The organism is Brevibacillus laterosporus (assembly GCF_030489605.1).
Lineage (GTDB): Bacteria > Bacillota > Bacilli > Brevibacillales > Brevibacillaceae > Brevibacillus_B > Brevibacillus_B laterosporus_E.
Map to the genome: position 1 here is coordinate 57,672 of NZ_JAUKFY010000009.1, position 57,671 is coordinate 115,342.

Here is a 57,671-nt window from a genome sequence, read left to right on the forward strand (position 1 = left end):
GGAAATGCTGCGTTACTATTTGTTTTGCGATTCTTCTATGAGATCATCCAAAATAGGAAAAGCATTCAAGAAGCCTTCCAAGCAAGCAAGGCGATGGATGATGAGAACATGTCGATGTATCAAATCTATGAAAAACCGTAGATAGCTCATAATCACAAAACAAATGAATCCAGCATATAAAAAGCCCTGATCTGCTTCAGGGCTTTTTTACGTCCTATAAATTGTCTTTTAGAGAATCGCAGTTATTATTTGTTGGAGTGTTCTTTTTTCTCACGTATTTACTGCATTATTCCCCTCATATACTATCTCCTTTCACTTTTTAGAATATTCAAATATTTATTCCGACAAGCAATGTACGATGCCTTACATATTGAATCGTTATGAAAATGATTTTGCGCACAACGAGACCAAAAGTAATGAGAATAACGAAAAGACCTAAAAATGTTACATAGAAACAGAATCTAGTTTGAATCCGACCACCCTTTGCATACATCAATCCACTGTATATATTGTGAATATTCTTCTAATTCTTCGATCGTTAATTCAATGGCACTATTTGCACTACCGCAAGCAGGAAAAACCGTTGTAAAGCGTTTCAGTGATTGATCTAGATAAACCTCAGCACCTTTATTGACCGCAAACGGGCATACACCGCCTACAGCATGACCAATTAGGGTTTCCACTTCACTTGCGTCAAGCATTTTCGCTTTTTCCCCAAACTGGCGTTTATATTTCTGATTGTCAATTTTGCCGTCACCTGCTGCAACTATCAGTATAACCCTGCCCTCTAATGTAAAAGAAAGTGTTTTTGCGATTCTCTGTGGCTCACAGTGTAAGGCTTGTGCTGCCAGTTCTACTGTTGCACTGGATTTTGGAACCTCTATAATTCTATCTTCCATATCATATTGTGCAAAATATAATTTGACTCTTTCTAGCGACATCTTTCCTTCCCATCCTTTTTGCAGATTTTAAAATTTATTACTTGGCTAGACAGCAATTTCAACTCCTCGATTCTTATTTGTCCTGATTATAACATCGAAATCGTATGGCTAAAATGTTAAAATTGTATGCAAGACAATTATCAGGAGGCTCATTGCGGGAGATGCATTAGGAATGCTGCCAGGTCAGTTAGATTTTGTTTGCAGAAGAAACAATATTCAAGGTATATATGTAAATCCCTCCTGTAACAACCCGACCACAGTTACCATGGCTATCAATCGGCGGAAGGATATTGCAGAAGTGATTAAGCAATATAAGCTTATATTGCTAGAAGATGACACTTATTCGTTCCTCGCTCCGAAAGATTGTGTACCAATCTCTCATTATGTACCAGATCAGTTCGTTTACATGCACAGCATTGCTAAATCCATAAGCTCAGGAATGAGAGTCGGGTTTCTGGCATATGCAAATCAGTTTTCCGATCAAATCGCTCGTGGAATTTTTAATATTAATATTAAGACATCTGCGTTAAATGCGGAGGTTATAACCGAGCTAATTAACACAGGTGCTGCTGATAAGATCATTTCACAAAAAAAAGAAATTGCGAAAGAGCGTAATCTTATCTATTCTACATTCTTTAAAATGAGTAATCCTCATGAAAGTCCCTCAGTTTTTTCCGTTGGCTTCCACTAGAGCATAAGTATCAACCAAAGCAGTTTGAGCAGGCAATTTTAGCTCAGGGGATTCGTGTCTATCATTCTTCTCGGTTTTTAGTCAGGGAAGAGGAATCTAGACAATTTGTTCGAATCTCCTTAACGTCTGTCACAAATTCTGAGGAGTTGAAGACAGGTCTTTCCATACTTAAAAATTTCCTGCTTACCGAAAATGAACACCGCCTCTAACACACGCCATACGTAAGCCCGTTCACCGCTACAAAGGCAGGAACAGCAAAAAGTCGATTATCCTTAGCATACAGGAAATCGACTTTTTACTGTTTTATGATTTACTCAATGTGTTTTTAAAATACTGGCTGTACCCCTATCCTATTTTAAGGAAAGGATTGGAAAAATACATAACGTCAGAATTTTACAGAATATTTAAACTCTTAAAACTGAATAATACCAACCGCATTCAAGAAAACAATAATAATCGCAACTGGAGCAACAAATCGAAGCAAGAATGCCCAGCAAGTAAACAGGGTCTTTCCGTAGTTTCCACCTACGAAGAATTCAGCTTCCAGTATCTTTTTCTCCATTTTAAACGATACGAAAATACTAATCAGCAAAGCTCCAAGCGGCATTAAAATATTAAGTGATAAAAAGTCTACTGCATCAAAAATATTTTTTCCAAAGATTGTAATATCACTCCATATACCAAATGAAAGTGCTGACGGAATACCTACTAAGAAAATGCAAAGCCCCATTACCCATGCTAATTTTTTTCTTCTTTCCTGCTGTCCATTCGCTAGCGCTGAAACAACTGTTTCAAGCAAAGAAAATGCAGATGTTAAAGTTGCAAAGGTGAATAGTGCAAGAAATACGGTTAAGAAGAAGCTTCCAAATGGAATTTGGCTAAACACGGATGGCAAAATGATAAATAGCAATCCCGGTCCCTCTGTTGGTTCCACTCCCAATGAAAATACTGCTGGAAAAATAGCAAGGCCGGCAAAAAGAGAAACAAATAAATTCAATCCAACAATCGTTATGGCTGATCGTGGCAAGCTTTCTTTTTTATTTAAATAAGAGCTATAGGTAACCATAATGGAAATCCCAATGCTAATCGCAAAGAATGATTGACCCATCGCGAATAAAATACTTTCCGAAGTAATTTTTGAGAAATCAGGCTGTAAGAAAAACGTAACACCCTTCATTGCGCCATCAAGTGTTAATGAACGAATAATAAGAGCCAAAAATAGAATGAACAATGCTGGCAGCATGTATTTACTTGCTTTTTCAATTCCATTTTGTACACCTTTTGATACAACAAATATCGTAATAAACATAAAAGCAAAATGCCCGATAACGGCCCAAACTGGGTTCCCAATTGTTTCTGTAAATAGCGCGGCATAATTTTGCTGTGGTGCAATAATCTGTCCTGTAATTCCTCTGAATAAATAGATTAATATCCAACCACCTACAACACTGTAGAATGATAGCAAGATAAAGCAAGTACCTACACCAAGCCGTCCAATCCAGTGCCACCCTGTATTTGGTGCAATATTTTCAAAAGCTTGAATTGCTTGTTTTTGTGTGCTGCGACCTATCATAAATTCAGCTATCAATAGCGGAAGACCTATTAATACAGTAAACAAGATAAAGATTAAAAAGAATGCCCCTCCCCCGCTCTTTCCAGCAATATACGGAAACTTCCATATTGCGCCAAGACCAATCGCAGAGCCTGCTGCAGCCATGATAAATCCTAATTTCGACGTCCATTGCTCCGTCTGTTTCATTCCATTTCCCCCTAATTAAATTACTTTATATGAATAAACATATTATTGATCAATCAAAAAAACCTCCATTCTTCCTGTATAAAATAAAAAAGGCCTGGCATCTCTTTATATAAAGAGACGCCAAGCCATTTACTTAACGCGGTACCACTCTTATTGATTCCATAATGAATCCACCTTAGTAGTAATCGTTTGATTACAAACCTGATATCGAAGGTTAGTCGTTAAGATTTACTAAGAAGTATACTTCCGTTCCACCTTACTGCTCCTAGGCGAGTTCAAGATGTCATTTGACTATGTCGCACCAACCCATAGCTCTCTGTACAAATACATGACTTTACTACTCCTATTCATCGCATTCAATATTCCGAATATATTTCCCTTTGAAATTACTACGAATTATACTAAGGTATATATACGACTGTCAAGCACGATATTCATTTTTTTGTCAAAAAAAATTTAACAAAAAAGAATTTATCATTCATTAGAGATTAGATGATAGTCTCCTTTTCAAAGGGGCATCCGATTAAAAAACTAGAATTCATTGATGTTCAAACTGTAGAGCGTGGCCATTCAACCTGACAAAAGGGATTTATCAGACTCAGGTAGAAGTTATTTATAAGCAAGCAAAAACATCACCCACGATTCGCTTGGAGACACACGATTGCAACACCATAGCAAATAGGGGGCAAGAACAGCCTGTCATGACGACCAGACCGGAAGCATTTATTAACAAGGATTCCAAAAAATCATGTCAGAACATTCAAACAAACAGATTGGCGTTGCAGTGGACTAGCTTGCCCTTTGATTCAAATACATATCTGGAGGAGAAATATGGCTATCACCTATTGGACAGGGAAAAAGATTACGTTAAGAGCATTGGAGCCTGAGGATGAGAGTATTTTTGATTTATTAGATGATGAAATCCTGCGAAATATGAATTCACTCTACTTTCCTCGTTCCCAAGCAAAAAGAAAGGAATGGATAGAGGAACAAGCTGAGGAAGAAGACGAGTTTCGATTTATTGCCATAGATCAGAACAATGAGGTTGTAGGCATGATCGAAACCTTTGATTGTGATAGGAGAAATGGTACGTTCGATTACTATTTAGCCGTCTTTGATCCTCATCGGGGCAAAGGCTATGCAACAGAGATGATCGTGATGGTTATGCGATTTTTCTTTTTAGAACTGTCCTATCAAAAAGTGAACACTACCGTTTATTCGTTTAATAAGCCTTCTATCTGCATGCATGAAAAACTAGGATTCGTTAAAGAAGGACAGCTACGAAATATCATTTTTACAAAAGGAGCCTATTATGACGGCATCTGCTTCGGAATGACAAGACAGGAGTTCGAAACTTTATACGGTAATGACTGATATTCTTTGATAGGGTACTCTCCCAAAATAAAAAACACCCCGCCAGAGCATTAGCTCTGTAAGTGGGGTGTTAATGCGTTCGCTACTTTTTATTTTCCTTGCTTCTTTCCAGTAGCATGTCAACGATTAGATCAATCTGTCCAGTAATAGCGATTGGATCATAGCGATAAAACGTATCAAAATCGTTATAGAATAACGTATTGTTTTTAGAAGCTTTTAGATTTTTCCAAACAGCTGAGGATTTTAATTGCTCAAATGCTTCTCCCTTTTTCTCAGGATCATAGGTTGTCAAGAACATGTAATCAGCAGCATATTGCGGCAGCATTTCCATGGATAGCTGCAGCGTCTGTTCCTCTGTTTTGTTCTTGGCATGCGGCATTGTAAGCTTCAGTGCGTTGTAGATTGCCTGTCCGCCTCGACCAGCGTTGTCTCCGAAAATCCACAGCTCTCCCTTATCGGTCAGCTCATAAAGTCCAAAGGTAGCATTCTCGTCAATAACACCCTTTAGCTTCTCGCGACCCTCCGCAGCCTTTTTATCAAATGCAGCGATAAATTCCTCTGCCTTTTCCTTTTCGCCGACAATGTCCCCAAACAATCTGACTGTTTCATAGATGTTAGCGGCCGTCCCATATGGGATGTGCAGGGTAGGAGCAATTTTGGATAATGCTTCATAGTTTTCATCCTTCATAACAACAATCAAATCAGGCTTTAGCTGCAATGTTTTCTCTGTACTAATAGGCTCTCCGATATCAGTAGCCCCTTTGAGGAGATCGGTTAAGAAGGGATTTTTGAAAGCAGTTGGCTCAACACCGACAACATTTGCCCCCACAGAAAGCAATTCCCCACCGTAAAAATCAGTAACGATTCGTTTTGGCTTTACTGGAATTTTGACAACTCCCTTTTTAGTCTCAAAACTGCGCATTCCCTCAGCAGCGGTTTCTGTTTCCTTTGCTGCAGAAGCACCATTGCTTGTTGTGCTACTTGTGTTGCCGCAAGCAGTCATCAAAACCAACAGCATGATAAGCATCGCTGTAATGAAGAAAAATGATTTTTTCCTTAACATGGAGCCTCCCCTATATGTACTAACAAGATTTTTGATAATGATTATCATTTTCGTAGTAAATGTATCAGACAACGATATCTAGTGTCAATATGCAGATTCCACTGAATAACAAAACCCAAAATCATATTCCCCGTATTAGCTTTTCAGCCCTTTTATCCTTTTTCATTTCTCGACTTGAATCTGTATAATCAGTCCATGAGTCCAGGATTACTCTTGGCTCTGCCTCAATTATATCTTTTGCCTTTTCTAAATTCCCTTGTTTGAAAGCAGCGATAATGGAGATTAAATCCGTACGATCTAACAATTTTACATGGTTAACCCCCGCCAAAGTCTCACATGAATCCGTATATGCAGATGTTGCAATCAAAATGGACTTTTTCGCTTTATAAAATCTCATTGAGGAATATACCTCTTGCACACCACTAATTCCTACTAAATTATCAATCTTATAACGTTTTGCTTGCACGACATTACGAATCCCAGAGCGATCTGTAAAAACTAGGTCAGCCCCAAAATCTCTGCTCCCCACTGTTTTATAAACCTCTTTATAGCCTAAAGCATGAAACAGTCTGTACAGATATATCTCAAATTCGGAGCCATCAAGCATTTTATCTATATCATGGATATCGATAGACAATGGATCAATATCTTTCGTTATTTGTCTCGTATTTGGAGATTTTTTGAGGAAGCCTCCAAATTTCAGAAATATTGCAACACCTATAATCAGAATTAAAAGCAAGAAAAAAATCAATTCCATCTCGTATTCTCCTATCAATGATTTTTCATAGCTAAATATAAAAAGTAGCTATGATTTGCTTTGAGGACTAGTCCGTATCTACCAATAACCCCCATTTTAATCCTTGATTATTATATAACAATTGTAAAAATAAGTAACTTAAAAAAGAAAAGCACCTCAATGAGATGCTTTTCATCGTATATATACCTACAGTCCTGACACAGCAACTATTACCATGCTGTCAGAAACAATCTAGTAGTGTTGTTGTGGCTCCTAATGAATGCAAGTCATTTCATTCTTTTTATTATTCATTCTCCGTAACTTTAGAAATATATGAATAATATATCAACTGAATCGCCTATATTTATATTTTTAAGCACATTAGCAGGCACATTTTCAGTAAAGATTGTAAGCCCCTGATTTGTTTTTCCTGTAACAATTCCTGTATATTTCTCTCTTTGCTGTTCGAAAAGAGTTTGTTGTGATTACCTACTGGATTAGAAAGACTCGAAGGGATAGCTGCATGCGCTGTTATAACCTCTAACCCTGGAAGATTCGCCCCCAATAAGGTTCCGACACTTAATACGCCTGTTAAAACTAGCTTTTTCATAGTTGCATCTACTCCATTCACCCATTTGCCATATCTAGTAAAATTTTCATCTAATCCCCTTAAAGTTGTAATAATTATAGTTACATATTATTTTGTAAGTAAACAAAAAAACCTTACACTTTTGTAAGGGGAAAATGAATATATAGACACAGATATATATAGTGCATTCTTATTGATACATCAATTTCTCTTCTTCGTTTCCTTCCTATTTCTTCAAAAAATCCCCTACAAGCATGCTCCGTTTTCCCTATAGAAAATCCCCTCCTAGTCAATACAGCAAGGTTTTTTGCTTCTTCCTGTCTACTAAGAGGGGAAAATATCAGAAACGATCTATCATTACTTTTCCACCCTCATAGGTGATAGCCGCAAATGACTGGCTTTTCTCCATTTTGTATTTCGCCGGATCGTTTCCCTAGATTTTAAACTTTGCCAATAATCCCTGAAGCTCTTCAGCCATGCCTGCCAAGGAAGCAGCGGCATGAGTGATTTCCTCCATTGTCGCGAGCTGTTCCTCTGTAGATGCAGAAACCTCCTGCGTGCTTGATGCCGCTGTTTCTGCTACCTCCGTAATCATTTCCATGGAACTGACCATTTCCCTCGATCCCTCTGACAATTGTTTAATTGCTGCTGTAACCTCCTGTATTTGGGCTGTCACCTGCTCCACAGTTACTTGAATCAGTTCGAAGGAATCTCCAGCCGTATTAATCAGGTTGATCCCCTCTTCGGCTTCCCGGGTAGCCAAATCCATCGAATGGACAGCTTGATTCGTCTCTTCCTGAATGCTCATAATCAGCTTATCCACTTGTTCAGCCGAATGGGTCGATTGCTCTGCCAGTAATCGGACTTCATTGGCAACAACAGCAAATCCCCGACCATGCTCGCCTGCTCGTGCTGCTTCAATAGCTGCATTTAATGCTAACAAATTGGTTTGAGTAGCGATATTTGCGATAACGTCAACAATTTTACCGATTTCCTCGGAACGCTCACCCAAGCCTTTAATGACGCTTGCCACCTTTTTCACTGTATGATTAATGGAACTCATCTGTTCTACTGCGGTCTGAATCGAATGACTGCCTTCTGTTGCTTTAACAGATGCTTCAATCGCTTTGGCTGTTACCTCTTCAGAATGGGAGGCCATTTGCTCTACGCCCAATGACATGCGCTGTACGGTTTCCGAGGTTTCTTCTACGCTATGAAATTGCTTTTCTACCCCGGAAGCTAATAACTGGATCGTCGCGCTGATTTGTTCTGTTGCTTTGCTTGTCTGATCTGCATTTGCAGTTAACTCTTCAGCCGAAGCAGCTACCTGATCTGCACTTAAACCTACTTGCCCAATCAGATTGCGAAGATTCGTCTGCATCTGCTGGAACGATTGAGACAGTAATCCAATCTCATCCTCCCCTTTCACGCTAATCTGTTCAGTTAAATCCCCTTCACTAATTTTACGGGAAGCCCTTATTAAATTTTTCAACGGTTTGGTAATGGAAAGAATGACGAAGATCATCAAAATTGTACCTGCAAGTAAAGCCACTGCAATAACGACTAGAGTTTGAGTAAAGATAGGCTGAGCTGCCTCTTGAATCTCGGAGGCGAACATATTTCCGGCTATCTTCCAACCCGTTACTTTATTTGTTTCAAATGCGATAAATTCATTTGTTTCATCTAGTTTTATCTGACCTGACTTCTGTGCAAATATCTCATCTTCCCATTTCTCCTTAAAATCAGTTCCGCTTTTTATCGTGGGATGAACCAAATATTTGCCTGTTTGATCGATAATAAATGCATAGCCCTGTTGCCCAATTTTAACCTGTTGGACGATCTCAGCCAGATTATCTAAATTCAAATTCATTGCTACTACCCCGGAATTGTCCTCAAGTGCTTTCGCAATGGTTACGACCACCTTGCCCGTGGATGCCGATACGTAGGGCTTCGTAATAATAGCTTGTCCTTTTTTCGCGACAGCTTCCTGGTACCAAGGTCTGTTCCTTGGATCATAGTCGGCCGTCATCTTCTGAATAGGCTCTTGTATCATTACGCCATCTTTGGTTCCTACGAAAACACTAACCAATTCGGAATGCAGAGCGTAATATTCCTTCAATCTTTCTCTTATGGGAGCTTGCAGTCCCCCTTGTAAAAGCGGTGCGGTGATTTGCTTGGAAAAGTACGTGATATCATGGATGTTGGGATCTATCGTATCGTTGATAATTTGATCCAGCATATTAACACTTCTGATACCGAAATTGTTAATTTCCTCCTCCATTTTGTCTGCTGCAACTTGATAAGACATCATACCAATTACGATACTTGGAATGATTAAAATAAGCGCAAAGGAGAAAATTAATTTTCTTCTAATCGTCAAAGTAAATTTAAATTTCCGTGCCATATTTTTTAAGTTTCCTCTCCATGCATTTTTTTCGTTGTTTTAATGTTTATCGGAAAAAAAATTCACGGAGAATATAGCTATCACACATTCTTGCTATGGTAATTAATGACAAGCGGAAAACAGGATGCCTACGGGCCTAAATGGGGTTCCTAGATGATCAAGATAAGGTAAAAAATGACATAAATTTTCCCTTCTAAAGCTCATGAAAAACGGCAGTATTACTAGACCAATTATCACTTGATAAACAATAGTTAAAAAATTATAATTTAACGTAAAATTCAATACAAAGGAAGGGTACATACATGGAGATATTAGAAAAATATATTGAAGCAACGAACACCCACAACTTCAGTGAAGTGAAAAAATTACTGCATCCAAATGCCATTTACTACTTTTCCAACCACACCTGTACTACTCATCAAGAAATACAATCATATTTTGAAAACGCTTGGTCCATCATTCAAAACGAGATTTATAAAGCCCGAGATATTCAATGGCTACATGTAGGTAATGACTCTGCAACCTGCACGTATACATATTGCTATGAAGGCTATATGAACGGCGAGTATACCAGTGGGCAAGGAAGAGCGACAAATGTATTCGTCAAAAAATCTGCCGAATGGTTGCTTATTCATGAACATTTAAGTCCTTTGCCTGCAGAAAAGATGTAGGAAGCTAAACCTTTTGGCGTAGCTTTCGCCTATTCACTAACAGCGGCATTTGTAGCAATATACTCTCTTTGGAGAATCCCCATGTGAAAAATGTCGCTCCAATTTCCATCTCTAAAAATGTATTCTCGTGAATTTCCTTCGTGCTTAAATCCCACCCTTTCATATAAGGCAATAGCTTTTTTGTTAAAGGAGAATACTCGTAATGATACGCGGTGCAGGTTTAATTCCAAAAAGGCATAATCCAGTAGCAGCTTCATTGCCTCTGTTCCATAGCCTTTTCCCCAATACGCCTTTTCCCCAATGTCGATGATGCATTCAGCATTCCGATTTTTACAATCAATGTGAATGAGTGAGACGATCCCAATAGGGGTTTCCGACTCCTTCTCGATAATCATATAGCTTTTCGATGTACTTGCTCCCAAAATAACCTGATTCACAAATTCTTCTGTGCTATCAAATGTAAACAGATCAAGAGACGGATTGGTAGTTCGCATCACTTCCATATCATTTCTCCATCTATGATAGACAGCTACATCGTCGGCAACCATTTTTCTAAAATAAATTCTTGCAGATTGAAACAACATCGCCTTATTCCCCCTTTTACATATTCCTCAGCTTATTTTTCTGCAATCGGACAAAGCATTTCCCTTAATGAAAACAGCAAAACCTCCAATTGCTCCTTCACCTTTGTTTTTTCTGGGCCCAAATGAGCGGTATCCAGCATTAAACCATCCATAAATGAAATCAGATAAAGCGAAATAGACTTAACTGGAATACGCGGAAAAATATCCCCCTGCTCGATTCCTTTGTGAAAAAAAGCGGTTATTACCTCAGCCAGACGTTGATAGCGTACGGTGACATAAGGATAGCTATCTCGATTCTTGCGGTAATTCGTTGATAAAAAAAACTCCGAATTGGCCAGCAAAAGAGATTGATCAAGTCTTTGCATCTCCTGCTCCTGCTGATTAATCCAATTGGTTATCTGTTGCCAGGACGTGCCTTTCTCATCTATACGAAAAAACATCGCATCCTTTTCATCTTCAGCATGAAGGAGTTCAATATACACATGCTCGACGTTATCGAAGTACGAATACAAAGCCCCTCTCGAGACATCTGCCTCGTCCATGATGTCCTGCATCGTAGCTCGTGTATACCCCTTTTTTACAAACACCCGTTTTGCCGCCTGTAACAAATCCATTTTCTTTTGCTTTTTGTATTCCTCGCTTACTCTTGGAGCCATAATAGTTCAAGCCTCCTGTAAAATATACATCGTTGTCGTTTTTGTTGGTATGTTTATTATAAAAGACATTAATGTCGTTTTCAATAAAAAGAAGTAAAAAGATTCCATTTGATTTTAAAACTCTATAAAAAGAAAAAAGAGCAGCTTTATCACCGCCGCTCCAATATCCTATATTTTATGCTATATGGATGCTTAAGGTTGTCCCATAAGTCAGTCGCGTATTTTTCGCTCATACTCAGCGGTAATAAGGTCGCCTGTCAGCTTATCAGAAAGTAAATAAAGAAGAATATGAAGCTTAGATTGCTGGTCAGGTGATACGTTCTGTTCGATTAGCCAATCATAGTAGGTATTTTTTTCGCGCAATAAGGTTCCCCCTCAGCTATTCTCTAAGCTACGAACCAGAGAAGCCATTCAATCGCCACAACAATCTCCTGAATTGTTCCATCAGGAAGATTGGAGTTCGCTTTCAAAAAGTTCCTTACTTGATCCTTTACATAAACAATAGCGTATTCTTCTTTTTGTTCCCACCCTTTGATGAGTCCTTCCAGATGATCTGCTATTTTATTAGACCATCTTTTAAATGATTGAGCCGCCGCAGGAGATAGCTTACTAATCGCTCTTTCTAACGTAGCGCCCCCTTTTCTAATGTGTTTAATGACTATTTGTACACCTTCTTTTGTAATATGAGACTTCCATCCATAGGCCCCTGCCTGTTGTGCCCCAACCTCACTGTTCGGTACTGCTACAGCCTGCTGTGCGGAGGACGCGGTTGATGCTGAAACGGGAACTGCTAGAGATACAGCCAATAGTGACGTAGACAAAAGACTTACAATCATCTTTTTAGATTGTTTACGCATAAATCTACCTCCATTCAAATTCAACTTACACCTTCATCATAATTAGGTAATAAATGTAAGTAAATGGGTCTAATCTATCAAATGTTAACCTTTTACTATACGAGATTAACATTTAGTATATGTAATTTATATATAGTATTCGTTAACTGTACAATGTGACTAGATTGATAGAAATCCACCATATTTTTTAGTCATGTAAAAACCCTGAACTTTTGCTTCAGGGCTTTGTTTTTCTATTTTTATTCCAATTTATGATTACTACTTCTATCAGCATAATCTAGCAGAGAAAGCTAAATACCCTTAAAGGAACCGGAGTCATTTTATACACATTCATATACCTATACTAAACAAATAGCATTTTTTCCGTCCTCGTTTTTTTGCTTAAACCAAATAGAACAACCATACTACACTAACTATAAATACGATTACATTTCTTCAAATTTAGTTTGTAAATAAATTATATAGATGACCAAATACATATGAATCTGAACCATTATACCCAGTGAAATATGAAAACTTGTCATATTTTGTTTAAAGCGAAAGAGGGTTTCTCCTTTTTTATTTTAAAGGAAAACCTCAAGACACCATGCAAAATACCATATAGGAGGCAATAAACAGTTTTATCGCATACATGTATGCTTTTTACCGTACAAAAGGATGCCATTAAAATAGCTGGATTCAAGATAACGTCTCAACGTAAAAAAACAATATATGGTTGTAAATGAGACGACATTTAGTCAAAAACAACAACTAGTTGTGGATGATGGAAAAATTAGTACAACAGTTGTTTTATACACCAATTTGTACTGAAAAAGAAGCTAAGGAGAAAAAGGCAAGGGATTTTTTGGTAAAAAAACACATCTTAAATTGGTTATTTTTGTAATATTTGTTATAATAAAACAAAAGGAGGGTGATTCTTTTGATGAAAAGATTTTCGTTAAGCTTATTGGCATTTCTTACTACATTAAGCATGACAACATCTGCTTTTGCATCAATTGAAAGCACAGCAGCTTCTCCTATTGAACAAAGCGCGGAATATACTTATACCTACCATGGAATTACCTTTGCTGGCCCAAATCCATTGAGTGAGACTCAATTGGAGAGTATGTATGAGAGCATGATGAAAGAAATTCGAACATCAATCATCGACGGACCTGGTGGAAGCGCTGAAATTGTCTATGGTCCAAAATACGATCATTACGACCATAGTGCCCACAGAGAAATGGCTGATATCATTGTTTCTTGGGTAGCAGAAAAGATTCCGATTCCAACAAAAAAATTAAAAAAGGCACTATTAGGTTGGACTATTGCGAAGCTCTCTGCATGGAGCAAGAAAGCATTAGCTGATACTTATGTTGGATATTGGGTTTGGAAGGTACAGGATTCCGACATACAATCTGATATTTACTACGAGACGGTTGTTCATTACAAAGATGAAAATTTTAAGAAACCGAAAAAAGTAGAGTATTACGAAATAGACCGAAAAAAGTGGTAATCCATATCTAAAAATGGGAGTATCTCTTTCGTTTTTAGGAATTGGGAGGAACACATATGAACCATGAAAAAAGATACTCCATGTTTATCTTTTTTGTTTTTATTAGTATATGTATAAAGCTGAATTATTGGGTCGATTTCCTATTTACCAACTTTTATCTTGCATCAATAATTGAGCTATCCATCATTTTTCTTATCCTTACATTCTTTGATTCGTTTCTGACAAACGCAGTTAAACGGTTTTGTGAAAGATTTAGCATCAGACTTGTTTATCTTTATCTAGTCTACATTGTCTTATATTTGGTTGTGTTTGGACTAATCATCCCTTTACCCGCCTGATTCATTTCTAGAATATAAATCATTCCACCCAGATTGCTTTCAACAACGGATCAGCATATCCCTCTGCTGATAATAAGATGAATAAAATGATAATATTTCAATCCTGTTCCTTCCTTAGATTATCCTCTTTGTTTATTCTCTTTCCATGTAGCATCAACAAGCCTCGTTCCTTCTGTTTTTTCATCATAAAATCCTTGCACTGCCTCCAATCTCTTTTTTCAATCAATAGTCCCTTACATCTAAGGCCATCAGTGATAAAATGAAAAAAATGCGTGCAGAAAGGAGCTTATCATGGAAAAAGCCACACTGGAAGCCTATTGTCTGAAGCACCCGGGAGCGGTTCATGATTACAAAGCGGAATGGGAAGCAGATCTTTATCAGGTAGGAGGAAAAATGTTTGCAATGCTTGGTGGAGATTCTAACGGAAAGCTTATCCTATCCTTAAAATGCGATCCAGTCCGAGCCGAACAGCTAAGAGAAGCATATAAGGGGATTATTCCTGGTTACTATTTGAATAAAAGTCATTGGAATTCTATTTATTTAGATGCTAATATTCCTACTGAATTATGGGAGAAGCTGATTACTCATTCTTATGAATTGGTTTTTCATAAGCTACCTAAAAAAATTCAAAAGGAATTAGTAAAATAGTGCTGCCAAAAGAACAAAAAAGCTACTGACAAAGTATGCTAGTCAGCAGCTTTTGCTTATTTACCGAACGTGGACTTGGAGACCGCTAACATTACCACCGTCCGTTCTATCAATCGCTCTATCAGTAAATATGGAGACAGCTGGTTTCCCCGGACTCTGAAATACATAGCCTCCCCAATGATCACCGCCATCAACCTTATACCCAGTAACATCTATTCCAGTTATGCTTTTGATGAGCGGTTTGCCCACTGACATTGCTTCGTCTTTTGATTTGATACTATAACGATCAGTATCATAATCTACGCGATACACTTGACCTGTTTTTGCTCCAATCTCAACAGAATATTTGTCGTGATACTCATCTTCCTTATTGGAGAGCGTCCACCTATCTTCTTTTTCATCGGAGGTCTTGTTTGCATGATTAAATGAGAAGTCATTTTTATTTGAAAGTTTCATTAACGCTTTTTGAGCTATGGTCACATACTTTTTATCCACATTATCCAGATTGTAATCTAAAGAGTAATGGTCCACTTTATTTGTATTCAGATCGACACTAACCCTCTGGTTAACTTCTGACATAAGAGTCATGCCTGTTCCTGATTTGTTTTTATAAAGACGGACCGTTTGAAAATTATCATGTAGATTCGTTTCCTTAATCCGATTTCGTGCGGTCTCTACATATTGTTGATAGATATTCGGCAGCTCATCTATATTATATTCAGCCGTGACGCTTATAACCTCTGTAGTTCCAGCTTTAAACCACACGATTGCCTTTCGATCCTCTGTCTTTTCTGTCTTTAAAGTATAGGAATCAGTGGCTTTATCCAACTTTTCAAAATGAAAATCCTTATTAATCCCAAACGCTTTTTTTATTTCTGTTTGAGCAGCCGTAATATACTTTTGCTCTATTACATCCTTATTTCCTGATGTGTCTATTGAAGAAGAGGTTTCTACTGAAGAAGAGAATGGCTTCATCCAGATAAAAGCAAATAACGCTGCACATGTGATAAGTCCTTTTGCCGCCCATCCCAAATATGCTTTCCGTCTTTTTTGTTTTTGCATCATTCTTCTCTCCTTTCGTATATTTTCTACTATCACTTGCTTGCGCTCCCAAGAAAGGACCTGATTGGGGAAATGGTTTAACTCTTCCAATATCATTTGTTCATCTTGTGACGGCATCTTGAATCACCTCCGAAACAGGAACATTCCGTTTTTTTTGAACAGCTTTTATCGCCCTATGTAAAGTGAGATTTACTTTTCCTTCGCTCCAGCCCAATACCTCCGCAGTCTCCCTGCTAGATAACCCCTTGATACCGCGCAATATCAGCACGTCCCTATAAGATCGTTTCAACTGATTGATGATGTTGTAGAGAAGACGTTTATTCTCGCTTAATTCTAAGGATTCTTCAGGTGTTTTATCTGGTGAAACGAGATGCTGCAGGAATATATCCGGCAACCAGCTTATTAGTTTTGTCTTACGCTTTTCATCAATGGCAACATTTCTAGCAATGGCAAACAGCCACGTTTTGGGATTTGCAATCTCGGTATAATGGATAGCCTTTAGGGCACGAATAAAGGTCTCTTGTACAAGATCGTCTATATCCGTCCGCCCCGTATAATAGACGAGAAAACGATATATATCAGTGCTGTATGCTAGAAACCATTGTTCAATACGCGCTCCAGCATTGTCATCCAATTGGGTTCCACCTCCTTATCACTGTATAGACGGAAGAGCTTCTGCTGATCTTTCACTTTTATTATAAAATTTTTTTTGGCTGCTCTTCTCTTGCGGGGGCATAGGTTGTAGCTTTTTTACAATACGTTTGGAAAATCTTTTTTCACCGAGTCATTCATGTGAAACTTTACAATGAAATTCCTCATTTTACTTGCTATTTTATAAAGCATTTACTTAAATATAAATGTGTGGGCAAACGTGTCATGTTAGGCCAGTTTACTTCACCCTTGTAATATTTTCATAATCTTCATTTAATATACACAAATGAAATACGCAGGTAAAAAAGGAATAGAACAGCATACGCTTCTTTCGTTCACAAACCATGATGAAAATCACAAGAAGACTTCCAAGAAATTTGTTGAAGACAATAATTAAAAAAGGGGAAAAGGTTAGATGAATTTTTTAAAAAAGATATTCGGCGGCAAGAACAACGGAGAAAAATCAAAGGACGGCACTACGATTTACAAATATGAAGAATCAGCTAGCTATTCTCCTCCAGCGCCAATGGAATATGTAGAGGAAATCGCGGAACATTTTGAAGCAGTATTTCCCGGAAGAGAGAGCAGTGTTTTTCATGAGATTATATCTGATACCATACATATTGATGTGAATATATTGAAGCCTACGGAAGAAGAGCCCTTTTGGGTCTTATATACAACCGGTATGAGTGATTTACCAATGACAATACCAGATGAGGTGCAAGAGCAGCTTGATGAGCAATTCGATCGGGCAGAAGTTATGATGTTCCTGCCAGCTTCTTGGGAACTAACACAGGAATCGATGCAGGATGAAAATAATTATTGGCCGATCAGACTGATGAAGCAAATGGCTCGTTTTCCTCATCAGTATAATACCTGGTTAGGATATGGACATACCATCCCCAATTATCAGGACTATGAACCATATGCAGATTCTACTGGGTTAAACGGAGTTCTCATCTTCCAGTTAAAAGAGGAAATCAGCGTCATTCCCACAAAGGACGGCAATAAAGTTTACGCCTATTTCCTGCTACCTTTATATAAAGAGGAAATGGAATATAAATTAGAGCATGGCATGGACGCGTTGATGGAAAAATTATCGGAGTTAGGAGATGAAGTGCTGATTTTACAGCCGAATAGAAGGAATACTTGTGGGTAGTTTAGTTAGGCATCAAGAGCAAGGTTTTTTTCGATTCTGATTTACATGCGGAAAACTACTCACGTTATGTTTGGTAGTCATATGTTATTTCTGGTTTTATAAAAATAGGCAACACGAAAAGCCCTTGGGATTCAGCGAACCATTAAACTCCTGATTAACTCACGTTCTGTATTTGTCTTTTCTGCCTTATGCAATTGCTCCGCCAAAAGCAGAATTGAAGATTTTTTTAAGCCCTGAACATTTGCATAGTGTTCTAGTTTCTTAAGTGATGGCTGCTTCTTTTTATTTTTTTCGGTTAGATAACTAACAGAAAGATCAAGTTCTCTACTCATTTCGGTAGCTGTATATCATGGTGACAGGAGACTATTCACCACAGAAATTCAGGGATACTTCCCTATTCTAACACCAGCTAATTTTTTTAATATCATTGCTGCCCGGAGCGACCGACCCCGAAAAATTGAATAGAAAGGTGTGAAGTGAATACCACATTAGAATCATTACGGTCGTTAACCAACGTTAGTAATAAAACCGGTTACACCCTTAACGTGGTGAAAACCGGTTTCTTATAACTTCCTATTTATTTCTATTGCTCTCTAGTAACCTTTGTAATTAACCATTCTTCGTTATATTTAGTTATAGTTAAGTTTTCGGTGTAATTTGTTGGTTGCTCGTTTTCTTTTGGAGATGAGCTAACGGTTACAACCAAACTATATTCATTATCGGAAATTTTTTCAATTTTCGTATCTACGATATGATCAAGATGTTGATCTTTAAAGATGTTGAGGTGATCTTCTTCAACAGCTTTCTTTGCTTCTTCCCCGGTTACTTTCATGAGTAACTCTTTATCACCTTTATACTCTGCTTCAATGTATTGAATAGCTAAATTCTTTAGAGTGGATTCGACATTTTGACTCATAGTAGATTGATTTCCACATGCTGCAAGTAACAAAAAAGAAAGCAATAAGGTAATAAACGGAATTAGCTTCATTTTAAATTCCTCCTTTAATCAAACCACCAGTCTTTTACTCCTCTGTAAATCTTATTAGCAATCTCATCCTGTCCTGAGTTTGACTTCAAATATTTCAAATCAGAACTATTGGATATAAAACCTGTTTCAGTCAAAATTGCGGGCATTTTAGTTCCACGTAAAACTGCCAAGTTACGGTTGTCTTCGTATGGAGATTTATAGTCGCGTAGGACATCGATAACTCTGTTGTGGACAAAATCGGCAGCCTCTCTACTTAATTTAATATGATGATTGTTAGGATATATTACAGTGGTTCCTTTAACACTGGAATTTGAACTGGAATTGATATGTACACTAATGAAAATATCTGCTTTTTTTTCATTAGCAAGTGCATATCGTTTATCAAGATCAATATACTTGTCTGTTGTGCGAGTCATATATACGGTGGCATTTAATCTATCTTCGAGATAATCTCTGAGTTTTTTTGCGATCTCAAGATTCAAATCAGCCTCTTCCGTTCCGTCGCTTCCTATTGATCCAGGGTCTTTTCCACCATGACCGGGATCAATAACTATGACTGGATCAGCATCTGGCTCATTTCTCATAGGAGACACTTTTTGTTTCTTACTTTTTTCTTTAACCTCAGTTGGACGTTCAAAAGGAACTGAGAAATCGTACATATCAAGATATCCGATTGGAGCACCATCAATTAAAAAATCTATTTCTTTGATATCGTCAAACTGATAAGCTGTTCCCAACAATGAGTCCAAAATAAACCCAACATTGTGGTTATTTGTCAAATTATCCTGAAACTCATGATTCAGATCAATCGTAAGCTTTTCCCCATCAAAGTATAGGTTATTTATATCGGTTCCCTTTGGAATCTCGCTAAATGCCTCACTGTTTTCATAATTGCCTGATAATAATTCGTGCAAAGCAAATGAGACTTTTTCTTTAGTACTGTTTGCGTCCTTAGGAATATCAATTTTTATAGTTCGATCTAGACCATTCAAATTTTTTAATACGATTATACCTTTTTGTTCTTCTTTTAGAGCAAATGCACTTTGACCTACAACTCCAAAGAGTAATAAGCATGTAAGAGTGGAGGCAAGGATTCTACGCAATACAAACAACTCCTTTAAACGAATTTTGATAAAAATTGTTACATTAATGTAGGGCTTGTACTAAGATCGAAAAGAATGACTTCCTCCTTTCAAAATTTTTACAGCTGATACATAATAATTATATTCAAACTGTTTATCTTACCTTTAGGTTTATTTAACTTCCTGTTTGTTCGTTCCGTCTGTTTTAACACGGTGAAGATTTGCTTTTTGTCTACCTTCCCAATAAAAAACCCATCCTTTTGCGATATTAAGCCGCTCTACAGTATCATCTAAAATCTTTGTTTTATTGGTACCATCTATCCTAATTTTATATAATTTATTGTGGTCCATGTCATTGCTGTAATAGATCCATTCATTATCCACAACAACCGAATTAATGGAATCATCAGTTAGTTTTGTGCTTTTTGTTCCATCTATCTTCATCTTATATAATTTGAACTTATCCCTCCCATTGGCGAAATACAACCACCCATCCGAATAGCTAAGGAAGTTTACACGGTTATCACTGATTTTCTCTTTACTGCTCCCGTCATTCTTTATACGATAAAAGGCACTATCATCGTTTCCATTACGATAGAAAACATATGGTTCCAATACCAATAGTTGCTCCGAATAATCATCGGTAATTTTTTGTTTACCAGACCCATCCGTTTTCATTCTATACATCACAGGCGTATACCCGGAATAGTCCGAGTAATAGATCCAATCATCCACTACGTTGATATAACCTGATGGTTCCTTGGTTAATTGGGTTTTGGAAGTGCCATCCGTTTTCATCTTATACATCATAGCGTTTTTATCTAATGCTCGATAATAAATCCAATCATCTACAACATTGAGATCATAAGCTTGATCATCTGTGATTTTTGTAGGATTTGATCCATCTGCCTTCATCTTGTACAACTTATTTTGATCATTCGTGTTAGCATAATAAATCCAATCATCTGAACTTGAACTAATGAACCCCATGTTTGTAATATTACCAACAGTATTTCCCATCGATTGATTACTTACATCTGTGCTAGCACATCCAGAAAGGTTTGTAGCAAGTAGGATCATCACAATGAATGAGCTTATTATTCTCATGGTTCCCTCCTAAAAATAATTTCCCCTTGAGGTGCCAAGGGGAAATTGTATTACCTACTGGTCGGATGTTTCTTCACTGTATAGTTCATTGTACGGGTTAGGTACAAAGCCATCTTCATCTACAATTGATTGGACATCTAGACTTCTTGGTTGCTCCACATAGTTTAGAGGGTCTACAGGTACTGATTTATTTGATCTATCAGGTTCCTTCGAAGATTCTCGTGTTTCAAAATGCAGGTGGACCCCTGTTACTTCACCGGTTTCTCCCATCAAGCCCAATTTTGTTCCTTTTGAAACTTCCTCATCTACATCTACGATAGGCTTTTTGTGCAGATGTGCATACCTTGTTTGAACCCAATCATTTTTTCTAAGTTTGTGGTTTATATAGACTACATTTCCGTAGCTACTAGACTCTTCAGAACGAATCACTGTTCCCCGATAAGCTGCTACGATTTTGTCTCCTGGAACCCCTCTTTTCACAGGAGCGATGTCCAGTCCAGCATGCAACACTCTCTTCCCTGTTAAAGGATCTTTTCGATATCCAAAATCACTATTAATTTTACTGGTGTCTGGTACAGGCCACTTGAACGGATACGTACCAGGATCTTCTCTGTTAGGTTCGACTTTAGCATGTGCGGAAGAAATGGTGAGAATAGACGCAACTGCAAGGATACTTGCAATAAGTTTTTTCTTTTTCATATTCATAACAACCTCTCTTAATAAATATTACCATCAATGATATTTTTTGTAAATTTTCAGTATAAAATATTATCTAAATCAAATTGAGACAACTATACGGAGAAACACACTTCTGACTACCATCCCAGAACTCTGTGAACATAGGCTATTTCCTCTTTAGGAGGAGGAGTCACATCTAACTTTTTTGAGTAAAGGTTCTGAGAAATTCTGTGAATCGCAACCACGCTGTGTTAAGATAGGGATGTATTTAATGTTTTGTTATTGGACGTTCCTCGCTGGCCGGCTGGGAACGTCCTTTTATCTTTCATCGATCATCACCTCCTCCAAGATTCTTTTAAATTCTCTCTCCTGTTGATGTGATGTTTGATTTTTATTTTGAGACTTGACTGCTGACTTTTGAAAGCCAATAGATTTCTGATCATTGTTTTTATTCTGCAAAAAATCTATAGGGTCTGAGTCACTCCACGCTAGCATATTATTTCCTCCTAATCAGATTTTTCTCATTTTCTGTCTGAAATATCTTTACTTAGTTTGATTGGGTGCATAATCAGGGAAGGCAATAGCTGAAAAATGGCTATTTCAAAAGGGTTTTGTAGTTTTACTGTACAGCTTATTCTACGTTAACAGTTATTTTATTGTTTTCGTAATTTTTTGAATTGAAACGATATATTCATCCAGTTGCTGACTCAATTGCAACATTGCTGGACTTGAAAAATATCCTTCTTGGATAAATAATTCTACTAATTTCTGGCGTACGACCTCAAGATCGTCATTCTGTGATAAAATGCCAGCATAATGTAGTGATTGGAAAGAGGACATTTCTGTACTGTGGGAATGAGGATTTTCCTTTTCTATTTCAAGCTCATTATTACATCAACCTCCCCCTTATTAACCAATATTTACTAATTAAACTATACATCAGCTTTCATCAAAATCCTGACTGAGAAAAATGTATAAAAAGTTAACGCGGTAAAAATAAGTTAATACTTAGGTTAGTTTTTTATCGGAACCAGACATCAAAATAACATAAAAAAACGTTTATGCGGAGGTCTCTAAACATCCGTATAAACGTCATACAAGGTGGAAGTGCTATATGATTAAGGGAAACATATTAAAATAGAAGTTGAATAAGAATAACTTGGCTCCTTACATCACTTAATACGATTACCCACCTACACCATGTTGATAAGCTATAATTGCCATGATAGCTACATGAACTCCACTAATTAATCTGGTTGACACGGCTAACGAAAGTAAAGGTTTCTTCATCCTCACAACCTCCATCCATAATTTTTTGAAAGTAATCTATTTGTTGATCTGATGCATAATCTTTATATTTCCAGAACAATTTCAAAGAACGTTTATACTCCTCATGATGATTGGCAATATCAGCTAAAGCTATACACCTTAATATATCATCCAACCCTGTTCCAATGCGAGAATTTTCAAATTCATACTTAGATTTGTGATACCTGAATTGCAAATATCTACTAACATTTACAGGATCTCTGTAGGAATCAAAACTAATGATTGAGTCAGAAAAACGCTCAAGAATATCATCTATTGAAAATTTATATACATTAGCAGATTGCACAATGGTTATTAGTGCAGGTAATATTTCTTCTGAATGATTTTCAATAAAATTTACATAGTCGGTCAAAATATTTATATTCCCCGATAACAAATCTAGAGTGTATAAATTTGCTTTGCTCCAGACGGAGAACTTTTCTACTTCTCTCTTTCCCACATCATCTAGCAATTTAAACCAACTTAAATCAGCGTATCCTTGAAGGTATTTTTTAGATTTTTCATATTGTCCTTGCATTTCAAGAGCTACACTTTTCAATAAATACCCTTGCCCATAATATACAACGAGATGTCGGTCAGTTGTAAGTGGTTCAATGATATTATTATTAATCTTTCTCAGTTCATCATTGTAAACAGCTTCTGCCAATTCCCTTAATTCATCTGCATATGTCTCAACTTCTTTCCATCTGTGTAATGTAAAACAAATAGTAGATAATTGTAATAATGCATCTAATTGAAATCTCTCTGGCACGCGTTTTCGAAAAGGATGGAATTGAATAATCGCTTTCCAGTTCTCTTCTGCATTCTTTCCCAGATAAACTCTAAATAATTTATAGTGGCTGATAGCTAAACGTTCAGAATGACTGTCCTTTTCATGTTCAGTTATAATCTGATAAAAGAAAGCAGACTCTTTCTTTTTTCCTTTGTCAAACAATGATTCCGCAACAGAAAACAAAATCTCAATGTTCTTTCGATCTTCCAGTAACCTTGGCATAACCAAATTTATGCAGTCAAATTTACTTAGCTCTGAACATCTTATTAAGTAAGACACCATCTTATGACGAATTACTTTCTCATTAGAAAAACATTCATCCACGTACAACGGATAAAACCATCCATCACCATATCCAAATACCCTCGTAATTCGATCAAGTTGTTGTATGGATATAGGACGATTTTTTTTTAAAAAGGTACTCAAATTTCCTATTTTTATATCTGCTAACTTACTTAGCTGTGTTAGATTAAAACCGAATAACATCATGCTCCTTTCAATTTCAGAGCGTAACGTTTTTATTGAACACATTCCAAAAATCCCCACCTGTTGATATAACTGTAATATTGTTTATTTTAACTTATAATACCAATTATTAGTAATATATGTTATAAAAAAGGTGGAAAGATTATAAATAATAAACATTTAAAAGATTAAACATAATGAAAGGAAAAAACATGATTACACGATCTTTTTATTACTTATTGGGGACTCAAACGCTTTCAAATATAGCTGATATTATTTATTTGATGGGTCTGATATCCTTCGTTTTAAACAACACTAATTCGCTACTGATAACTATTTTTGTTCCCTTATTCCGATACTTCTCGAAAACGTTGAGTGGTTTATTAGCACCACTGGTACTCTCAAGGTACAGATTACCTGGAATACTACTTTTTTCGCAATTCGGACAGTTCCTTCTATTTGCTTTGCTGTTATTTTATCTTTGGATGGTTCCAGAGGAGCGCTCATATCCCATCGTTTTTCTAATTGTTTTTGGTATGTCCTTTCTGGATGGGTGGACTAATCCTGTGCGTAATGCGCTTGTGCCCCGTTTAGCATTAGGGGAAGGTTTGATGAAAGCAAATGGTTTCATTTCCGTAAGTGATCATATTGTAAAATGCGCAGGATGGGCTATAAGTGGGGTAATTGTTGTTTTGATTGGCTCGCAATCTACGCTCACGTTAGCGTTGGTCTGTTACTTTATAGCGATGGTGTTTACAGCTCTTATTAAAGATCCTCTGGACATGAATGCAGAAAAGAAAAAGGAACTTGATAAAGAGGAGGATGTAACAGGAAGGGACAAGACTACTAAGGGAAAAGAGTCATTTTGGAATGATTTTTCAGAAGGTTGGAAAATCATTGGGCATAACCGACGTATTCGTATACTTACCATCATTGATACATTGGACACCATTGGGGGAACAGCCTGGATTGGCGTGTTTGTATTGGCTTTTGTTAAGCAAGTCCTGAATCGTGATGAAAGCTGGTTAGGCATCATGAACGGTTCCTTTTTTGCCGGGTCAATTGTAGGTGGTATTTTAGTAGTGGCTTTGGTAAAACGGCTACAAAAGCGCAGTTTTCTCTTCATGCTACTTGGATTTACCGTATATATCCTATTAGCTGTGTTTTTTGCATGTAATACACACCCTCTACTTGCCCTCGTACTCATGACATTAACTGGACCACCAATAGAAATAGCTGCTGTCATAAGAAGGACTCTTTTTCAGCAGAGTATAAATGCTCTCCAGTTGCCCAAAGTATTAGCTGCGTTGGATGTTATGGTCAATCTTACATTTGGTGTTTCTTTATTAATGTTGGGCTGGTTTGCTGATCGATTCGGTATAGCCAATTTGTATCTGTTAGCTGCAATTCTGACAACGGTAGCTGTGATTGTTGGTTTCTTTAATCGTAATACATTTAGTAAAACAGGAGAATTACAAGAGGCTACCTAAGATAAATTCGTATAATTTACTAATAATGATATTATTGGGAGTCCCTTCAATATTAGTTGTTACTGGCATTGAAGGGACAACATAAACAAAAATCCTTCAATTAAATAGTTTAATCATATCTAATAAAAATTGACGAATTTGTAGGAGGCTTTGATTTGTATTCTGCTCTATATTAGAAAGGAGTTTTATCCCTTGATCAGTAATGAGGAAATATTAATATCCCCGCCACCCAACAGCATGACCGTTATCTACTCCCCTGCCCTTTTTCAAATTCATAATTGTCACTGAATAGATTGTCATCATGGCAAGCGATGATAAGGATATCGTATTTCTCATTAGCCAAAATCTTTTTCAAGCTGAAATCAGAATAATAGCGATTGTCTAAAACGGTTAGTTTGTTAAAATGCTGTGCCAGATACGGTGTAATTGGATTCATGTAAGAATCTTTTATCAGCAGGACCTTTAATTGATTATTGGCTTTTGGATTTTCATAAGCGATTTTTCGTTTGTCTCCGCCATATAGGATCTTATATGAATAATCGCTTTCCCCATTTTTGAAACGATAAAAATCAGTAAAGTTCGTGATCACTTCTTTGCCGTCCGTGCTAATAGCCTCAAAATTCTTAAATGTAAACGGCGTTTTTGGTTCATAAATCGGCGTTCTATCTGCATTTTTCGGATTTACAGCATAATTGATTTGAGTATTGTAACTGCCTTTGAAGTTACCGGTTGTTAATGTAGAAACATTGATCTCTTTCAAGGACAGTGGCTTGTCTTCGAATTTGGGAGACTTTTTGGAAAGCTGCGTAATCATTTCCTGATAAGCTATGAAAGCGCCTTTGATATTCCAATGATGGTCGGTTTCGAAGTAAAGCTCCTCCAAGTGTGCCTTGGTAAAGGTATCGAACTTTTCTCCCAAATTAATTACGTTTACATCTTTATCGAGTTTAGACAAGAAATACTCTTTCGATTTAACATAAGCATCAGTTTGGAAATATTTTGGATATAAATGCATCAACGCTTTGGTCCTTGACGGGTTAAAGACGAAGTATGTATCTGTTTTTTGTTTTTTGGCGAATGTAACAGCATCGTTCAATCTTGCCGTCGAGGCGTCGATTTCACTCTTATGAACGACTTTGTTAGGAATTGGCAAAATCCATTTATTGTTCGTCACTACAAGCTTGGACACGATGCGTGAATTTCTTATTTTTGTTCCGTCTTCGGGGTTCCGCGGCTTGTTGGCCTCAAACAAGTTTTCGAACAGCATGGAATTAAAAATCTCTGAATTTTGCTGATTTTGGTAGATTCTAATCATTTCATTGCGAAAAACAATTTGGTCATTCCAATACTGATTTATTTTTTCGAAAAAACTGCCAGTTGTAACGGCTGCTAAGCTGATCTCCGGAAATTTGCTTAATGTCCGATTTTCAATGTCGGAAATCTCTTTATCCGGAGAAATGAAGGTAACAATTGCGAAACCATAAATAATAGCTAAAAATATGACCATATAAACTATTGAAATATGTTTATTCACTTCGATACTCCTTTTGAAAAATTAAAATCTAAAATATAAGAAAGGGTTATACGTAGAATTAATAAGATACAAAATCACTTCTGTAAAAAGGAAGAAGTTAAACAGCATTCCAAAAACGGTTTGTACTTTTGTCATCGGCTTACTCAATTGCAATTTTTGCAGTTTCGGATATATCGGCGTGGCAACAATCATCGCAATGACAAAGTAGAACCAATTGGAAGATAACAACGAAAGTGCCAGAGAATCGAATATTTCGTTGCCGCGGGTATAGAACATGGAAGCAATGAATTCTGTTGCATATCCAAAGTTGTCAGCGCGGAAGAACACCCATCCAATCATGACAAACAGCAGCACAACAGCATGGTTTAACGGATAAATTCTGGAAAGCATCTTTTCAAGACCTGCTTTTTCTAAAGCAATTAGGATTCCGTAGTATGCACCCCATGCAATAAAAGTCCAACTGGCTCCGTGCCAAAAACCGGTTAATGCCCACACTATAAATAAATTGCGATATATTTTCCAAGGAGCAACTTTGTTTCCGCCAAGCGGGATATAAACATAATCTCTGAACCAACTGCCAAGAGAGATATGCCAGCGTCTCCAGAACTCAGAAATGCTCTTTGAAATGTACGGATAATGAAAGTTCTCTGCGAACTCGAATCCAAACATTTTACCTAAACCGATAGCCATATCGCTGTAGCCTGAGAAATCAAAATAGATTTGTAAAGTATAAGCGATAATACCAATCCAAGCGCTTCCAGTTGAAAGGTCCATTGCAGAATTGACGAACACGGTGTCTGCTACGGACCCAAGAGGGTTGGCTAAGAGTACTTTTTTAGACAATCCTAGAATGAAACGCTTAATTCCTTCGGCGAATTGTATGGAAGAAAAAACGCGTTTGCTAAGTTGTTCAGCGACGGCATTATAGCGAATAATGGGACCTGCTACAAGCTGCGGGAAAAATGTAATGTACAGCGCCAAGCTGAAGAGATTTCGTTGCGCTCTTTCTTTTTTTCTGTATATATCAATCAAATAACTGAGAGCATGGAACGTATAAAAAGAAATCCCTATAGGCAAAGGTACAGGATCCAAATGAAGATTGGTTTGAAGTGCGGCATTGATTACATCAACAAAGAAGTTGGCATATTTAAAATAGCCGAGCAGTCCGATATTAACAACGATTGCAAATGTTAAAATCCAAACTCTCTTTTTCTCGTGATTTTCTGATTTATCAATCCAAATCCCATACCCATAGTTAATGAGAATGGATAATATCATGAGAACCACATACCTCGGTTCGCCCCAGGCATAGAAGACTAAACTGAATATTAGAAGAATAGTGTTTTTTAATTTGAACGGAACAGAGAAATATAGCATAAGAACAAGCGGTAAAAAGCAAAACAAAAAGATGACTGAGCTAAAGACCAAAACAAACTTCCTCTCTATGTTGTTATTTTGTGTAATGTAATCAGAATTAACAGAGTAAATTGTCTGCGGATACGTATCCCCTCTCTTTCTGCTCATTCTATAATAGGTCATTCCTAGATGTTTGCAAACCTGAGACAATCTTTCCATGGTAGTATGTCTTTTGTTAAGGTGCATCATCAGTTCAATATCTTGCTTTACCCGTGGCCATTTTAAGGGAGTAAGGTTAACTAGTTCGACTTAGAGGATTAAAGAAAAAAGCTGAGCCCGAAAATAAGCATTATAAAAATAAACACCCGAATCATCAAATTCGGGCGTTTAGTGCTACTAATAGTCATTATTTAGTACTTTTATCTAATAACTAAATTACTTATGCTACGGCTTCTGTCAGCTTCCCTTCGAAAAATAGGTTTATGCCAATCCAAATAAAATTTGTTTGTTATCACCACTTTGTTGGACCATTATGAAAAAATCCATTTACTACTTTCGAGATGATGCTGTGGTTTTCAATCACATTTCGTTTGCAGGGTTTTTATTCCTCTATATTTAACATCCATACCCTTTTTAAAGGTATTTCAGTTTTAATTTCATCACTCAATTTATCGTAATTTTCAAAGAGTTGCTCTATAATTTTCTTTGAATCCCATAGTCTTACCTTAAAAAACTGTTTTGGAATTTCTTTTATCACAGAGGTTTTGAATCCAGTCCAAGAGACCAACAATCCATAGTCGGCATTAAAGTTACTCATTGTTCCTATTAATTGATCCATCGTAGGTCTATCAATAGGTGAATCAGCGGTTTTTACTTGAACACAAATTTTGGTTGAACCAAAGCCTAAAATATCAGAAGCTGCTAAGATATCTACCCCATTATCTGCACCTTCCGGACTTCGATAGGTTGTGAATCCCTTGGCTTTTAATATTTCTTCAACCAAAATTTCCATTTTATGCCCTTTAAATTTCTTGATTATATAATCAGATATCCTATCAAATATGTACTCATCTAAATCAAATCGTATCTCATCATCTGATTCATCAATTTTTTGAGGTATAGATTTATCTCTTATATTCCAATTATTCTCATACATTATCTTAATTCTTTCTTCTGCATTATTTTTATGTATCCTACATACAGTCATAAAAGCACCCATTGAATATAAGATATCTTGTTCAAATTTATCTCTTGGAATATCGATTGCAAACCACTCTACCTCTCTATAATGGTAATATGGACTTCCTAAGCTTTTATCATAATTATAATCTCCTACAATCTTACCAAAATGTATTGTTCTATTTATCTTACTTGGAAGTACAACCCAATCCCCTATTTCCATTCTATGAGCTATCGGATAGATTTGAGAGGCCCAATTTATCGCTGTTTTTTCTTTTTCTAGTTCATACTTGTCTATAAGAAACATGTAGAGATCTTCTTTTTTGTTGAATTTTTTCAAATTTATATCCAAGTCATCCCAAGTTAGATATATTCTCTTGTCATTCAAAAACTTACTTTCATATTCTCCATTTGATCCTGCTCTGAATAACCAAATACTCACCCTTAGTTCCTCCTATTACTAAATCTTTATATATTATATAGTAAAACTTCCCATTCACTAAGTCTCCATACCAAAAGATTTATTATTATTTTTGGACTAGTATACCTTTGGTAGGTCTTACTCGTAAAAAATAATCCTCAGGGTAACTAGAAGTTCGTGTAGAAAATAGTATGAAAAAATTTGGGCTGATATTATAAGGAATTTACAAGCTCATTTTCTTTAAAAACGCTATTATCTTAGCATTTTTTTGTTTGGAGGCTATGTAATTATTTGTCGAAAACCGAGGAATGTTTCGATTTTTTATTTTGCATCAATTATGAAAATACCATGGTAAATTAATACACAGGAGGAAGAAAGGAGGAAGTTCAATTAATCGGTTGCCTTTAACAATACAAAGGAGTTTTCCCTTTATCGATAAACTTACGGGAACACCCCATTCCACCGATTGGGTATTGGCGTCAGCAATCGCCAAACTCGTACCGGGTGGGCAAAATGTGGTTATTATGTAAAAGATAGCTGAAAGGAGAAAGTAAACGATAGGTCTATCTTTTTTTACAGCTGTCGTCTTGTTTAGTTTATTAGGTTACCTGTATTTTAATGTTGAAGTAAATTCAATGGTATTAATTTTATTAGGGATATCCGCTTTAATGAATGCATATCGTGGGTTTAGAGAATTAAAAAAAAATCGTAGAAGTTAAAAATACGATTTACAGATCAGTACAAGATAATAAGTATCTAAACAAACGTCAGAACTTCTGGTATTCTGGCGTTTGTCTTGTTTATCGCATTTGAGCTTCACTTTTATTTACAAATTAAATTACTAGTTTTGCGGCTCCTGCCCAACTAACAACCTTACCCGATCAGCAAGCCCAACAATATATTTCGTATGCTTCACTTCCTAACAAGCGGAATACTAGAATACTGCCAAATGTCCCCACCGTCTTGGGAACGGAAATATTAGCTCGGCAATGAATAATTTTTGGACAAATCATCTTCTCTACTAAATCCCTAAAATTAAAAAAACTTGTAACCCTAGTGTTAGCACGCAGACCTTCAATCCTTATGTTACTTTGTCTACATGCTAAAAGGCCCCCCATCAATAGGGAGAGCCTTTTGGATGTTAGATATTCGCCAGATTCGTACGCCATTTTCCATAAGTAATCAGGTTGCGTTCATTAAAACTGGCGTGATGCTACATTTTATACTTTAGAAAACAAAGCCATAATACGACTTGCGGCTTCTTTATACCCGCCAGCATTACGCAAGGAATCACCTAACCGCTCAGCATTCTTTTTAAAAGCAGATTCGTTTAACACTTGCAACAATGCGGACTTCAAAGTTTCAGGGGTAAGCTGGCTCTTATCCAAAGTAATTCCAGCCCCGAACTCCTCTACCTGCTTGGCAACAAGTGGTTGATCTGAGCTTAACGGAATCATCACAAGCGGTACATTATAATAGAGAGCCTCACTTGCACTATTCATGCCGGCATGTGTAATAAAAGCATCGGCTTGCTGGAGCACCTCCAACTGGGGAACATACGGCTCAATGATAAAATTATGTGGAATCCTGTCCTCTAGCGGACTCATATCCGTACCTTGACCGCTAGATAACACAAATTGAGCCGGGATATCGTGAAGGGCTTCAAAGCAAAATTTATAAAATTCTATATCTTTGTTCAAGATACTGCCCATTGAAATGTAGACAACTTTGTCATATTGAGCTCGAAGCTGTTCAAGCGGAAATGAAGGAGCATCAAGACGCGGTGTAATGGAAGGGCCAGTAAATATATAGCTATCATCAAGCTTATCAGCATCTGGTTGGAAATCACGGCTTGTAAATACAATCTTAATTTGACCATATTGGCGGGTAATATCTTCAATGGCAGGAACAGCTACGTTGCATGCACTAGCGATGCTTTGCGCTGTATTCGTTACTCTTTCATAAAGAGCTTCGACGTCTAAATCTCCTACATCAATCTCTTCTATAATTTTGTTTAGAGGCCCGGCAAAAGCGAAGTTTGTAACGGAGCAAATAGTCGGTATACCTAACTTTTCCCCTAAAATTTTTCCACCCCAGCCAAATAAAGAGTCAAAAATTAAGTAGTCAAAGGAATCGTTCTCTACCTGTCTTAAGATTTCGGGAATACGCGGTTCAATAATGCCTCGCAGCATAAAATCAGTAAATTGAAGCGGATGTCTAAATTCTGTTGGATTAAATCCAAGATCTCTAAATATTTGTTCGTCCAATTGATAGGCCAAAAATTGGGCCCCAGTCTGGGCAAGCCTAGTCCGATATTCTTCTGAACACATATAGACGACTTCTTCTCCATTGTCGACGAGCTGCTTAACTAATCCTAATGTAGGATTCACGTGACCTTCTGCTGGAATCGTTACATACAATACGCGTGCCACTTACTACACCTCCCCAAAAATGTAAAAATAGAAGATTTTACTATAAATAGAATATGTTACAACTCGATTATAGATGAGCGAAAATATTGGATCAAGTCTAACGTTAAATCCCCAGCACATTGCATAGGGGCGGCCGGGGTTATGGGTAATCTATCATTTCTATGCTTGCTTAAATGCTTAGATAAATACTTGATAATAGCATCCTCATCCTCTTTTTTATTTTAGGGGGTAATAATTTCTGCATGAAATACTAAAAGTTTGTTTCAGCATCATCTTTAATATTTAATAGTCAGTTTTTCCTTGCATTCTATCCATCTTATTTCTACAAAATATGGATTTTCATTTTTGCAAATTAAAAACATAAAATGACCCTGAACATTAATTAAAGCCACTATTATAGCGTTTTTATGTAAAATTAAGTGATATTTTGTCGATTTTTGTTTAAAGTTTCTATTTTTTCTATTTAGCAATTGAAGTGAATACGTTTGGTAAAATAATGCATGAAAGGAATAAATAAGGACATAATTTGGTCTTTTATATAGCTTAAAGGGACGTTCCCTAGCCACTAAATCAACTGGAACGCCCACGTCATAAATAACAAAGAATGTTATTCGGTTTCATTGTTGGCATAATTTTATTGGGACCATTAGAAGAAATACGTAATACTGTAACCAATACCTTGGAGCCATATGTTTGGGGTTGGGTTGCAAAAACTTGCAAATATATCGTGGAAGGTATCGTGTACGCTATAATTTCGTAAGCAGAAAGGAGATAAAATGAACACAGAGACTTTAAAGCTCATTCTAGTTATTTTTTCTGTATATGCCACGATGCAAATTACCAAGGAGATGAATATAGCTGATAATTGGTTTATCAGAGAGTTTGTTCGTTGCATAACTAGCTTTGTTGTAGCCTTGGTTGTTTCTATCCTTTTGGATAAGATATACAAAAAAAAGGATAAAGAGGAGTAATCTTTACCCGATCGGCAAGCTTTCCAAAGTATTCCGCTTTCTTCATATCTCGATTGCTTTACTAACTTGCCATTGTATTTTCAGTGCCAAAATTTAATGAAGAAATTCACCAGAAAAGACCTCATTTCCATTTGAACTTATCTGCAAATAATGCGACTATTACTATTATTGCCCCAAGATATAAGCTTATCTACGCTATTTCGTTTGCTCCTTCATCCCAAACATCACTAGCTTTCCATCTTAATCTAAATACGAATAAAATATGTAATCACATGTTAAAAAAGGTTAATAATGTAAGGTTAAAATACAACTCATACAAAAAAACTTGATAATTAAGGGCAGCTTGTTGAGAAAGTCCCCTTTCGCAAAAAAGGGGGCTTTTCATCTATATTTTTAGGGGGAACAAATATGTCTCCCCATCATCGAAAAACGCCTTAGAAACGATTCGGGAAGGCCAAATTTTTTCTAACCAATCCGCGAAATTCGTAGAGAGGGTTTCTCAACAGTCTGATCTGGATTTTCAAGGGGTTTTTACGTTTTAATTTCCCTCTAGCAAATCCACACTCTCCCTATGCCCTGAGTAATCAAAATTGACAATCAAGACACACTTACCCACTAGTTAATTCCCTCACTGATTATCCCAGAACACTCAAACTTATGCACTATTTACGCCATGCATGATTATGGTTCTTTTGACTTTTAATCTCCATTTTGACACTCTATTTATATGTTTTAACATTATATTACTAACAAGTTGATTCTATGGAACTATACAAAATGTTAATAATAGAAGGTATGATTTACCAAAAGGAGTTGATGTTTCTTGAGAATTCTAAACCATTTAAAAGTAACAAAATTACTCATTTGCTTAAGCACTAGTTTATGCATTATTAATTATCCTTTTATTTCCTTTGCCGAAAAACCTAATACTAATGTAGAAAGTGAAACAAACCAGCCTAATGACATTGATACTGGAATAGCTAACTTAAACTATGATGTTCACGATATTTTAGCAGCAAATGGTGATCAAATAGAAAGTTATGTTCCAACAGAAGGTGTTAAATCAAATGGTAAATTTATAGTGGTTAAACGTGAGAAAAAATCACTTACAACTTCACCAGTGGATATTTCTATTATTGATTCTGTGGCGAATCGTACCTATCCAGGCGCAATACAACTTGCAAACGACGCTTTTGTAGCAAATCAACCTACTTTATTAACGGCTAAGAGAAAGCCCTTGAATATTAGTATAGATTTGCCTGGGATGAAAAGAGGAAATACAATAACTGTTGACAACCCAACATATGGTAATGTATCTGGAGCAATCGATGAATTAGTATCTACTTGGAGTGAAAAGCATTCAACATCAAATACTTTACCTGCAAGACTACAGTATGCAGAATCCATGGTTTATAGCAAAAATCAAATAGCAAGTGCTCTTAATGTTAACTCTAAAATTCTTAACAATTCATTGGGAATTGACTTTAATGCTATTGCTAGCGGAGAAAAGAAAGTGATGGTTGCTGCGTATAAGCAAATTTTTTATACAGTAAATGCAGAATTGCCAAACAATCCATCAGACCTCTTTGATGATAGTGTTACTTTTAAAGAACTGACCCGTAAAGGGGTAAGTGATGAAGCTCCACCTGTTATGGTGTCAAATGTAGCTTATGGCCGAACCATTTATGTGAAATTAGAAACAACTTCTAAGAGCAAAGATGTACAAGCTGCATTTAAAGCCTTACTCAAGAATAACAATGTAGAAGCTAGCGGACAGTACAAAGACATTTTTGAAGATAGCTCCTTTACTGCTGTAGTATTAGGGGGAGATTCAAAAGAGCATAACAAGGTTGTCACAAAAGACTTTGATGAAATACGAAATATTATTAAAGACAATGCAGAATTTAGTCTAAGAAATCCAGCATACCCTATTTCATATACCAGTGTTTTCTTAAAAGATAATTCAATTGCTGCTATTCATAATAATACAGACTATATTGAGACTACCTCCACAGAATATTCTAAAGGTAAGATCATTCTTGATCATTATGGTGCATACGTTGCTCAATTTGAAGTATCCTGGGATGAATTCTCATATGATGAAGATGGAAATGAGGTACTTACCCACAAAACCTGGGATGGAAACTACAAAAGCAAAACAGCTCATTTCTCTACCGTAATACCACTTCCACCTAATTCTAAAAACATAAGAATTTTTGCCAAAGAATGCACAGGTCTAGCATGGGAATGGTGGAGAACGATTATTGATGAATACAATGTTCCATTAACTAATGAAATAAAAGTGTCAATCGGAGGAACAACATTACATCCATCAGCTAGTATTAGCCACTAGAAAAAGAGAAGTACCCATTGGAAAAACAGTACCTCTCCCACTTTCAAAGGCTAGCTAGACATAAAAAAGGATTACATGATTATGATGTAAATCTAAAGCATACCAAGGCAATGAATCGGATTAGCGTAATGTAAATGGGTCACACTCTCCTTACGCTTAATCATTTATCAGATTGAAGGATTGAAAATGGCTAAACCCCTTGCTATACAGGGGATTTAGCCGTTTTCTTTATCCTTATTTTCTCTCCAACAAGCAAACCGACTCCACATGTGTCGAGTAGACAGTGAAAACAAACAATTTTGTAACGTGTCCGAGTAATGTGTGTTTGCTCTTAGAAGCCGTACAAATTAAGAGCCGCCCTTGTTTGAGTGGCTCTGTTTTTATTCTTTGCAATTCTGTAAGTTTACTGAATCAAGTTACGACAATCATAGGTTCTTGCCATCAGCCTACCCTAAGAAACTATCGACTACTTTTTGAATTTCTCTCTTCCAAGCAGGAGCATGTGCATTTCTAGGAATTAAACATGTGTCCAGTACCCTTCTGAACTCTTTGTTGTCATAACGATTCGTCACATATTTTTCCATCATTAAGATGAATTGCTTTAGTGTAATCGGTACGATGTTAATGAAATCCGGTTCGTCACCCGTGTACCAAACGCCTACACGGAATGTTTCTGCTGTATTATTATCAATGGAACGTGCTAAGAACAATCCGTAAACGGGTTTTCCACTCGCCGCGGCGACCTTTGCTTTTTCTTTTGCAACGTGCCTACGGACTGGTTCGCCTTCTGCGGCTTCTTGGCGTGATGAAGTTGTTAGAGTTACCTCCACTACCAGAACATAGTCCTCAAATTCGAATATCAAATCGGGACCGCCACCGGGGGCACAACCTAACGGGAAAAAGTCTTGGTCAACCTTAAATCTCCTTGCTTCATGCGGTTTGTTTACAAGTTGATTAATAGCTAGAAACGCTCTCCATACCGCCCATTCCAAGTATGCAGGTTCGTCCTCAATATCAATATCATACGTTTCTTCATCAATCGGTTGCTTATCAATCTTTTTGAGATAAGCAATAATTTCCTTTACTTGTTCCTCTTCATCTTGCTGGGACGCATAATTCTTTTCTAGGACTTGTTGGTATAATACCTCAAGTCTAAGTCGTACTTGATTCAAATCAGCAACTTCTTGCGTCTCTGGTATAGTCGGTACTAATGCTTCATTCATACCGGAGTCAATGAGAAGTTGACGGAATCTAACGATTTCTTCTCTAGCCGTAATTTCATTATCAGTTGGAAGTTGAGAACCGTTCCAAAGACGAGTAAGATATTCTTTGCCGTTTTCTTTACCGATAATCCGACGGTCAATTGAAATGATTGCGTTGATTATTGGCAACTTTTTATCACTAAGAATAAGCCGTTTTCCCTTTAATGAAACAAGTCCCGTTAATCGTGGGTATCTGAAATTCACGTCAGCGTAATCTTTTAGCGAATCCCTTTGTAAACCGACACTAGCGGCAATACGTTCTAACAAGGCGTTATCCACTCTACGTTTTGCAACTCTACCTGTGACCGCATTTCTTTCGGCTCTAAATTCAAGGATTTTTTCAACAACTTCATCAACAGACTTGTGGTCTCGATAAATTTGCACTATCCCCATTTCAACTTTGCTTAAGCCTTCCGAGTTTTCAAGTGAACCCAACCTTTGAAGCACTTGTAAGATAAAAATAAATGGGTTAAAACTTTCTTCGCCGTTAGTCGGTTCAATCACAGAAGGAATCTCATATGCAAGTAATGATCTAAGCATACATTCTTGTTGTTCCTGAACTGTTTCGGCGTTTATCATTCTTTGACCACTTGGCGTAATCTCATAAGCGCGACCAGTCAACCCGTACTCTGGATTTTCAGCCACAACTTCTAAAATTGCAGGGTCTTTTTCGTCCGGTCTTAAATCTCTTTTGAATTTATGCGTGATAAATCCAAGTTGAGATAAGCAGGAACGCCATTTACGTCCCATATCGCTGTAATCTCTCTGCTTGTTTGCAATTTCAATAACGCCTGCTCTATCAAGTTCATCAGCAAATAAACGCTCTTGCGATTTACCGATGATATTACCGTTTAACGTATTCTTAAGTACAATCAAACCTTCACGTATTCGTAAAGGATTTCTTACAGTTGTATTACCAAAATGCCACGGAGAACTCATACGGCACACCTCGACAATTGTTTAGTATCCGACAAAAATGTACTCTTGTACTTCATTGTTGTTGTCGTCAACTTTATGACCTTGATTTCCAAACGAATATCTATGGTCAATCTGGTTGACTTCAACTTTATCTTTATATTTACAAAGAAGTTCAATCATTTCTTCCATTGAAGGGAACGCATTTGAAGAATAGGAAACCATTATGATGCTATCCTTGTGTTTGGCAAATAACTTGTCAAATGCATCGTAAGCACCGACCTTTGTTCCAAAAGGCGTAGGATACTTCTTGAATTTTTTGGTTTTTGTATCCTGTTGGATTTCCAAACCTTCCCACCGTTTCGATAGCCCTTCAACAAAATGATAGCGTCTCGTATACTCGTTATCACTCAATGGGCTGTAATACGGTGGGTCGATATAAACTAAATCAGCGTGTCGTCTAAGTTCCATAGTATCCCTATTGGTGGAGATGTTTTGTTTGCCGTTATCAAATACTGCATTATTGTAGGCTTCAACGGATTCAAGAAAATGTTCTTTCAAACTTTTTTGTAAATCCTTACGCCCATCATCATACCGATACCCGACGTAAGTAAAAATTCCCCTAGGTCTTCGTTTCAAGCAAGCACGAGTTAAAGCCGCAATTGCCAACGCTCTTTTATAAGGGTCTTGCAACTTATCAATTCGTGCTCTCAAATCGTCTATGAAAATGTTTTCTTCGTCAGAAAAATAAAGACCCTTGAAAGTTTCATAAACAAATCCATTACCGTCGCCTTCTTTTAGCAAGAAATTGACGTCTTTTTCGTCTAGGGTAACGGAATTGTTTTCAACTATCGCTTTTGTTACGTTAGCAGAAAACGTCATAAAGTCATTCGAATAAACGGTTTTACCTTTCGTCTTAAACATGTAGCTTACTACGCCACTACCACTAAATGCGTCCAACACCGAATCGAATCGGAACTGAGAAGCAATATCCCAAATACTATCAAGTAAATTGTTCTTACTGCCCATATATCTTGTGCCGGGGAATCGGTCTAACTGCGTATTTGGAATTTCCGGTTTCACAACCTTGAAACTCCTTCTACGTGGTTGTGCCACTACCAATACGTCTTGTCCGTCACGTTTACTTGCATCCGAATTGATATAACGCTTCGTCTTGTGAACTTCAATTTTGTAATCACGGTATAACTCGTAAACTAATGGATGATTCGAGTTAGTTAGAACAACCGTACAACCCAATTCGTAAAGTCGATGTACTTCATTTGCTAATGCAACGTGGTCTTCTTCGTAAAAGAACTCCTTCGTATAACGTTTGAAATCCGAATAAGTAGAAATCGGAAGGTAAGGAGGGTCTAAATAAATGAAATCGTCCGGTTCGGCGTAGTTGTTCAGAACTTCCAAATAATCGCCTTCAACGATTGTGGTATCAAATAACGCAGAACTTGCCGCTTTAAGCCCCTCAACATCACAGAAATTAGGGTTCTTGTATTTGCCAAATGGAACATTGAACTGACCTTTTTTATTTACACGGTATAGCCCGTTAAAGCAAGTTTTATTTAAGAATAGGGTTCTTGCCGCACGTTCAATATGGCTTAAATGCGTCGGGTCTTGGCTTCGAATGGAGTAGAAAAATTCCTCTTCATTTACAAAACCTCCAAGACATTCGATTAGTTCATTAACATTATCCCGAACAGTTTTATACAAGTTTACTAAATCGGGGTTAGTATCTGATATAACAGCACTATCCGGTTGCAAGCCAAAGAACATCGCGCCCCCACCGAAAAAAGGTTCAATGTATTTGTTGAATTTATTCGGAACATGCCGTGCAATTTCATTCCAAAGTTGTTGCTTTCCGCCTGCCCATTTTAATATTGGTTTGGCTATCGGTTTTTCAATCTGCTGTATAAGTAATTGTTGTTTCGGGACAGCCATTATTTATTACCACCTTTATATTCATTCCGCACCGCACTCACAAAATCTATTCTATCACTTGTAAACATCAACTAGAATCCGAACAAACAAACTTTTTTTAAACTCCGTAAATAAATCAATATAACACTTTGAAAATAAGTATGCAATTAAGTAAGTCGCCTTAATAAGCCCCTGTACGTACAACGTCGATTCAAAAAAAATTTGTACGGAGCAGACGAGGGTAAACTCAGACAAGTCAGCCAGAAGCGAATCACTAGGCACTGGGTGGGGTCTATAATCCACCCTACAAGCTGAACAGAGCCACCTTCTTACTTCCGGGTGGCTCTGCATAGCTTTGACCGTATAAAGCCGCTCAACGGCTCTCAGACTGTTTCAGTCACTTGTGTTACTTCTTGCTTTCTCCGATTGAGTTCGCGATAAAGTGACCCCTTACTTACACCTGTCATTTCCTCAATTTGTGTTACCGTAAATTCTCCGCTCGCGTGTAGCTTGATTGCTTTGTCTAGCTTCTTCTTATCCGTCATAGGGCGACCGCCCTTACGTCCACGTGCTCTAGCGGCTTCTAGTCCTGCTACTGTACGTTCATGGATGATTGATTTCTCGAACTCTGCAAAGACAGCCATCATGCCGAACATTGCTTTTCCTGCCGCCGTAGAAGTATCTATGTTATCGGATATACTTACGAACTCAACACCCTTCTTCTTCAGTAGGTCTAGGGTTGCTATTAGTTTTAGTGTCGAACGTGCTAAGCGGTCAAGTTTGTAAACAATGAAAGTGTCACCTTCACGAAGCATGTCTAAAGCCTTTTCAAGTTCGGGTCGGTTATCTTTTCCGCCGCTTGCTTTCTCTGTGAATATTCGGTCATAACCGAACTTTGCCAATGCGTCCATTTGCGAATCGAGTGACTGGTCAGCGGTAGATACCCTTGCATAAGCTATTTTCATAGTTTCTCTTGTTCCTCTCGTTTATGTATCTTTAATGAGAATGTATCATAAACGTACCATTTCGTAAATATGATTTTGAAACGAGTTTCGTAACTTAAATTCCTATATATTCGCCATGAAAACAGACACGATGTGGACTGTTCCATAAACAATCGTTTACGTACCACACTCGCTGATATTATCATTGAATCAAGTAACCTCAATCATGGGGATTTTCGGGGGCTAAGTAGGAAGGAAGCGGAGGAATATTTGAATCTTTGCAAACCTTCACAATTCAGCCGCCCCGGAGGTAAAGGAAAGGAGGGGCGAGAGCGGTATTCCTACGGGTACTGTTCCCGATATGGACGGAATCAGCACAATTGGAAGTGGAATCCAACTTCATCTGTCCTTTTACTGATAAACGTTTCGGGTCAATGAAAGTCTTGATAAAGGCGGCTGTGCCGCATTTGATTCAATCAGCAAGCAGAGAAGAACAACATGAAAACGAGTTATGAAAATGGTAACATAAATCAAAAGCTTAAAATCATCGCCGGGGTAGGTACTACTACTTAGATACTTCTTTACTACTTCTTATATGTAATACTTATTAGGAAAGCCGCAAAGCCTTGACACATAAGGTTTTACGGCATTTTCTCACAGACATTTTTCTGCGATACTCCATCAGTTCGCAGATTTTTTTCTGACAGTCACGGAATTGATTCTGTTCAAAAGCAGAATATCTTCTGAATGTCTTACGAAATCGCAGATAATATTCTGCTCTGTTGTTTTAGGCAGTCCTTCTATCACGACCACCTAAGCCAATATGAACGGCATTGTACATCAATCTTGACACTATAACCTCGCCTAAGTGACTATCCTGCTTCAAGATAGAATCAACATAGTTACTGGTGAAGATGGTTGAACGCAACTCCTCTTTTCGTTTATCAATGACATCGTATGTCAGGTCGCGGATAACGTCTGTAATCCGACCGGAACCAATATCGTCCATTATTAATAGCGGTACATTTTTCATTTGCTTGATGTTGTTATACATCTGCTCAAACAAGACGGAGTCTCCGACTTGGTGGGCATGGCGAATCTCGTTACTCCAATCACCGAACTTCACATAAAGAGCAATTGGGTTTTCAAAGTCAAACAGGGCAGGGTTCAAGCATGTTTTGTAGATGTACTCGTTCGCAATTGCACAAGCCGTGAATGTCTTGCCAGTTCCTTTGTTGTTGTGAAACAGGGTGACATTCATACCGCTTTTGACAAATTCGACAGGGTCACTGAGTATATACCTGATTCGAGGGTAATGGGCTTCATTGTCAACATCTACTTTGAATGAACGTAGATTCGCTCTCTGGTACTCTAGTGGAATCTTTGATAGCTTGATAGCCTGTTCGAGCATGACATATCCGTTACACTCACAGTTATACTGATAGTCCTTCGGTAGAGCCATACTGCCGTCACGCCGCTTACACCATTGTTCTACTACGCAAGTTCCGCATGTTTTATAAGGGGCTGTCTCCGGTACTAAGGTTTGTTTGGTATTGTTCATATCGCTTTTCCTCCCATACGCATTATCATTTCCTCGAAGGGGATTCCTTCATTTTCCTGTTGAGCGACCCTCGCCTGCTCTGCTTTCACGACAGAAGCGGATTTTGTTCGTTGTCCTACTCCATAAACTGTTGGTGCCTTACCTGTTTCCAAGCAAGCACGTAATTCAGAAAGGATTCCATCGTTAGCAAACAACGCAGTCGTTGGGTCTTTAACATGATAGGATTCAAAGAACTTATCCACGAACCAGAGAACCATATCTTTATCGCCGCCACAGTAGTTTATGACTTTTGATATTTGAGTTAATGCGGTTGGTTTGATGACAGAATGTTCACGTCCAGTAATGGCTACATACTTGTTAGTGAAGATTTCATAAACGGTCTCAGCTAGAGATTGGTCACTAGTATTATCACTTATGATTGAAGCTTTTTGCTGTTCCTCATCAAATGTCCCCAATCCTGATTCCACAATAGCCCGTTTCAGGTATTCCTTGTACTCATCCATTGCCCCAATCCCTACAGACAATTTTGTAATATACTCTGCTTCAACGGATTCGGCGGTAGTTTTTACAAACTTTTGCAAGTTTCCCAAGTAATCTTTGGACGCAATGCCCGAATTAATGCGGCAACCTTTCATGATTTGCTTTTCCACCATATCCAAGAGTACATAGGGATTCTGTTCAAGATTTTCAGCCAAGGAAACAGTATAAGTTCCTTCTATACCGCCTTGCTTTGAAAACTCGCGTACTATTCCGTAATCTCGAAGTCCACGGAGTTGCTTATCAATATTATCTTCTGTGCAGAAGTCAAGGACACAACGCAGTTCCTTTTTGGAAATGGTTAGTACACTAGGATTCGGAGCATTTCGTTTCATTTTCATGCTCTTAAGGTTCAGCATCACGGCAAGTAGTATTTGATACTTGCTCAAACGGTTACAGGTCAATAGTCTGTTGGGAACCTGTGTGAACTTGTGTTCAAATACAATATGGTCAACTACCACTACCATTATCTCCGCCCCCTCTTATTGATGTACTCAGCAAGGGCAATACGGCTTATCATGTACGAACAGGTTTTACCCTCACCAATCTTTACAGCGTCAAGCTGACGGGCTTGTATTGCCCTTAGAATCGTTCTAGGACTGACTCTTGCGGCTCTAGCCGCTTCTTTACGGTTCATAATTTCTTTCATTTCTGTTCCCCCTTGGAGTTGGTATAAGTTAGAGACATCAGAAGGTAAAAAAATAACCCTCTCGTCCTAGTAATCGTTCCATGCTGTCGTTTAGTTGCGAGAGTGTCTTGCTTATAATAAAAGTACACGTTCCTTTCTTATTGCCCCTGCCATGACTCAGCAGGGGCTTTTTGTGTCCATTACCTTCGAGCGGTTACACGTTGTCGGGAAAGAGCCTGTCAGCGTCATAACCCATCTCATTGAGTACGGACTTTAAGTGTTCGGCTTCCGCCCAGTAAGGGTATTTACCGTAGCCCCTGTTATTGCCCGTAATACGTTCGACCTGTAGCCTTCCTTGTCGAATCCACCTATAAACGGTGTCCTCTGTGACCATGCGGCTTCTATTATGAACGGATAGCCGTTGAGCGATTGTAGATACGGTGTAATATCTCTCCATGTTTTTAGCGTCTCCCCTCTTTGATTGACTGTTCGATGAACTCCCGTAAATCGGCTTCTCGGACTCGCCATAGCGTCCCGGCTAACTTCATTGCCTTTATTCGTCCTTCTCCTAGCCACTTGTAACAAGTCACCATTTCAATGCTCAACATCTTGGCTACCTCATCAGCGGAGTAAAGGCGACCAAGATATGTCTTCATATCATCCATGTTTACTGACCTCCCTTTGTGTTATTGAGGATGAAGTTCCTTAGCGATTCTTGAGGGATGCGGATGCTTCCGCCAACCTTACAGCTTGGCAGAGTGCCGTTTGAACACATTGCATAAACCGTTGTGTACGAAAGCTGTAGAATATCCATTACCTCTCGGATGGTGTATAAACGTTCCATTAAGACTGCTCCTTTCGGTTGTGAATTAGTTACAGTCACAATATAAGTAAGCGGTTTGCAAGAATAACAAAGGAACGTAGAAATATTGCAAAATCTCGGATTATCCGAAAAGAACGGGTCATTTTAGTTCAGGAAAGGGGAGGGAGAACGAAGCTAACCATTTTCGGAAGGTTAAGGGGATGAAATTGCAGATATAAGACACAGTTATGTCAAGATACAATCTTTACAAAAATGGACAATGCACTTACCTTTTGCAAGTAAATTAGGGTATAAAAATAAACTTCATCCTCCATCGCAACAGTTCGGATACATAGACCGATGGTTAGCACGGGAGGGGAACTAACATGGAAATCGAACGCACATTCAACGGTAACAATGACCTAGAGGAAATACTGCTTCAACTTATCAAAGTCCACGTTGACAAGCTAGATAAGCCTGTCTACGATGAGAATAGAGCAAACACCATTCCTTCAACGGACACGGAAGGGATGGCGAGTTAAAATGAGTTTGAAAGTAGCAATTTATGCACGTGTGAGTACCACTAGGGACGCTCAGAAAGACAGTATTGATAATCAAATTGCCTATGCTATGGATTTGATTACACGTAACGGGTGGACTGTGGCAGGTACTTACATCGACAATGGTATTAGTGGGCTGAGGGTCAAGAATCGTGCCCAAATGCAACGATTGCTTGCCGATGCGAAAAAGAAGAAGTTTGATGCAGTTATCGCTAAATCCGCTTCCCGACTTGGGCGGAATCTAGTAGAGAACTTGCAAACAGCGGACATTATCGTAAGTTCCAAGGTTCGTTTGATTCTTCCTGAGGACAATTTCGATTCTGCTACAAGTCAAAGTAAATTCAACTTCAATATTCGGGCTTTATTAGCGGAAGAGGATAGTGCTACCTTCTCACGTAGAATCAAGCTAGGGAGACAAGGGAGTGCAAGACGGGGTAAGTATCAGGCTTCATTACCTGCATATGGTTACAGACGGGATGAGAACAGAAATCTTGTCCCTGATGAAGAGACCGCCCCGACTGTGCGAAGTATTTTTCACTGGTATTTACATGACGGGTGGGGGATGCAGAAAATCAGTAATTACTTGACTGAGCATGGATACCTAACTCCTAGAACAGTGTCCAATGCAGGTAATCAAGGAACAGTTTGGCACCAGTCAAGTATTAAGTGTATTCTGACCAACGTGACCTACACCGGAACCCTATGCCAACACCGTGAAGAAGTATTAAGCCACATGTCTAAGGAACGGGTCAAAGTTCCCGAAGATAAACAGATTATCTTTAAGAACGCCCACCCTGCCCTGATTTCCAAGGAAGATTACGAAGCTGTACAGGAACTTATGAAATCGAAAGGAAAGAGCCACAGCAACGGTCAGGAAAGCCTTTTTGCACATCTTATGATGTGTCCTGATTGTGGGCATGGGATGACATTCCGAAAGGATAGGCTAAAAAAGCAAAATGGTGCTTACGTCTGTTGTGGGTACGTAAAACGTGGCAAGTCGTTTTGCTCTTCTCATATTATTGGCTACAATACGTTGCTCACGGCGGTCAAGAATGACCTAAAGGAACTGATTGGCAGTAACGTCAGATTAGACAGACTATTCGATGCTGTAAAAGGGAATGTTGGTCAAAAACAATCTGCTCTAATCAAAGAGTTACACAAGCTGAACAAGCAACAGGAGCAACTAGAGAAAACTTTACAGGGACTTATTACCCTCTTCTCAACTCAAGCCGTAACCCTAGAGCAGTTCACCGCCCAAAATCAACGTATTCAGACTGAGCAACAAAACCTTGCCAAACGAAAGACGGAACTGGAATCCATTCTTGAAGCACAAAAAGACACGGAAGAGCAATTCCGTGCCTTTCAGAAACAAATTGCGTCATTTGCACGACTTGACATTGATGATGAGCAGGTATTAAAGCAGTTGCTTCATCAGCTCATTCAAAAGATAGAAGTCAATCAAGATGGCTCTATCAGAAGAATACATTATAACATCGCCCCACCTCAGGGAATGGGCGAATTACTTCAAGGGGCTTAATCCGTAGCCCCTCTTAATTTAAGTAACACTGTACACTCCACATGCCCTGTTTTGGGGGGCTTTTTATTCTGATTCATTCCTTATTCACCGGAACATTAATAATGCAGATTAAAAGAACACTTAATAATAGTATGTGCTTCTGAAGAACTCTATTTCATTATATTGCGTGGTCAAAATGTGGTCATTGAATTATTAACCTACTATAATTAGTTCGCCCTTCCTACATTTATCTGTTCTAATGTTTCTGTTGTATTTTCAACTGCATCCTGTTTTTTATTTTCACTGAAAAATATAGATTCTACAATCTCTCTCCAATTGCTATTAATACTCTCCCAATTATTTCCCCAAGTCATATCAATGTGACTATAAGCTGTGCTAGGCTTATTATTAGATGGAGCTGGGTATCCTAATATATCCTCAATACAATTTTCGAGCATTATCCTTCTACTTTCATCTTGTAAAGCTTGTTTTATTGGTTCATTGTATTTCTTGGCATTTGGTGTATTTTCGTCTTTATCATGTATAACATATGGATTGATCCCCATTATCTTCAGGTATTTTATCAAAGATATAATGGTAGCTTTTCCTCTAGCCTTTACAATCTCCCAATTCGCTCGAACTTCTTTCCTCTGGATAGGTAACATACGTGATATAGTTTCTCTAAAGACAATATCCTCTGTATCCCCCTCTATTATTAGAACGTTACGTGCGAAGAACACTTTTGCCATTGAATCATCAATTTTCATTAGCATTTTAACGTATGTTTTGTCGCTACCTTGTAAATCCTTAAAAGCCTTAGTCACATTAAATGGATTTGAAGTAATTCTTTCATCATTATTTGAAATAGAAGGTTCCATACGAATATGATTAAGTGTCTGCGAAGAGTTCCTACTAAGATCAATCATAAAAGGTGAATGTGTAGTACATACAATCTGATTCAGTGGCTCACATGCTAATTCATAAATTGTATCTCTCATCTGATATACTGCTTTGGGATGTAAATATATCTCTGGCTCCTCGAACGCAATAAAAATTGGTCTAATTATATTGTCCTTCTGTGCATGTTGGCTAATTCTCATATTTCTATATCTTAACATTGCAAAAACAGCTGACCGAATAACCCCTGTTCCTTGCTGTTCTACCCTAGTATTAACATTACTTCCCATCGAAATATCAAATTTTGGATTTAATACTTGTCTTGGATCAGATAAATTTGCTTTAGCCATAATAGTTATATCCGGAAAAACATCACTTATTACTTTATTTAGTCCGGTTAACAACTGTGAAAGTTCACTTTCTTCATCCTCAGGATCTAACTCTTCTGCAAGTAAATTTAAATAGTATTGCGCTTTCCCGAAATGATCAGAAGCTTCTCTAACGTCATTGAAAAGTTCATTTAATGTTTCCATTAATGCACCTTTTTGTGATGATAATTCATCTACCTTATCTTGAGCTGGAATAAAAACAAATTTAGGAAGTTTACTTAATATATTTGCTGATATCCCCCCGGGATTTTTTGCCCATACTTCTTCTTCAGTAGTTTCATCATAAAAAAGTTCTAAATACTCTTCTCTTAACTTTTCAAAATCTTTATCATTTATTTTTTTTGTTAATTTTATTTCTCCAAATATTTTTTTGAAAACCTCTTCACTTACGCCTTTATCAATAAAGTCTTGAACAGTTTTACATTCATTATATGTATCCTTCAATACTTTTTTATACTCTTTCATTTCTCCCTCAAAATCTTTGTCAATTTCATAGGTTTTCTTATACACTATCCTTAGACCAGTTTCTTTAGTATCACTTTGAATTTCGTAAGGTAATAATCTACCTTTAAAGCCATGCCATTCATTAGCTTCAATTGGAACATTACGAAATTCTGCTGTTAGAACTATTTTTTCAGTTATTATTTTTTCTGTCTCACTATCTTTATCATACATTCGTGAAAATTCTTCTACTGGAATCCTCTTTGTGCCCTTAAAGTAATACTCTAATGCCTTTAAGATTGAACTTTTTCCTATATTATTTTCCCCAAGAAGAAATGTGGCATCTGAAAAGAATATTGTAGTGCAAGTATGTTTTCGAAACCCTTCAATTTTAAAAGAATATAGTTTCATAGTAATGCCTCCTCTATATCAATAGTCCTATCATAATTCCTTATTATTCATATGAATCCCTCTAATATTTACAAAAAATATTTTTGAGGGATATTTCAAGTAGGATACCTCAAAAATTGGAAATGAATTCAAATGTTATGGATACGAATAAAACTGCAGATAACAAAATGGAATTGTTATCTGCCTTTTTTTCAAAACAAAAACAAAAAACCCTTGTATCAAAGGGTTTTCGACATTTATTTCAACATAAGCAAAGTCACACTCTCAACATGACCTTTTTTTGTGACATACTATCTTAATTATTAAGTAATTTTTAGTTCTTGTAGTGCATTTTGATGGATACTCTACTTTATTTGCTATCGTAAAAAACATTTAATTAAATATACGTCGTGGTCAAATAATTTGATTATGTAATTCTTTACTCTCTTCCTATCTTACTAAATAGTTGTTGTTTGTATATAACTGATTTCTATCTTATAACTCCCAAATATGTGGATATATTATGAAAAAATTCTATTTGTCTATTGCCTTTTTGGTATCTTTAGTAAAAGCACTAGAAATAATTTTAAACCCTTTATTCTTGATAAGGATCTTTAAATTCATTTATTAATATAGACAGAACACTTATTTATAAGAACTGCACGAGGACGACCGAGAGACGCTCTTGGCGGCTCTCGAGTCTCGTGTATCTTAATATAAAATTTTTATATCATATCTAGAATAACGTATTAAAATTCTATTTTAGTAGCAGTTACTTTCCAAATATGTTTTATCTCATGTTTCTGTATTTCTTGAGCCTTATAATGTGATTTTTCACTAATCAACATTATCCTATCACCTAAATTGACTACTCTTCTAATTAGATAATTTTCCTCGTTATGATCAACAAGACTAACAAGAACTATATCACCATTATTAATTTCTTTTCTATAGTCAATATTGACAATGGAACCCTTTGGAATAACCGGCTCCATTGAATCATCTTTCATTTCAAATCCCATTAATGAGAGCATTAATTCAGGTTTAGATAAGCTAGGAAACCCTTTTTTAGCATCATTAAGATATTTTTTAGATAATTCAAGAATATCTTGAGCTGACCTGTTATCAATTTGAAATAAAGACTTTTCTAATAGGTCTTCAGGAAAATAACTTTTTAATGTGAAAATAGTCATTTCTTTAAGTGTTCCTGATACATCTTGAATATAATCTTTGATAAAATCCGGTGCCTTTTCAATATATCCCTCGTATCGAAACTTCTCTACATCCCCGCCACAAACCTTTGCTAAAGCAACGTTAACTTCATCAGACGCAGGAGCTTGCTTCCTTGTTTGTAATTTGCTTATATAAGATCTATTTATCTTTACTCCATATTCAGCTTCACATCGATTAGCTATTTCTTGAAGTGTTAGACCACTTTTTTCAATCATGTCTATAAGCATTTTATAGTAATCCATTTAATTCCCCCTACTAAATATGAGATTAATATTAATGTTATTTTTTAATCACATTGTTGACAAACTTGTCAGATCATTATACCATGAATCTGTAAGTGATATTTAAGTCACATGACGTTCCAAAAATGTAACAAAAAAAGGAGGAATTTAGTGAATAGAAAAGAGCTACTTTTTTTATTAGATGATATTCAAAATTACTTTCAAACACTAGCAAAAACTAGAGCAATACAAATCTCCTTAGAGAAAAAGATTCAAAAAAAGATAGAACAAGCCCGGCAAGCCATGAAATGAGCGTAGCCGATACCAGCGTGTAACGCTGGCTTGGCCTTGATATGGAGTGGCGAGATGTGCCAGGCTGGTTTAGCGGACAGGTCGCTTTTTGACCTGGCTGATAAGCCTTGTCCTGCACACTCGCAGAGGCTCCATGTCAGGGCTGAGGCGTTAGCCCCTTGGTTCCACCGAGGTTGCCCAGCACCCATATAACATGCTGGGCTGTAATTACAACCAAAGTGAGGTAGATGCCTTGATACTGAAAGCAATTGACACAATCGAACTTGGATTAATAGTAGAAGATTATCAAACTGCTTTTTCTGCTTATCTTGAGCAATTTGAAAAACTAAAAAAAGCTGCTCAAGAATCAATGGATATCCAAACCATCTCGATTGGTAACCTTGTACTCACCGTTGAGCGAACCGGTATTCCTTTTTACACTTACAAATTAACTAGTAAAGACTTTTCTATCTGCTTTGTAAAAACCGAGATGAATTCTAATCCACCTATTGTAGTTAAATTCTTCTCTGAATATTTATGGTCATACGGTTGTAAGCAAGCTTATCAAAATTTCTTGAACTGGTTTTCTAATTTTGATGCGATTCTATTGACTAATAAACTTTCACGCACTGATATTTGTGTGGATACCGATGAGGTAGTTTTCAAGCAAATTGATTCTAAAGGAGTGGTTTCTAGAGCAAGAAAAAAAGAAGAACGATTCGTTCCAAGTGAATTTTCTGAGGGTCGTGAATTTAGTGGTCTAAAGATCGGAGCGAGAGGCAGTTTGCACTGTCGTATCTACAACAAGCTTATAGAGTTAACTGTGTCTGGGAAAACATGGTTTAAACAAATTTGGCAAGAAAACGGCTGGGATGAATCAAAAGTTGTTTGGCGAGTTGAATTTGAAATAAGAAGGCATATTTTAAAACAATTTGCTATTAACACCATAGAAGAATTGCTTCAAAAGGAGGATAGATTGTGGGCATATCTTACTGGGGAATGGCTTTCTATTAGACAACCTTCAAAGGACAATGTTAGTAGATGGAAGGTTAAGAGAAAATGGAAGATCATTGAGAGCGCAGGACTGAATTATCAGCCTTCCCCACTAGTTAGAAAAGTAATTAAACAAGGGAACCTCTTACAATTACTGAATCAAACTGCTGGGCTAATGTTGTCTGTAGCAGCACTTAGTAAGCACGATAATATTGAGGACACCAGTAAAGTAATTCAATCATGGGTCGAAGTAAAACTATCCCATAAAAACTCAACGTTCAATCAAGAAATGCATCTAAGAAGAGATAGATACTTATTACCTAATCAAAATGAACATGGAGAGATGGAAAATGATCAATAATACCCAAACGAAAAAAATTGAAGATTATCCCTTGGTTTTAAATGCTTCAGATTTGTCAGAAATAATTGGTGTATCTAAACGTGTGGCTTATGAGATCATGGAGCGAAATAACTTCCCTCTTATTCGTATAGGTCGATGCAAACGAGTTGCTAGAGACTCATTCTTTTCTTGGCTCAATATGCAATCTGGTAACTCAATCGTATGAAAGGATACTTTAGAAAACGTGGTAACACATGGTCGTTCACTGTAGATATAGGAAGAAAACCAGATGGCTCCAGAGAGCAAAAAACAAAAGGCGGTTTCAAAACAAAAAAGGAAGCTGAAAAAGCATGTGCTGAATTAATTACCCTTATTGGAAGAAATAATTACATAGAACCATCCAAAAAAGCGATATCTGACCTTATGCTCGAATGGTTAGACTATCAGTTAAAAGCTACTTTACGTTTATCCACCTATGAAAACTATTCAAAAGCTATTTTAAAACGCCTAATCCCTGCATTTGGACATGTTAAATTAGGAGAGTTAAAACCAGTACACATCCAAAAATACTATAAAAGACTTCAAGATGAAAACCTTACTCCGGAGTACATCACATACTTACATGCAATTATGCGAAGTTTTATGAAGTATCAGATTAGGATACAGAATATTCAATCTAATATTTTTGATTTGGTTGATCCACCTACCATACGAAAAAAAGAAAAGGCAGTGTGGTCAATTGAAGAAATTAATCGCTTTCTAAGTATAGCCAAAGAAGAAAAAAATCATAACTTTTACATGATTTATCTCATTGCCATCTATACAGGATTACGTAGAGGTGAGGTTCTAGCTTTACGTTGGAAAGATATTGATTTAACAAATGGAAAACTCAGTGTTTGCCAAAATCTCTATTATTCGAAAGGGGGTGAATTTCATTTTTGGGAGCCAAAAACAGGTCGCTCTAATCGTCTCGTATCCATTCCTGAATCCTTGGTAAAAGAACTTCAAGTCCATAAAGAATTACAACAACATCATATAACTAAAGTCGGAGAAATCTATGACGATCTTGGTCTAGTCATTGCAAATGAGTTAGGAGTTCCTATTCATCCAAGAAGCCTAACAGATAATTTTAGAAGACTAATAAAGAAAAGTAATGTTACTAAGATTAGATTTCATGATTTACGACATACTCATGCAACAATCCTTTTACAGTTGGGTGAACATGTAAAAATCGTATCTGAGCGTCTTGGTCATTCTGATGCCTCCATGACAATGAATGTTTATAGTCATGTCACTAGGGATATGCAAGAGCAGACAGCTAGAAGATTTGAAGAAGCCATGAAATTAAAAAAGCTCATTGAGTTTTAAACATTACTGATTTTCTACTAATTAAATAATGATGGAGGTAATTAAATGAGCAATAGAGTAAAATTTCTTTCAACAATTTCTGAACATGGGTTTGATATTAATAAGCCCTTCGATATCAGATGCTCTGGAAATGAAAACGGAGTAACCCTTTCCATATTAATTCAAGGAGATGAGAAAAATCATTGGAACTCAGATATTAGACTGGCCGCAATAAAGCAATTGATCTGGGAGCTAGACATAAAAAGTGAATGTAACGCGGATTATAATATATTCCAAAAATATATGTTAACGATACTAGACTCAATAGGAAATGTAATTAGTTGGGCTACTCCCTATGATGAAGAACGCAATATAGAAAAAGTAAAACGTTTTATAGAAGATTCCTTAGTAACAAAAATTGTGGAAGACGCTACTCAAGAAGGATTAATTGATCAATATGACGATGATGATATTGATTTCTCTCTTTGAAAGTTATTGGAAGGAGTTGATTCTACAATGAATCGTGAACAAGCAATTTTTATCGAGTTAATGATGGATCTAGATTTTTTCGGAGCAACAGAGGCAATAATTTTTGCGTTTGATGATTTCATTCGGAATTTTGATATAAAACAACTTTCTGATTTAGAAGTTCATCAAAGAGCGAAGGAATGTTTATTACGATACCAATCTGTACTTTTGGAAGATGATTTTCTTTATGAGAAACGACAAGATGTTTTAGAAAAACTAGATTTAGAAGATGCAGTTTGGGAGTTTTTAGATGAAGATAACAAACCTACATTTGAACAAAAAATTTAAAGGAGTGTCCCCTAATGAATACAGTTAAAGTAATACGCGATGGAAAGTGGACTGAAGTTGAAACATATGAAATTATTAAAGGTGAAAAATTTCGTATGATAGAATCTTCAGGAAAGATTTTCTCGGAGATGTTAGCAACTAGTGCTCCTATGTTAAAAGATGGGACATAGGTAATAGATGCCCAACTTATAAAATTCTTTTAACTGCAAATCTACATGCTAAAAAACTATATATGTAAAGCTTCTGTGGTCAAAATGTGGTCATTCTCCCTATCCTACCAAATAATCAAAACAAAAAACCCTTGTATCCCAAGGGTTTTCGCCATTTATTTACGGTTAAGCAAAGCCACACTCTCCACATGCCCTGTATGCGGAAACATATCCACCGGCTGCACTTCTACAACCTCATACTTCTCCGCTAACACCTTCAAATCCCGCGCCAACGTAGACGGGTTACAGGACACATATACCACTTTCTTCGGTTGCATTTGCAAAATGGTTGTTAATAAGGCCTCGTCGCAGCCTTTACGCGGCGGGTCAACGACTATCACATCAGCCACAATCCCTTGCTTGCGCCAATTCGGAATCACAACCTCGGCGGGTCCGACTTCAAAGCTGACGTTGTCCAAACCATTTAGCTCCGCATTTTTTTTCGCATCAGCAATGGCCTCTGGTACAATTTCTACACCGTACACGCGCTTGGCCTTTTGAGCTAGGAACAGCGAGATCGTTCCGATACCGCAATATGCATCAATTACGGTCTCATTTCCTTCTAGCCCTGCGTATTCCAGCGTTTTGCTGTACAGCACATCTGTCTGTTCGGGGTTCACCTGATAAAAGGAGCGGGCCGAGATCGCGAACTTAATTGGTCCAATATAATCGTAAATAACGTCATCGCCCCACAACGTGAAGGTTTGATCTCCGAAAATTACGTTGGTTTTTCGCTCGTTTACGTTTTGAACAATGCTTTTGACTCCTGGTAATTCTGCACGGATGAGCTGGATGAGCTGTTCTCTTTCTGGCAGAAACGCCTCTGTCGTGATAAGCACTACCATGAGGTCTCCTGTTTTGGCACCTACTTTTGCTACGACATGGCGCAATAAGCCTGTGTGCTTTACCTCGTTGTATGGCTCAATTCCCAGGCGCTCTGCGATCCGCTTCACCGTGGCTACCACTTCATCGTTGGCTTGATGCTGGATCAGGCATTCGTTGATATCGATAATATCATGCGATTTTTCAGCATAGAAGCCGCCGATAAGCGCACCGTTTTCCTCTCCAATCGGCACCTGTGCCTTATTACGATACCGCCACGGGTCTGTCATTCCGAGGGTAGGAAGTACCTTCACAGTCTTTGCTGGTTCATCGTTATGTGATGTAGCCGCTGCTGAAGGAGAGGAAGCTTTTTCAGAAAACGAAGCTTCGCCATTCGCCATTCCTTCTGCTGTAGCCGCTTTACTGGATACGATATTTGTTGCCACGCTTTGTCCACTAGCTGCAGCCTCTGCTGCTACTTTTCCCACCAAGCTCTTCTGCTGCTCACCCTCGATAGAGAACCCGCCAATTCGGCGCAGGTTATCCATGACGATCTGCTGCTTGTGTCGCAGTTGCTCACGATATACGAGGTGCTGTAAGGAACAGCCGCCGCAACGATCGTAGACCAGACAGGGTGGCTCCGCTCGATGCTGGCTTGCAGCCGTTATTTCGAGCAATTGAGCATAGCCAAAGCTTTTTTTGGCATGAACGACCTTTGCCTTGACGGTTTCCCCAGGCAATGCCCCTTTCACAAATAAGGTGTAGCCGTTATATCTGCCTACCCCTTCCGCTTCATGGTTCAGACCGGTTATCTCTATGTCCACCACCTGCTCTAGCTGCACAGGATAATTCTTAGACTGTTGCTCCTTTGATCGATTCGTTTGTTTTCTCTGTTTATTGCCGCGTTGCAGTTTTCCTGTTCCTGATTTTCTCACTCTGTCTAGCTCCTTTAATAAGCATAAATCTATGTCATGGTACAAAAATCTCAAAATGATTGGCAAGGGTGTAGCACTCACACGGTAATTCTCCACCCAATTCTCCATCCAGATTTAGAAGTACCTGTTGTTTGTCCTTGGCTGTTGCTTTGATATAATCCGCTTGAAAATATAAAACATGAGGGTCTTTAATGTGGTCCCCTTTGATGGCCATGGTAACGATACGTACGATTTCCGGCAAGGTTGCCTTCTTTAAGACGATGCAATCGAGCTTTCCATCTGAAAGGCTGGCTGCAGGGGCTATCTTCTCAAAGCCACCTACAGAATTGCTATTCGAAATAAGAAAAAGCATAACTTCCTCATCGACCATGACCTGATTACGTGTCTCGATGCGAATATGTGTCGGCGTGATAAACGGAAGCTTTTCTATCCCTTTTAAATAGTAGGCAAGCTGTCCCACCACGGTTTTTAATTTGCTCGGCACTTCGTAGGTTAGTTCGGTTAGTGTTCCACCGCCAGCTATATTAATGAAATAACGGTCGTTCATTTTGCCAACGTCTATTTTTTGGGTGTGACCGGCTGCGATGATTTGACTTGCTTTTTTTAACGATCTTGGTATACCTAAGGCTCTGGCAAAATCGTTAGTTGTACCAGCAGGAATAATCCCCAGCTTAGGTCTATTTTTCTTTTCCGCCATGCCATTGATTACTTCATAAATAGTACCGTCCCCACCGGCTGCGATAACAAGGTCAAACTGTCTGGAAACGGCTCGGGCAGCCTCTCTGGTAGCGTCTCCTTCCCCCTTGGTAGCATGACAAGACGTTTCATATCCGGCCCTTTCCAGCGTCTCTAAAATCTCTGGCAACTGACGGCGAACAGCTTCACGCCCTGAGGTCGGATTATAGATTAGACGTGCTCTCTTCACTCGCGTCCCCTTCTTCCGTTACGTATATATTTTTGAATTTTATCATGATACCATACCCATCATATCCTGTATGACCATTTTTGGGAATCATTATGCGGCTTGTCACATGATTTTGCCTATTTTATCCGCTCTGCTCATGGTACTATTAGTGAAAAGACGACTTGTACGAGGGGTGTATGCAGTTTGACGAAGCGTATGATTGTAGGAGTAGATATCGGGGGAACCACGATTAAGATAGCTTTATTAGATCCGAATGGGGAAATTATTACAAAAACACAAATTCCTACTCCTGTTTCTGAGGGAGAAGATGCTATTATCCAGCAGATGACAAATACAATTGACCGACTGATGGCTGAGCAGGGTTTCACCAAAGAAGAAGCCTATGGAATTGGCATCGGTGTGCCTGGCCCGGTAGATACAGACACGGGCTTTGTATATGAAGCGGTGAATCTGGGTCTTAAGGATACTGCGTTGAAGGCTAAAACAGAAGCTTTGACTGGTTTGCCCACATATGTAGAAAACGACGCCAATGCAGCCGCTCTCGGTGAGATGTGGCGCGGTGCGGGACAAGGGACCGATAACCTGGTTGCTATTACACTCGGCACAGGTATTGGCGGCGGAATCATTATTGACGGCAAGATCGTCCATGGTGTAAAAGGAGTAGGAGGCGAAATCGGTCACGTAACTGTTAACCCGGATGGCCCGCTATGCAATTGCGGTAAAAGGGGCTGCATGGAGCGGTATGGTTCAGCAACAGCCATTATTTTAGGGATAGAGACAGCGGCGAAGGAAGGTCGCAGTGCGCATTTAGCCAAACAGCTAGCAGAGAAAGGCTCCTTAACTGCCAAAGATGCATTTGATGCAGCCGCAGAAGGAGATTTAGCAGCTCAGGAGGTTATTGACCAGGCCGCGTTTTATACCGGATTTGGCCTT

The 57,671-nt window shown here is 37.7% G+C and carries 55 protein-coding genes and 1 other annotated feature (2 of these 56 cut by a window edge); of the genes, 19 read left to right on the forward strand and 36 right to left on the reverse strand.

Annotation, left to right across the window (positions count from 1 at the left end):
• Positions 1 to 141 carry the 3' portion of a delta-aminolevulinic acid dehydratase gene (locus QZ995_RS11780; RefSeq protein WP_301806957.1) on the forward strand. The gene continues 417 nt to the left of window position 1, outside the view, so 141 of the gene's 558 nt are visible here — the last part of the coding sequence; the start codon falls outside the window, past its left edge; its stop codon occupies positions 139 to 141.
• Between the two features lie 320 nt (positions 142 to 461).
• Here QZ995_RS11780 and QZ995_RS11785 read toward each other — a convergent pair whose 3' ends face one another.
• Positions 462 to 941, reverse strand: a complete 480-nt coding sequence (locus QZ995_RS11785; protein ID WP_301806958.1) for a YbaK/EbsC family protein — start codon at positions 939 to 941, stop codon at positions 462 to 464.
• 172 nt (positions 942 to 1,113) lie between these two features.
• Here QZ995_RS11785 and QZ995_RS11790 point away from each other — a divergent pair, with 172 nt between their 5' ends.
• Positions 1,114 to 1,632 (forward strand): aminotransferase class I/II-fold pyridoxal phosphate-dependent enzyme, encoded by a 519-nt coding sequence (locus tag QZ995_RS11790; RefSeq protein ID WP_301806960.1) that lies wholly within the window; start codon positions 1,114 to 1,116, stop codon positions 1,630 to 1,632.
• Positions 1,633 to 2,044: 412 nt separating this feature from the next.
• Here QZ995_RS11790 and QZ995_RS11795 read toward each other — a convergent pair whose 3' ends face one another.
• On the reverse strand, positions 2,045 to 3,391 hold the full coding sequence (locus QZ995_RS11795) for a sodium-dependent transporter (RefSeq protein WP_301806963.1): 1,347 nt from the start codon (positions 3,389 to 3,391) through the stop codon (positions 2,045 to 2,047).
• A 110-nt stretch (positions 3,392 to 3,501) separates the two neighbouring features.
• Positions 3,502 to 3,751, reverse strand: a binding site (T-box leader).
• Between the two features lie 471 nt (positions 3,752 to 4,222).
• On the opposite strand from QZ995_RS11795, the gene QZ995_RS11800 reads away from it, so the two are divergent.
• On the forward strand, positions 4,223 to 4,765 hold the full coding sequence (locus QZ995_RS11800) for a GNAT family N-acetyltransferase (RefSeq protein ID WP_301806965.1): 543 nt from the start codon (positions 4,223 to 4,225) through the stop codon (positions 4,763 to 4,765).
• Positions 4,766 to 4,847: 82 nt separating this feature from the next.
• Here QZ995_RS11800 and QZ995_RS11805 read toward each other — a convergent pair whose 3' ends face one another.
• The 4 genes from QZ995_RS11805 to QZ995_RS11820 all read right to left on the reverse strand — a co-directional run bounded on the left by QZ995_RS11805 (position 4,848) and on the right by QZ995_RS11820 (position 9,557).
• Positions 4,848 to 5,828: an ABC transporter substrate-binding protein gene (locus QZ995_RS11805; protein ID WP_301806967.1), complete on the reverse strand. Its 981-nt coding sequence runs from the start codon at positions 5,826 to 5,828 to the stop codon at positions 4,848 to 4,850.
• A 121-nt stretch (positions 5,829 to 5,949) separates the two neighbouring features.
• Positions 5,950 to 6,585, reverse strand: coding sequence for a restriction endonuclease (locus tag QZ995_RS11810; protein ID WP_301806969.1), 636 nt, complete (start codon positions 6,583 to 6,585; stop codon positions 5,950 to 5,952).
• Positions 6,586 to 6,928: 343 nt separating this feature from the next.
• Complete coding sequence (locus QZ995_RS11815; RefSeq protein WP_301806970.1) at positions 6,929 to 7,174, reverse strand: hypothetical protein; 246 nt, start codon at positions 7,172 to 7,174, stop codon at positions 6,929 to 6,931.
• Positions 7,175 to 7,586: 412 nt separating this feature from the next.
• Positions 7,587 to 9,557, reverse strand: coding sequence for a methyl-accepting chemotaxis protein (locus tag QZ995_RS11820; protein ID WP_301806971.1), 1,971 nt, complete (start codon positions 9,555 to 9,557; stop codon positions 7,587 to 7,589).
• Positions 9,558 to 9,859: 302 nt separating this feature from the next.
• Between QZ995_RS11820 and QZ995_RS11825 the strand changes: the two genes are divergently transcribed.
• Positions 9,860 to 10,228, forward strand: coding sequence for a YybH family protein (locus QZ995_RS11825; RefSeq protein WP_301806973.1), 369 nt, complete (start codon positions 9,860 to 9,862; stop codon positions 10,226 to 10,228).
• A gap of 29 nt (positions 10,229 to 10,257) precedes the next feature.
• Here QZ995_RS11825 and QZ995_RS11830 read toward each other — a convergent pair whose 3' ends face one another.
• The 4 genes from QZ995_RS11830 to QZ995_RS11845 form a co-directional block, all read right to left on the reverse strand.
• Complete coding sequence (locus QZ995_RS11830; protein ID WP_301806977.1) at positions 10,258 to 10,812, reverse strand: GNAT family N-acetyltransferase; 555 nt, start codon at positions 10,810 to 10,812, stop codon at positions 10,258 to 10,260.
• A gap of 32 nt (positions 10,813 to 10,844) precedes the next feature.
• A complete protein-coding gene (locus QZ995_RS11835) occupies positions 10,845 to 11,468 on the reverse strand; it encodes a TetR family transcriptional regulator (RefSeq protein ID WP_301806979.1) in 624 nt (207 codons plus the stop codon).
• A gap of 210 nt (positions 11,469 to 11,678) precedes the next feature.
• Entirely contained in the window at positions 11,679 to 11,831 is a 153-nt protein-coding gene (locus QZ995_RS11840; RefSeq protein ID WP_301806981.1) for a hypothetical protein, read from the reverse strand.
• A 23-nt stretch (positions 11,832 to 11,854) separates the two neighbouring features.
• Positions 11,855 to 12,325 carry a hypothetical protein gene (locus QZ995_RS11845; protein WP_301806982.1) on the reverse strand — a complete coding sequence of 157 codons (471 nt, stop codon included), beginning with the start codon at positions 12,323 to 12,325 and terminating at the stop codon, positions 11,855 to 11,857.
• Between the two features lie 922 nt (positions 12,326 to 13,247).
• Here QZ995_RS11845 and QZ995_RS11850 point away from each other — a divergent pair.
• Entirely contained in the window at positions 13,248 to 13,820 is a 573-nt protein-coding gene (locus QZ995_RS11850; protein ID WP_301806983.1) for a hypothetical protein, read from the forward strand.
• A gap of 629 nt (positions 13,821 to 14,449) precedes the next feature.
• Complete coding sequence (locus tag QZ995_RS11855) at positions 14,450 to 14,806, forward strand: MmcQ/YjbR family DNA-binding protein (RefSeq protein WP_301806984.1); 357 nt, start codon at positions 14,450 to 14,452, stop codon at positions 14,804 to 14,806.
• Between the two features lie 60 nt (positions 14,807 to 14,866).
• On the opposite strand, the gene QZ995_RS11860 is transcribed toward QZ995_RS11855, so the two are convergent.
• Together QZ995_RS11860 and QZ995_RS11865 are read right to left on the reverse strand one after the other, a co-directional pair.
• A complete protein-coding gene (locus QZ995_RS11860) occupies positions 14,867 to 15,985 on the reverse strand; it encodes a hypothetical protein (protein WP_301806986.1) in 1,119 nt (372 codons plus the stop codon).
• Entirely contained in the window at positions 15,969 to 16,502 is a 534-nt protein-coding gene (locus tag QZ995_RS11865; protein WP_301806989.1) for an RNA polymerase sigma factor, read from the reverse strand. Before QZ995_RS11865 ends, QZ995_RS11860 begins: the two co-directional genes overlap by 17 nt.
• Before the next feature lie 432 nt (positions 16,503 to 16,934).
• Here QZ995_RS11865 and QZ995_RS11870 point away from each other — a divergent pair, with 432 nt between their 5' ends.
• Positions 16,935 to 17,678: a suppressor of fused domain protein gene (locus tag QZ995_RS11870; RefSeq protein WP_301806991.1), complete on the forward strand. Its 744-nt coding sequence runs from the start codon at positions 16,935 to 16,937 to the stop codon at positions 17,676 to 17,678.
• A 583-nt stretch (positions 17,679 to 18,261) separates the two neighbouring features.
• On the opposite strand, the gene QZ995_RS11875 is transcribed toward QZ995_RS11870, so the two are convergent.
• The 7 genes from QZ995_RS11875 to QZ995_RS11905 form a co-directional block, all read right to left on the reverse strand.
• Positions 18,262 to 18,666, reverse strand: coding sequence for a hypothetical protein (locus QZ995_RS11875; protein WP_301806993.1), 405 nt, complete (start codon positions 18,664 to 18,666; stop codon positions 18,262 to 18,264).
• A gap of 14 nt (positions 18,667 to 18,680) precedes the next feature.
• Positions 18,681 to 19,769 carry an N-acetylmuramoyl-L-alanine amidase gene (locus tag QZ995_RS11880; protein ID WP_301806994.1) on the reverse strand — a complete coding sequence of 363 codons (1,089 nt, stop codon included), beginning with the start codon at positions 19,767 to 19,769 and terminating at the stop codon, positions 18,681 to 18,683.
• 150 nt (positions 19,770 to 19,919) lie between these two features.
• Entirely contained in the window at positions 19,920 to 20,855 is a 936-nt protein-coding gene (locus tag QZ995_RS11885; protein WP_301806995.1) for a DUF5050 domain-containing protein, read from the reverse strand.
• A gap of 54 nt (positions 20,856 to 20,909) precedes the next feature.
• Positions 20,910 to 21,554, reverse strand: a complete 645-nt coding sequence (locus QZ995_RS11890; protein ID WP_301806997.1) for a M23 family metallopeptidase — start codon at positions 21,552 to 21,554, stop codon at positions 20,910 to 20,912.
• A 297-nt stretch (positions 21,555 to 21,851) separates the two neighbouring features.
• Positions 21,852 to 22,028, reverse strand: coding sequence for a hypothetical protein (locus tag QZ995_RS11895; RefSeq protein ID WP_301806999.1), 177 nt, complete (start codon positions 22,026 to 22,028; stop codon positions 21,852 to 21,854).
• Positions 22,029 to 22,181: 153 nt separating this feature from the next.
• The gene (locus QZ995_RS11900; RefSeq protein ID WP_301807000.1) at positions 22,182 to 22,373 is read right to left on the reverse strand and encodes an aspartyl-phosphate phosphatase Spo0E family protein; all 192 of its coding nucleotides are present in this window, start codon (positions 22,371 to 22,373) and stop codon (positions 22,182 to 22,184) included.
• Between the two features lie 403 nt (positions 22,374 to 22,776).
• The gene (locus tag QZ995_RS11905) at positions 22,777 to 24,165 is read right to left on the reverse strand and encodes a DNA-binding protein (RefSeq protein WP_301807001.1); all 1,389 of its coding nucleotides are present in this window, start codon (positions 24,163 to 24,165) and stop codon (positions 22,777 to 22,779) included.
• A gap of 218 nt (positions 24,166 to 24,383) precedes the next feature.
• Here QZ995_RS11905 and QZ995_RS11910 point away from each other — a divergent pair, with 218 nt between their 5' ends.
• Complete coding sequence (locus QZ995_RS11910) at positions 24,384 to 25,589, forward strand: MFS transporter (RefSeq protein ID WP_366919697.1); 1,206 nt, start codon at positions 24,384 to 24,386, stop codon at positions 25,587 to 25,589.
• Positions 25,590 to 25,833: 244 nt separating this feature from the next.
• Here QZ995_RS11910 and QZ995_RS11915 read toward each other — a convergent pair whose 3' ends face one another.
• The 4 genes from QZ995_RS11915 to QZ995_RS11930 form a co-directional block, all read right to left on the reverse strand.
• Complete coding sequence (locus tag QZ995_RS11915; protein ID WP_301807003.1) at positions 25,834 to 27,123, reverse strand: DHHW family protein; 1,290 nt, start codon at positions 27,121 to 27,123, stop codon at positions 25,834 to 25,836.
• Between the two features lie 21 nt (positions 27,124 to 27,144).
• Positions 27,145 to 28,551: an MBOAT family O-acyltransferase gene (locus tag QZ995_RS11920; protein WP_301807005.1), complete on the reverse strand. Its 1,407-nt coding sequence runs from the start codon at positions 28,549 to 28,551 to the stop codon at positions 27,145 to 27,147.
• Positions 28,552 to 29,080: 529 nt separating this feature from the next.
• Positions 29,081 to 30,100 carry a restriction endonuclease gene (locus QZ995_RS11925; RefSeq protein ID WP_301807006.1) on the reverse strand — a complete coding sequence of 340 codons (1,020 nt, stop codon included), beginning with the start codon at positions 30,098 to 30,100 and terminating at the stop codon, positions 29,081 to 29,083.
• 1,199 nt (positions 30,101 to 31,299) lie between these two features.
• A complete protein-coding gene (locus QZ995_RS11930) occupies positions 31,300 to 32,511 on the reverse strand; it encodes a macrolide family glycosyltransferase (protein WP_301807008.1) in 1,212 nt (403 codons plus the stop codon).
• Between the two features lie 776 nt (positions 32,512 to 33,287).
• On the opposite strand from QZ995_RS11930, the gene QZ995_RS11935 reads away from it, so the two are divergent.
• Together QZ995_RS11935 and QZ995_RS11940 are read left to right on the forward strand one after the other, a co-directional pair.
• Positions 33,288 to 33,482, forward strand: a complete 195-nt coding sequence (locus QZ995_RS11935) for a hypothetical protein (RefSeq protein WP_301807010.1) — start codon at positions 33,288 to 33,290, stop codon at positions 33,480 to 33,482.
• Between the two features lie 823 nt (positions 33,483 to 34,305).
• Positions 34,306 to 35,835, forward strand: a complete 1,530-nt coding sequence (locus QZ995_RS11940; protein WP_301807012.1) for a thiol-activated cytolysin family protein — start codon at positions 34,306 to 34,308, stop codon at positions 35,833 to 35,835.
• Positions 35,836 to 36,281: 446 nt separating this feature from the next.
• On the opposite strand, the gene QZ995_RS11945 is transcribed toward QZ995_RS11940, so the two are convergent.
• The 9 genes from QZ995_RS11945 to QZ995_RS11985 form a co-directional block, all read right to left on the reverse strand.
• Positions 36,282 to 38,036 carry an AlwI family type II restriction endonuclease gene (locus QZ995_RS11945; RefSeq protein ID WP_301807013.1) on the reverse strand — a complete coding sequence of 585 codons (1,755 nt, stop codon included), beginning with the start codon at positions 38,034 to 38,036 and terminating at the stop codon, positions 36,282 to 36,284.
• A gap of 21 nt (positions 38,037 to 38,057) precedes the next feature.
• On the reverse strand, positions 38,058 to 39,962 hold the full coding sequence (locus tag QZ995_RS11950) for a Dam family site-specific DNA-(adenine-N6)-methyltransferase (protein ID WP_301807015.1): 1,905 nt from the start codon (positions 39,960 to 39,962) through the stop codon (positions 38,058 to 38,060).
• Between the two features lie 362 nt (positions 39,963 to 40,324).
• Positions 40,325 to 40,906, reverse strand: coding sequence for a recombinase family protein (locus tag QZ995_RS11955; RefSeq protein WP_301807017.1), 582 nt, complete (start codon positions 40,904 to 40,906; stop codon positions 40,325 to 40,327).
• A 766-nt stretch (positions 40,907 to 41,672) separates the two neighbouring features.
• Positions 41,673 to 42,446 carry an ATP-binding protein gene (locus QZ995_RS11960; RefSeq protein ID WP_301807019.1) on the reverse strand — a complete coding sequence of 258 codons (774 nt, stop codon included), beginning with the start codon at positions 42,444 to 42,446 and terminating at the stop codon, positions 41,673 to 41,675.
• A complete protein-coding gene (locus QZ995_RS11965) occupies positions 42,443 to 43,450 on the reverse strand; it encodes a hypothetical protein (protein ID WP_301807020.1) in 1,008 nt (335 codons plus the stop codon). Before QZ995_RS11965 ends, QZ995_RS11960 begins: the two co-directional genes overlap by 4 nt.
• Positions 43,450 to 43,632: a helix-turn-helix domain-containing protein gene (locus tag QZ995_RS11970; RefSeq protein WP_301807022.1), complete on the reverse strand. Its 183-nt coding sequence runs from the start codon at positions 43,630 to 43,632 to the stop codon at positions 43,450 to 43,452. The genes QZ995_RS11965 and QZ995_RS11970 overlap by 1 nt, the downstream gene beginning before the upstream one ends.
• 193 nt (positions 43,633 to 43,825) lie before the next feature.
• Positions 43,826 to 44,068, reverse strand: coding sequence for a hypothetical protein (locus tag QZ995_RS11975; RefSeq protein ID WP_301807024.1), 243 nt, complete (start codon positions 44,066 to 44,068; stop codon positions 43,826 to 43,828).
• Positions 44,069 to 44,072: 4 nt separating this feature from the next.
• Complete coding sequence (locus QZ995_RS11980; RefSeq protein ID WP_301807026.1) at positions 44,073 to 44,276, reverse strand: helix-turn-helix domain-containing protein; 204 nt, start codon at positions 44,274 to 44,276, stop codon at positions 44,073 to 44,075.
• A gap of 2 nt (positions 44,277 to 44,278) precedes the next feature.
• Complete coding sequence (locus tag QZ995_RS11985; RefSeq protein WP_301807027.1) at positions 44,279 to 44,455, reverse strand: helix-turn-helix domain-containing protein; 177 nt, start codon at positions 44,453 to 44,455, stop codon at positions 44,279 to 44,281.
• Positions 44,456 to 44,799: 344 nt separating this feature from the next.
• Between QZ995_RS11985 and QZ995_RS11990 the strand changes: the two genes are divergently transcribed.
• The gene (locus tag QZ995_RS11990) at positions 44,800 to 44,955 is read left to right on the forward strand and encodes a hypothetical protein (RefSeq protein WP_301807028.1); all 156 of its coding nucleotides are present in this window, start codon (positions 44,800 to 44,802) and stop codon (positions 44,953 to 44,955) included.
• Between the two features lies 1 nt (position 44,956).
• A complete protein-coding gene (locus QZ995_RS11995; RefSeq protein ID WP_301807030.1) occupies positions 44,957 to 46,510 on the forward strand; it encodes a recombinase family protein in 1,554 nt (517 codons plus the stop codon).
• A 206-nt stretch (positions 46,511 to 46,716) separates the two neighbouring features.
• Here QZ995_RS11995 and QZ995_RS12000 read toward each other — a convergent pair whose 3' ends face one another.
• Positions 46,717 to 48,627, reverse strand: a complete 1,911-nt coding sequence (locus QZ995_RS12000; RefSeq protein WP_301807031.1) for an AAA family ATPase — start codon at positions 48,625 to 48,627, stop codon at positions 46,717 to 46,719.
• Positions 48,628 to 49,355: 728 nt separating this feature from the next.
• On the reverse strand, positions 49,356 to 50,081 hold the full coding sequence (locus tag QZ995_RS12005; RefSeq protein ID WP_278430029.1) for a LexA family transcriptional regulator: 726 nt from the start codon (positions 50,079 to 50,081) through the stop codon (positions 49,356 to 49,358).
• A gap of 150 nt (positions 50,082 to 50,231) precedes the next feature.
• Here QZ995_RS12005 and QZ995_RS12010 point away from each other — a divergent pair, with 150 nt between their 5' ends.
• The 6 genes from QZ995_RS12010 to QZ995_RS12035 all read left to right on the forward strand — a co-directional run bounded on the left by QZ995_RS12010 (position 50,232) and on the right by QZ995_RS12035 (position 54,017).
• Complete coding sequence (locus QZ995_RS12010) at positions 50,232 to 50,372, forward strand: hypothetical protein (RefSeq protein ID WP_278430028.1); 141 nt, start codon at positions 50,232 to 50,234, stop codon at positions 50,370 to 50,372.
• 232 nt (positions 50,373 to 50,604) lie between these two features.
• Positions 50,605 to 51,705 carry a hypothetical protein gene (locus QZ995_RS12015; protein ID WP_018673667.1) on the forward strand — a complete coding sequence of 367 codons (1,101 nt, stop codon included), beginning with the start codon at positions 50,605 to 50,607 and terminating at the stop codon, positions 51,703 to 51,705.
• 201 nt (positions 51,706 to 51,906) lie between these two features.
• Complete coding sequence (locus tag QZ995_RS12020) at positions 51,907 to 53,052, forward strand: tyrosine-type recombinase/integrase (RefSeq protein WP_104031944.1); 1,146 nt, start codon at positions 51,907 to 51,909, stop codon at positions 53,050 to 53,052.
• Positions 53,053 to 53,097: 45 nt separating this feature from the next.
• A complete protein-coding gene (locus QZ995_RS12025) occupies positions 53,098 to 53,520 on the forward strand; it encodes a hypothetical protein (protein ID WP_018673664.1) in 423 nt (140 codons plus the stop codon).
• A gap of 27 nt (positions 53,521 to 53,547) precedes the next feature.
• Positions 53,548 to 53,847, forward strand: a complete 300-nt coding sequence (locus QZ995_RS12030; protein WP_104031945.1) for a hypothetical protein — start codon at positions 53,548 to 53,550, stop codon at positions 53,845 to 53,847.
• Between the two features lie 14 nt (positions 53,848 to 53,861).
• Complete coding sequence (locus QZ995_RS12035) at positions 53,862 to 54,017, forward strand: hypothetical protein (RefSeq protein WP_301807051.1); 156 nt, start codon at positions 53,862 to 53,864, stop codon at positions 54,015 to 54,017.
• Positions 54,018 to 54,172: 155 nt separating this feature from the next.
• On the opposite strand, the gene rlmD is transcribed toward QZ995_RS12035, so the two are convergent.
• Both rlmD and QZ995_RS12045 read right to left on the reverse strand, forming a co-directional pair.
• Positions 54,173 to 55,813 carry a 23S rRNA (uracil(1939)-C(5))-methyltransferase RlmD gene (rlmD, locus tag QZ995_RS12040; protein WP_301807054.1) on the reverse strand — a complete coding sequence of 547 codons (1,641 nt, stop codon included), beginning with the start codon at positions 55,811 to 55,813 and terminating at the stop codon, positions 54,173 to 54,175.
• 34 nt (positions 55,814 to 55,847) lie between these two features.
• Positions 55,848 to 56,738: a diacylglycerol kinase gene (locus tag QZ995_RS12045; RefSeq protein ID WP_301807056.1), complete on the reverse strand. Its 891-nt coding sequence runs from the start codon at positions 56,736 to 56,738 to the stop codon at positions 55,848 to 55,850.
• 183 nt (positions 56,739 to 56,921) lie between these two features.
• Here QZ995_RS12045 and QZ995_RS12050 point away from each other — a divergent pair, with 183 nt between their 5' ends.
• A protein-coding gene (locus tag QZ995_RS12050; protein WP_301807058.1) for an ROK family glucokinase crosses the window boundary here: on the forward strand, positions 56,922 to 57,671 show its 5' portion. It continues 216 nt past the right edge of the window; the window shows 750 of its 966 coding nt (coding positions 1–750); it begins with the start codon at positions 56,922 to 56,924; its stop codon lies off the right edge, out of view.

What these genes read in the sequence shown, in the direction of transcription:
- QZ995_RS11890 (WP_301806997.1), bottom strand. Translation starts at nt 21,554, where the DNA reads ATGAAAAAGAAAAAACTTATTGCAAGTATCCTTGCAGTTGCGTCTATT.
- QZ995_RS11895 (WP_301806999.1), bottom strand. Translation starts at nt 22,028, where the DNA reads ATGCTAGCGTGGAGTGACTCAGACCCTATAGATTTTTTGCAGAATAAA.
- QZ995_RS11875 (WP_301806993.1), bottom strand. Translation starts at nt 18,666, where the DNA reads ATGAAGCTAATTCCGTTTATTACCTTATTGCTTTCTTTTTTGTTACTT.
- QZ995_RS11785 (WP_301806958.1), bottom strand. Translation starts at nt 941, where the DNA reads ATGTCGCTAGAAAGAGTCAAATTATATTTTGCACAATATGATATGGAA.
- QZ995_RS11805 (WP_301806967.1), bottom strand. Translation starts at nt 5,828, where the DNA reads ATGTTAAGGAAAAAATCATTTTTCTTCATTACAGCGATGCTTATCATG.
- QZ995_RS11800 (WP_301806965.1), top strand. Translation starts at nt 4,223, where the DNA reads ATGGCTATCACCTATTGGACAGGGAAAAAGATTACGTTAAGAGCATTG.
- QZ995_RS11870 (WP_301806991.1), top strand. Translation starts at nt 16,935, where the DNA reads ATGAATTTTTTAAAAAAGATATTCGGCGGCAAGAACAACGGAGAAAAA.
- QZ995_RS11960 (WP_301807019.1), bottom strand. Translation starts at nt 42,446, where the DNA reads ATGAACAATACCAAACAAACCTTAGTACCGGAGACAGCCCCTTATAAA.
- QZ995_RS11980 (WP_301807026.1), bottom strand. Translation starts at nt 44,276, where the DNA reads ATGGATGATATGAAGACATATCTTGGTCGCCTTTACTCCGCTGATGAG.
- QZ995_RS11795 (WP_301806963.1), bottom strand. Translation starts at nt 3,391, where the DNA reads ATGAAACAGACGGAGCAATGGACGTCGAAATTAGGATTTATCATGGCT.
- QZ995_RS11820 (WP_301806971.1), bottom strand. Translation starts at nt 9,557, where the DNA reads ATGGCACGGAAATTTAAATTTACTTTGACGATTAGAAGAAAATTAATT.
- QZ995_RS11985 (WP_301807027.1), bottom strand. Translation starts at nt 44,455, where the DNA reads ATGGAACGTTTATACACCATCCGAGAGGTAATGGATATTCTACAGCTT.
- QZ995_RS11830 (WP_301806977.1), bottom strand. Translation starts at nt 10,812, where the DNA reads ATGTTGTTTCAATCTGCAAGAATTTATTTTAGAAAAATGGTTGCCGAC.
- QZ995_RS11950 (WP_301807015.1), bottom strand. Translation starts at nt 39,962, where the DNA reads ATGGCTGTCCCGAAACAACAATTACTTATACAGCAGATTGAAAAACCG.
- QZ995_RS11885 (WP_301806995.1), bottom strand. Translation starts at nt 20,855, where the DNA reads ATGAGAATAATAAGCTCATTCATTGTGATGATCCTACTTGCTACAAAC.
- QZ995_RS11900 (WP_301807000.1), bottom strand. Translation starts at nt 22,373, where the DNA reads ATGTCCTCTTTCCAATCACTACATTATGCTGGCATTTTATCACAGAAT.
- QZ995_RS11825 (WP_301806973.1), top strand. Translation starts at nt 9,860, where the DNA reads ATGGAGATATTAGAAAAATATATTGAAGCAACGAACACCCACAACTTC.
- QZ995_RS11835 (WP_301806979.1), bottom strand. Translation starts at nt 11,468, where the DNA reads ATGGCTCCAAGAGTAAGCGAGGAATACAAAAAGCAAAAGAAAATGGAT.
- QZ995_RS11815 (WP_301806970.1), bottom strand. Translation starts at nt 7,174, where the DNA reads ATGAAAAAGCTAGTTTTAACAGGCGTATTAAGTGTCGGAACCTTATTG.
- QZ995_RS12030 (WP_104031945.1), top strand. Translation starts at nt 53,548, where the DNA reads ATGAATCGTGAACAAGCAATTTTTATCGAGTTAATGATGGATCTAGAT.
- QZ995_RS12005 (WP_278430029.1), bottom strand. Translation starts at nt 50,081, where the DNA reads ATGGATTACTATAAAATGCTTATAGACATGATTGAAAAAAGTGGTCTA.
- QZ995_RS12025 (WP_018673664.1), top strand. Translation starts at nt 53,098, where the DNA reads ATGAGCAATAGAGTAAAATTTCTTTCAACAATTTCTGAACATGGGTTT.
- QZ995_RS11935 (WP_301807010.1), top strand. Translation starts at nt 33,288, where the DNA reads ATGAACACAGAGACTTTAAAGCTCATTCTAGTTATTTTTTCTGTATAT.
- QZ995_RS11995 (WP_301807030.1), top strand. Translation starts at nt 44,957, where the DNA reads ATGAGTTTGAAAGTAGCAATTTATGCACGTGTGAGTACCACTAGGGAC.
- QZ995_RS11975 (WP_301807024.1), bottom strand. Translation starts at nt 44,068, where the DNA reads ATGGAGAGATATTACACCGTATCTACAATCGCTCAACGGCTATCCGTT.
- QZ995_RS12000 (WP_301807031.1), bottom strand. Translation starts at nt 48,627, where the DNA reads ATGAAACTATATTCTTTTAAAATTGAAGGGTTTCGAAAACATACTTGC.
- QZ995_RS11990 (WP_301807028.1), top strand. Translation starts at nt 44,800, where the DNA reads ATGGAAATCGAACGCACATTCAACGGTAACAATGACCTAGAGGAAATA.
- QZ995_RS11965 (WP_301807020.1), bottom strand. Translation starts at nt 43,450, where the DNA reads ATGGTAGTGGTAGTTGACCATATTGTATTTGAACACAAGTTCACACAG.
- QZ995_RS11860 (WP_301806986.1), bottom strand. Translation starts at nt 15,985, where the DNA reads ATGCCGTCACAAGATGAACAAATGATATTGGAAGAGTTAAACCATTTC.
- QZ995_RS11905 (WP_301807001.1), bottom strand. Translation starts at nt 24,165, where the DNA reads ATGTGTTCAATAAAAACGTTACGCTCTGAAATTGAAAGGAGCATGATG.
- QZ995_RS11810 (WP_301806969.1), bottom strand. Translation starts at nt 6,585, where the DNA reads ATGGAATTGATTTTTTTCTTGCTTTTAATTCTGATTATAGGTGTTGCA.
- QZ995_RS11790 (WP_301806960.1), top strand. Translation starts at nt 1,114, where the DNA reads ATGCTGCCAGGTCAGTTAGATTTTGTTTGCAGAAGAAACAATATTCAA.
- QZ995_RS11970 (WP_301807022.1), bottom strand. Translation starts at nt 43,632, where the DNA reads ATGAAAGAAATTATGAACCGTAAAGAAGCGGCTAGAGCCGCAAGAGTC.
- QZ995_RS11910 (WP_366919697.1), top strand. Translation starts at nt 24,384, where the DNA reads ATGGGTCTGATATCCTTCGTTTTAAACAACACTAATTCGCTACTGATA.
- QZ995_RS11845 (WP_301806982.1), bottom strand. Translation starts at nt 12,325, where the DNA reads ATGCGTAAACAATCTAAAAAGATGATTGTAAGTCTTTTGTCTACGTCA.
- QZ995_RS12020 (WP_104031944.1), top strand. Translation starts at nt 51,907, where the DNA reads ATGAAAGGATACTTTAGAAAACGTGGTAACACATGGTCGTTCACTGTA.
- QZ995_RS11945 (WP_301807013.1), bottom strand. Translation starts at nt 38,036, where the DNA reads ATGAGTTCTCCGTGGCATTTTGGTAATACAACTGTAAGAAATCCTTTA.
- QZ995_RS12035 (WP_301807051.1), top strand. Translation starts at nt 53,862, where the DNA reads ATGAATACAGTTAAAGTAATACGCGATGGAAAGTGGACTGAAGTTGAA.
- QZ995_RS11850 (WP_301806983.1), top strand. Translation starts at nt 13,248, where the DNA reads ATGAAAAGATTTTCGTTAAGCTTATTGGCATTTCTTACTACATTAAGC.
- QZ995_RS11855 (WP_301806984.1), top strand. Translation starts at nt 14,450, where the DNA reads ATGGAAAAAGCCACACTGGAAGCCTATTGTCTGAAGCACCCGGGAGCG.
- QZ995_RS11955 (WP_301807017.1), bottom strand. Translation starts at nt 40,906, where the DNA reads ATGAAAATAGCTTATGCAAGGGTATCTACCGCTGACCAGTCACTCGAT.